A 54,101-nucleotide genomic window follows, 5' to 3' on the forward strand; every position below is an offset into this window, starting at 1 on the left:
TCAGGTCGAATTGTCCGGCGATCGCCGTCGCCCAGTCGCCCTGGACAAGGGCCGCCCGCCCCTGCGCCGACCCGGCATTGCGGCGCGCGTAGCGCAACGCTTCGGCAGACCGGTCGACCCCCAGTCCCCGCGCCGAGGGCCAGTGGTCGAGCAGGGCGAGCAGCAGCGTGCCGGGCCCGGTACCGAGATCGAGGATCGATGCCGGCCCGGCCTCGCCGAAGTGCGCGATCGCCGCCTCGATCAGCGTCTCGCTGTCGGCACGCGGCACCAGCGCCCCCGGCCCTACCGCCAGATCGAGCGTCCAGAAGCCGCGCGAGCCGGTGATATAGGCAATCGGCTCATGCGCGGCGCGGCGTTCGACCAGCGCGGCGAAGCTCGGGGGCACGGGCCGGTCGAGGTCGAGCAGCAGGGCCGGTCGCTCGATTTTGAGCGCATGGGCCAGCAACAGTTCCGCATCGAGCCGGGGCGTGTCGGAGAAGGCGAAGCGGGCGGCCGCGTCCGCGAGGGCTTGGCGGGCGGTGATCATGCGAAGGTCAGACACTGCATCGCCTGTGGGCGCTGCATCGGGAGCGCCGCTCTCCGTCTACCGTTCGCCCTCAGCCTGTCGAAGCCTGTCCTGAGCGTAGTCGAAAGGGACCGCTCCTCTTCGGATCGGATCGCTCGTGGCACGAAGAAAGACGGTGCTTCGACAGGCTCGGCACGAACGGGGCTAGTGGGTTCCGCCGGCGAACCCACCCCGTCACGCCGCATCCAGGCTCGCCAGCCGCTCCGCCTCGTCTTCGGCGATCAGCGCACCGATCAGCTCGTCCATCTCGCCTTCGAGAATTTCCGGCAGGCGGTGGAGCGTCAGGTTGATGCGGTGATCCGTCACCCGCCCCTGCGGGAAGTTATAGGTGCGGATTCGCTCGGACCGGTCGCCCGATCCGACCATGGCGCGCCGGGTCCCCGACCGTTCGGCGGCCAGCCTCTCGCGCTCCGCCTCGTAGAGGCGGGTCCGCAGCACCTTGAGCGCCTTGGCCTTGTTCTTGTGCTGCGACTTCTCGTCCTGCTGGATCACGACCAGCCCGGTCGGCAGATGGGTGATGCGCACCGCGCTGTCCGTGGTGTTGACCGACTGGCCGCCCGGCCCCGACGAGCGATAGACGTCGATGCGCAGGTCCTTCGCCTCGTCGATCTGGACGTCGACCTCCTCCGCCTCGGGCAGCACCGCGACGGTGGCGGCGGAGGTGTGGATGCGCCCGCCGCTCTCGGTCACCGGCACACGCTGGACGCGGTGGACGCCGCTCTCGAACTTCAGCTTGGCGAACACGCCCTGCCCCGTGACGCTGGCGACGACCTCCTTGAATCCGCCCGCGTCGGAGCTGCTGGCGGAGATCATCTCGACCCGCCAGCCCTGCCGCTCGGCATAGCGCTGGTACATGCGGAACAGGTCGCCCGCGAACAGCGCCGCCTCGTCGCCGCCGGTGCCGGCGCGGATCTCCAGCATCGCCGCGCGCGCATCGGCCGCATCGCGCGGCAGCAGCGCCAGCGCCAACCTGTGGTTGGCCGCCTCGAGCGCCCGCGCATTGTCGTGCAGCTCCTCCGCCGCCATGGCGCGCAGCTCGTCATCGGCATCCTCGGCCATATAGGCCAGGCTCTCCGCCTCCTGCCGCAACCGCCGCACCTCGCCCGCCGCCTGCGCGACCGGCTCCAGCTCGGCATATTCCTTCGACACCTGTACGAAGCGGTCGCCCGGCAGGTCGCCGGTCGCCATCATCGCCTGCAACTCGTCGCGCCGCGCCTCGATCTGCGCGATCCGGTCAGGGGAGATGGTGGTCATGCCCGTCCCACCCCGTCATTCCCGCGCAGGCGGGAATCCAGACGCGCAGACGGCGCGGCACCTGCGAGACGACAGCGGCTATGGATCCCCGCCTGCGCGGGGATGACGATAAAGGTCAACGGAGCGCCTCCGCCGCTTGCGCCATAGGCACCTGCCGCTGCGCGCCATCCGCCAGCGTCTTGACCTGCACCACGCCCGCAGCCAGCTCGTCATCGCCGAGGATAAGCGCGTGGCGCGCACCCAGCGCATCCGCCCTGGCCAGCCGCCGCTTCATATTGCCCTTGAAGGCCATATCGATGGCGAGGCCCGCGCGGCGCAGTTCCGCGAGCAGCCCGGTCGCCCGCGCCTCGGCCGCAGCACCCATCGGCACGATCACCGCATCGACCCCGGCCGCCGCCGGCTCCGCGACCAGCATCGCCAGCCGCTCCACCCCCGCGGCCCAGCCCACGCCCGGCGTCGGCGGGCCGCCCAGGCTCTCGATCAGCCCGTCATAGCGCCCGCCGGCCAGCACGGTGCCCTGCGCGCCCAGCCGGTCGGTCACGAACTCGAACGCGGTGTGGCGATAATAGTCGAGCCCGCGCACCAGCCGCGGATTGCGGGTCCAGCGCACACCCGCCGCGTCGAGCCCGCCGGTGACCGCCTCGAAGAACGCCCGCGCTTCGTCGGTCAGGAAGGCGTCGATGTCAGGCGCGGCATCGGCGATCGGCCGGTCGCGCGGATCCTTCGAATCGAGGATCCGCATCGGGTTCTTCTCGAGCCGGACGAGGCTGTCCTCCGACAGCGCATCGCGATGCGTCTCGAAATGCGCGACGAGGGCGGCGCGCCACACGTCGCGCGTCTCGGCATCGCCCAGCGTGTTGAGCTGAAGCGTCACGCCCTTGATCCCCAGCTCGGCGATCAGCTGGTCGGCCATCACCAGCAGCTCGACATCTGCCGCCGGCTCCGCCGCGCCGAGGATCTCCGCATCGATCTGGTGGAACTGGCGATACCGCCCCTTTTGCGGCCGTTCGTAGCGGAACACCGGCCCGCTCGTCGCGAGCTTGAGCGGCGCAAATTGCTGCCACCCCTCGGTCAGATAGGCGCGCGCGATGCCGGCGGTGAATTCCGGCCGCAGCGTCAGCGAATCGCCGCCGCGATCGGGGAAGGTGTACATTTCCTTCGACACCACGTCGGTCGTCTCGCCGATCGAGCGGGCAAACACCTCGGTCGCCTCGAACATCGGGATGTCGACCCGCTGGAAGCAATAGAGCGCGCGCACGCGCTCGAAGGTCGACAGGACCTGCGCGTGGCGGCGCTGGTCCTCGCCGAAAATGTCCTGGGTGCCGCGGACGCGGTGCGGGGTCTGGATACGGGCCATAGGAGCGCGGTCATCTAGTAGACCGCGCGTCCGCGCGCTAGCGTTCCGCGCATGACGGATTTTCGCCGCACCCTCGGCACGCGCGTCGCGCCGCCGCGCTTCCTCCTGTTCCTTGCGGTCCTGGCGGCAGGGCTCGGCTGGGCGGTGCCGGCGCTCGGCCGCGATCGCGGCATCATGGCCGCGTTCGACGTCGCCGCGCTCGTCTTTCTCGCCGCCGTCGCCCCGCTCGTCGCGGCGAAGCCGGAGCGGATGCGCCACACGGCGCGTCAGAACGATGCGAACCGCGCCGTTCTGCTGGCCTTTTCGGGCGTGACGCTGCTCGTCATCCTCGCCGCCGTCGCGGGCGAGCTCGGCGGCCGCGGCAACCATGCCGCCACCGCGCTGGCGGTCGCGACGCTGGTCCTCGCCTGGCTCTTCTCCAACACCGTCTACGCACTCCATTACGCGCATCTCTTCTACATGCCGGGCATGGGCGGCGATGCCGCGGGGCTCGACTTTCCGGACACGATAGAGCCGGACTATTGGGACTTCCTCTATTTCAGCCTGACGCTCGGCATGACCTTCCAGACCTCGGACGTGACGATCCGCTCGGGCCGGATGCGCCGCGTCGTCACCGGGCAATGCATGGCCGCCTTCGTCTTCAACCTCGGCGTGCTGGCGTTCAGCGTGAACATCCTCGGCAGCGGCGGGTGATCGGCCGGAGCCATGGCCGCGACCCGCGGATGGGACTGGACGACTGACCTGCTCCCCGGCACAACCCGCGCTTTCTTCTGCCTTTCTCAAGGACCGTGATGACCCTGAAGACCGTCGCCGTCTCGCTGCTCGCTCTCTCCGCCGCCATCGCCCAGGCGCAAGTTCCCGCCGGAAACTCCGCGCCGCGGCCCGTTCCCTTCGTCGACACCATCCCCGCGCCGCAGGATACGCCCTATCCGGGCACGATCACGCTGGACGTGGACGCGACCGACACCGATCGCGGCATCTTCCGGGTCAAGGAGACGATCCCCGTCGCACAGGCGGGGCATATGGCGCTGCTCTATCCCAAATGGCTCCCCGGCGCGCATAGCCCGCGCGGCGAGATCGAGAAGCTTGCCGGCCTCGTCATCCGCGCGAATGGCAGGATCGTCCCCTGGACCCGCGACCCGGTCGACGTCTTCGCCTTCCACATCGACGTGCCGCAGGGCACGCGCCAGCTCGACCTCGAATTCCAGTTCCTCTCGGCGACCAAGAGCGATCAGGGCCGCATCATGGTCACGCCGACGATGATCTCGCTCGAGCCCAACCTCGTCAGCCTCTATCCGGCGGGCTATTTCACTCGCCAGATCCCGATCCAGATGAACGTCAAATATCCGGCGGGCTGGACCGCGGCGGGCGCGTTGCCGGCGCGGGCCAATGGCTCCGCCTATGCCTATCAGAAGACCAATTACGAGATCCTGGTCGATTCGCCGATACTCGCGGGCAAGTACGGCAAGACCTGGGCGCTGTCGCCGCGGGTCGATCTCAACGTCTTCGCCGACGATCCCGCGGAGCTGACCGCCGCCACGACCGAGCAGATCGACGCCCATCGCCGTCTCGTCGACCAGGCCGTGAAGACCTTCGGAGCGCAGCATTACGACAAGTACGAGTTCCTGTTGTCGATCAGCGATCAGCTCGGCGGCATCGGGCTGGAGCATCATCGCAGCTCCGAGAACGGCGTGAACCCGGGCTATTTCAAGGATTGGGAGAACTCCGTCACCCGCCGCAACCTGCTGCCGCACGAATTCAGCCACAGCTGGGACGGCAAGTTCCGCCGCGGCGCCGATCTCTGGACGCCCGATTTCCGCACGCCGATGCGCAACTCGCTCCTCTGGGTCTATGAAGGCCAGACCCAGTTCTGGGGCTATGTCCTCCAGGCGCGTTCGGGCATCGTCTCCAAGCAGGACACGCTCGACGCTTATGCCGCGATCCTCGCCGTCTACGATACGGCGAGGGCGCGCCAGTGGCGCAATCTCGTCGACACCACCAACGATCCGATCATCTCCGCCCGCAAGCCCAAGGGCTGGACCAGCTGGCAGCGGTCGGAAGACTATTACAATGAAGGGCTGATGGTCTGGATGGAGGTGGACGCGATGCTCCGCCGCCAGTCGAACGGCGCCAGGTCGATCGACGACTTCGCCAGGGCCTTTTTCGGTATCCGCGACGGCGACTGGGGAGAGGTGACCTATACGTTCGACGACGTCGCCCGCACGCTGAACGCGATCCAGCCCTATGACTGGTCGGGCTTCCTCCAGCGCCGCCTGACCGAGACGGGCCAGCCCGCGCCGACGCAGGGCTTCGCGATGAACGGCTACAAGCTCGTCTACACCGCCGAGCCGACCGGCTATTTCACCAAGCTCGAAAAGCCGCGCGGCACCGATCTCAGCTACTCGGCCGGCCTCGTCGCCGACAAGGATGGCGTCGTCACCGCGGTCATCTGGGACTCGCCCGCCTTCAAGGCCGGTATCGACGTGGGCACCACTATCGTCGGCGTGAACGGAGAGGCCTTCTCCGGCGATCGGCTCAAGGCGGCGGTCGCCGGGGCGAAAGGCACGAAGGAGCCGATCCGGCTTCTGGTCCGAAATGAGGCGCGTCTGCGTGACCTTGCCATCGACTATCACGACGGCCCCCGCTATCCGCGCCTCGAGAAGGTGGGAACGGGCGAAGGCGGCCTAGACCGGCTGCTCGCACCGCGCTGACACATTCCAAAAGGGGTATCCTTCATGCGTATCGATCTGATCCCGGTGGGCAAGAGCCCGCCCGACGACCTCAACGTCATCATCGAGGTGCCGACCGGCGGCGAGCCGGTGAAGTACGAATTCGACAAGGCGTCGGGCGCGCTGTTCGTCGACCGCATCCTCCACACGCCGATGCGCTACCCGGCCAATTACGGCTTCGTGCCGCACACCCTCTCGCCCGATGGCGACCCGCTCGATGCGTTGGTCATCGCGCGCTCGCCCTTCGTCCCCGGCTGCGTGGTCCGCGCCCGCCCCATCGCGGTGCTCAACCTCGAGGACGAGGCCGGCGGCGACGAGAAGCTGGTCTGCGTCCCCGTCGATCAGGTCTTCCCCTATTACTCGAACGTCGGCGGCCGCGACGACGTGCCGGAGATCGTCTTCCAGCAGATCGAGCACTTCTTCACCCACTATAAGGACCTCGAGAAGAAGAAGTGGGTGCGCGTCGGCACCTGGGGCGATGCCAGCGAGGCACGCCGGATCACGCTCGAGGCGATCGATCGCTACACCGACGCCAAGGCCAAGGGCGAAGAGCCCCACGACCACGACGTTCCGGGCCGCGAGGGCTGATTTGATTTCTTCCGTTCGTGCTGAGCCTGTCGGAACGCTGCTCTTCTTATCGCCAGGCGCGCGGGGAGAAGAATAGAGCTTCGACAAGCTCAGCACGAACGGTGGGGTAGCGCAGGCGCAATCCACTCCCGTTCGTGCTGAGCTTGTCGAAGCACTGCCTTTCCTGCCGCCAAGCGTCCAACCCAAGACACTACGGCAGCGCCTCCGCCGGCTTTTCGCCGCCGCCTACCGTCCCGCCAGCCGCGTCAGCGCGGCGCCATCGACCCGCTGCACCGTCCACTCCTCCATCCCCACCGCGCCCATCGCGCGATAGAAGGCGATGGCGTCGGCGTTCCAGTCCAGCACCGACCATTCGAAGCGCGCACAGCCCCGGTCCACCGCGATCCCGGCGAGATGGCGGAGCAGCGCCGTCCCCACCCCCGCCCCGCGCGCGGCCGGGGTGACGTACAGGTCTTCCAGATAGAGGCCCCGCCGGCCGGTCCAGGTCGAGAAATTGTGGAAGAAGAGCGCGAACCCCGCCACCTCTCCGTCCCGCTCGGCGATCAGCGCCTCGGCGGCGGGCGGCGTGGCGAACAGGGCATCGGCCAGCATCGCCTCGGTCGCCGTCACCGCGTCCGGCTCGCGCTCGAACGCGGCTAGTTCGCGGACCAGCGACAGGATCACCGGCACGTCGGCGGGCCCGGCGGAGCGGATAGGGATCATGCGGCAGCCTCCAGCGCGCCTCGGTCGAGCGGCCGTCGCCGCGCGGTGTACAGACAGGCCGCGACGATGACCGCGGCGCCGGCCAGCGTCCATGCCGACAGCGGCTCGCCGAACACGAACCAGCCGAGCACAGCGGCATGGACGAAGGACGTATATTCGCTCGTCGCCAGAAAGCCCGTGTCGGCATGGGCATAGGCCCAGCCGAGCAGCCAGAGCGAGGCGGTCGCCAGCAGCGCCGCCATGACCAGCCGCGGCCACTGTGCCGCCTCGGGTACGGTGGCGAGCCACGGTGCCGCGAGCGCGAGCACCGCTACCACCACGGCCGACTGGAAGAAGGCGATCTCGCCCGGCCCCGCCGCCTGCGCCTGCACCCGCGCGATCACGAGATTGCCGGCATAGAGGAAGGCGGAGGCGAGGATCGCCGCGGACCCGGCCATCGCCTCGGCGGCCATGGCGACCCGCGCGTTGCCCACTACCACCACCAGCACGCCCGCAAAGGCCGCGACCGAGGCCAGCACCGTCCGCTGCCCCACCCGCTCGCCCAGCGTCGCCGCCGCCAGCAGCAGCGCCAGGATCGGCGCGACATAGGTCAGGCTGATCGCCTGCGCCATCGGCACCCGCGCCAGCCCCCAGAAGAACAGCGTCGCCATCGCCGCCGTCACCACGCCGCGCAGCAGGTGCAGCCGCAACGCCCGCGCGCCCGGCCGCCGGCCGCCGCTCACCTTCCAAGTTACCGCGCCGAACAGCGTCGCCACCCCCGTTCGCCACAGAAGCGCGTTGTAGACGCCGATCGACAGCACCAGCGCCTTCATGAAGGCGTCCATAATCGAAAACAGCCCGATCCCCGCCACCGCCACGGCAAAGGCAAGCGCGGGCGAGACGGCGCGGACGCTCAACGGATCAGGCGAACGTCGATGCCGAGATCGATCTTCGCCCATTGCGTATCGGCCGTCAGCACTGGCAGCTTATGCCGACGACCCAGCGCCAGACAGGCACGGTCACCCAGCGACAGTCCATGGCTGCGCGTCGCAGGCCGCAGTTCGGCGGCCAGCCGCGCATCGGCACGGTCATGGACGACATGCTCGACCGGCAGATCCTTCAGAACCTGCGTGATGTCCTCAGGGTCCAATCCGCGATCGATCAACCTTGTCAGCACTTCCGCCAGATTGACGCTGGACAGCAGGAAGGGGCCGGGCTCATGCGCCAGTACCTCCTGCCCCGGTTCGCCCAGCAGATAGGCCAGCAATACCGAGGCGTCGATGATTGCCTTCACTCGCCCCAATCCTGCCGCCGCTCGCGCAGGAATTGGGTAACGCTATAGTCCTTCAGGCCCTCGCGCAGCCGCGCCAGCGCCGCTGCGGGATCGTTCCGCTTCAGGGTGAGCCGATCGGCTTCAAGCTCAAACGTGACCGAATCGCCGTCGGCGATTCCCAGTTCCCGCCGCAGATCCGCAGGGATCACGACCTTGCCGCCAGAGATTACCTTCGCTTGATAGGTCATGACGCCCTCATCAGGACCTATGACTTAGCACAGGTCTTACTCCGCCGCCAGTACCCGCGCCTCCGCCGCCGCCTCGATCTCGGCGGCCTTGGCTTCGACCAGCCGGACGATATGGTCGATCATCCCCTCGTCCTGCACATGATGGTCGGTCACGCCCGACAGATAGACCATGTGCCGGCCGTTGCCGCCGCCGGTGATGCCGATATCCGTCTCGCGCGCCTCGCCCGGGCCGTTCACCACGCAGCCGAGGACCGACAGAGACATGGGTGTGCGGATATGCTGGAGCCGCTCTTCCAGCGCCGAGACGGTGCGGATGACGTCGAAGCCCTGCCGCGCGCAGCTGGGGCACGACACCACCCGGACGCCGCGATTGCGGATGCCGAGCGCCTTCAGGATCTCGAAGCCGACGCGTACCTCTTCCTCCGGCTCGGCCGAGAGCGAGACGCGGATCGTGTCGCCGATCCCGAACCAGAGCAGCGATCCGATCCCGATCGCGCTCTTCACCGTGCCGCCGACGAAGCCGCCCGCCTCGGTGATACCCAGATGAAGCGGGCAGTCGACCTGCTCCGCCAGCTGCTGGTACGCCGCCACCGCCAGGAAAAGGTCGGACGCCTTCACCGCCACCTTATACTCGTGGAAGTCGTGATCCTGGAGCAGCTTGATATGGTCGAGCGCGCTTTCGACCAGCGCATCGGGGCACGGCTCGCCATATTTCTCGAGCAGGTGCTTCTCCAGCGATCCGCCGTTCACGCCGATCCGGATCGCGCAGCCATTGGCCTTGGCGGCGCGCACCACCTCCGCCACCCGCTCGGACGAGCCGATATTGCCCGGGTTGATGCGCAGGCATGCCGCCCCCGCATCCGCCGCCTCCAGCGCGCGCTTGTAGTGGAAGTGGATGTCGGCGACGATCGGAATCCGACTCGCGCGCACGATCTGGCCCAGCGCCGCGGTGCTTTCCACATCGGGGCAGGAGACGCGGATGATATCCGCGCCCGCATCCTCGCAGCGGCGGATCTGGTCGATCGTCGCCACGGGATCGCTGGTCGGCGTATTGGTCATCGTCTGCACGGTGACGGGCGCATCGCCGCCGACGGGGACATTGCCCACCATGATCTGGCGGCACGGACGGCGCGCGATATCGCGCCACGGACGGATCGACATGGCGTCCATATACGCCCGTGCGGTGACAACCGGAAGACCATGGCGCAGCCTGCTCCATTTGGGTAGGAGCCCTGCCCGATCATCGACTTACCGGACGTCGCCATGCCCGAACGCCAGAGTGGAACCCGCTGGACGCTGATGCTGCACGGCGGCTCGGGACGGATCACGTGCGAGACGCTGTCGGCAGAGGCGGATGCCGGCGCCCGTGCCGCCCTGTCCCGCGCCCTCGACGCCGGCGCGGCGATCCTGTCCGCCGGCGGCGCCGCGGTCGACGCCGTGGAGGCGGCGGTCCAGGTGCTGGAGGACGACCCGCACTTCAACGCAGGCCGCGGCGCGGCGCTCGCCCATGACGGGCGGATCGAACTCGATGCCGCGATCATGGACGGCGCCGGCCGCAAGGCCGGTGCGGTTGCGGGCGTCACCCGCACCCGCAGCCCCGTCGCCCTCGCCCGCGCGGTGATGGAACGCAGCCCGCATGTCATGATGGCGGGCGCGGGTGCGGACGGCTTCGCCGCGGCGCAGGGCCTGGAACAGGTCGATCCCGCCTGGTTCGAGATCCCGGAACGCCGCGCGCAGCTCGAGGCGATGCTCGCCGACGGTGGCGACGCCTTCGACGTCGACATGAAATACGGCACGGTCGGCGCGGTCGCACGCGATATTTCCGGGCACCTTGCCGCCGCCACCTCGACGGGCGGGGTCACCGGCAAGCGCTGGGGCCGGATCGGCGATTCGCCGCTGATTGGCGCGGGCACCTGGGCCGACGACCGCGGCTGCGCGGTGTCCTGCACCGGCTCGGGCGAGTTCTTCGTCCGCGCCGCCGCCGGCCATGCGATCGACGCCCGCATCCGCCATCTGGGCGAGGACGCCGCCACCGCGACCGACGCCGTGCTGGCGGAGATCCGCGCGTTGGGCGGCACCGGCGGGATCATCGTGGTCGCGGCCGATGGCGGATCGACATGGCGCTTTGCCACCCCCGGCATGTTCCGGGCCTGTACGGATGACTCGGGCGCGCGCCGGGTCGCGATCTATGGAGACGAGGCATGACCTGGCTGACGCGCATTGCCGCGCTGCTCGCGCTGACACTGGCAACCGGTCCCGCCGGCGCTTTCTGGGAATATGGCCACGAGACGGTCGCCTCAATCGCCTGGGCCAATGTGAAGCCCGCCACCCGCACCGCGGTCCGCCGCATCCTCGCCCGGCAGGCGGCGCTCGACACCCCCACCTGCCCCGCCCGCACGATCGAGGAGGCCAGCGTCTGGCCCGACTGCGTCAAGCCGCTCAAGGACGCCGCGGGCAAGAGCCGCTTCGGCTATGCCTATAGCTGGCACTACCAGAACGTCAGCATCTGCGAGCCGTTCGATCTTCAGCCCGCCTGCAAGGACGGGGACTGCGTATCGGTCCAGATCGATCGCCAGCGCCGCATTCTCGCCGATCGCGGTGCGACGCCGAAGGACCGGGCGATGGCGCTCGCCTTCCTCGTCCATTTCGTCGGTGACCTGCACCAGCCGCTCCATGCCGGCGACAAAGGCGATCGCGGCGGCAACGACGCCAAGGCGGACTACGGCATCTACGCGCCCGACCGGCTCAACCTCCATTCGGTCTGGGACGGCCTGCTCGCCGAACGCGCCATCTCCGCGCCGCCGCCGCTGGTGAAGCGCTATCCGGTCGCCACCCGCCGGCGGCTGGAAGCCGGCAGCGTGACCGACTGGAGCCGGGAGAGCTGGCAGGCCGCGCACACCGCCTATGCGGTCGCGATGCATGGCGAACCCTGCCAGCCGACGCCCGCCCGCCTCCACCTGACCGACGCGGACGTGCAGCAGCTCCAGCCGCTCATGCGCGACGAGGTGGTCAAGGGCGGCCTCCGCCTCGCCCGCCTGCTCGATGCGGCACTGGCGCGCGGCTGATCGCTCCCCTTATTGTCACCCCGGCGAAGGCCGGGGCCCAGTTGGGGGACTGGTGTGATGCGTGCCGCGCCCCGTTACTACGACCTTCCCAACTGGGCCCCGGCCTTCGCCGGGGTGACCAAGAGGGCTTTTCGCAACTCTACTGGCACCAGCCCGCCTACCGCCCCCGGCTATTCTGCGCCGCGAACCCGATGAATCCTACCGCCAACACTGCGATCAGCGCGAAGCGCAACCAGACGGGGTGCATATGCAACTGCCCCAGCCCGACGACGATCGCCGCAAACGCCCCCGTCGCCAGCCATCCCTGCCAGCGTACCGGCGTATAGCCCCAGCCGAACCGCTTGGGCGCGAACCACGCTTCCTCGTCCCCGGTCATTCGCCATCCTCTTTCGCCGGCCGCCCGCGCTTCACCGCGGGCGGCGCATCCAGCTTCACCCCGCGCCGCGCCAGCGCCTCGCGCAATAGGCACTCGACCTGCGCATTGACGCTGCGCAGGTCACCCGCCGCAGATCGCTCGATCGCCGCATGAAGTGCGGGGTCGAGGCGCAGCGGAAAGGCCTTGCGCGGCGGGTTCGCCATTACTGGTACAGCGAGCCTGTATTGACGACCGGCTGCGTGTCGCGTTCGCCGCACAGCACGACCATCAGGTTCGAGACCATCGCTGCGCGCCGCTCGTCGTCCAGCTCGACGACGTTCTTCGCCGAGAGCTGATCGAGCGCCATCTCGACCATGCCCACCGCACCCTCGACCAGCGTCTGGCGCGCCGCGACCACCGCCTGCGCCTGTTGCCGGCGCAGCATCGCGCCCGCGATCTCGGAGGCATAGGCAAGATGGGTGAAGCCGCATTCGTCCACCGTGATTCCCGCGACCGACAGCCGCGCGATCAGCTCGCCGCGCAGCTCCGCCCCCACCTGATCGTGGTTGCCGCGCAGCGTCACCTCCTGATGCTCGTAATCGTCATAGGGGTAGCGCGAACCGATCGTCCGCACCGCCGCCTCGACCTGCACGTTGACGAAGGCGCGATAGTCGTCGACGTCGAACAGCGCCTGCGCCGTGTCGGTCACGCGCCAGACCACCTGCGCCGCCATCTCGATCGGATTGCCGCGCAGGTCGTTGACCTTGATCCGCTCGGAGATGACATTGTTCGCCCGTACCGAGATGCGCCGCCGGATCAGCCAGGGCAGCACCCAGCGGAGGCCCGCATTGCGATCGGTCCCGCGATACGCCCCGAACAGCGTGATCGCCGCCGCCTGGTTGGGCTGGAGCATGTAGAAGCCGCCGGCGACGAACACCGTCCCCGCCGCCGCGACCAGCGGAACGACCGCGATGATCGGCGGCCAGTTGTCGCTGGCGAGCTGCACGATCGAAAACAGCGCGACCAGCACCAGCGCCGCCGCCAGTCCCAGCATCGCCAGCCCGCTCGCCGTCGCCGCCCGATATTCGCGCGACGCGGTCAGTACCGACTCGGTGGTCATCCCCTGTTCCTCCGTTAATGTGATATCACTTTAATATCACATCCGGGGAAAGCAAGGGTCCTGTCATCCACCCGTCGTCATCCCGGCGCAGGCCGGGATCTCCCCATCGTCGAGCGGGTTTCGCGCCTCACACAGATTCCAGCCTGCGCTGGGATGACGTACCGTTGAGTCGAAGCCCCCCCTCACCGCACCGGCGAGCCGATCGACCAGCGATGCCCGAACGGGTCGACCACCTGCCCGTAGCGGTCGCCCCAGAACTGCGCCGCCACCGGCATGGTCAGCACCGCCCCCGCCGCCACCGCGCGCGCCGCCCAGCGGTCGGCATCGTCGACCTGCAGGTGCAGCGTCACGCCCTCCGGCGGCGGCGCGGCGCGGCCGGTCCATTCGGGAAACTCGTCGGACAGCATCACCCATCCGCCGTTGATGCGCAGGCTCGCCTGCATCAGCCGCTCGCCATCCTCCGCGACATTGCGCTCCACCACCGCCGCGCCGAACGCCTTCTCGTAGAACGCCAGCGCCTCGCGCCCGCGCCGGTCACGGACTGTCAGAAACGGAGTCACCCCCGTGGTCGGCCGGTCAGCCATCGCCCTATCCTCTCCATCGTTGACGTGGATCAGGCTAAGCGCGACGTCCGCGCGGGCCAAGCGGGTTCCTTCGCGCGCCCGAACGGGTTAACGGGCCCGTCATGAATGGCGAGGACCAGCCGCCCCAGGGCCGTTTCGCAGGGAGCGAGCATCGCTTCCCGCTGCGCGTCTATTTCGAGGACACCGACCTGTCGGGTGTCGTCTACCACGCCAATTACCTGCGCTACATGGAGCGCGCCCGGTCGGACATGCTGCGCCTCGCCGGGATCGACCAGCGCGCCGTGCACGAGGATGGCGGCGGCGCCTATGCCATCGCCGATCTGTCGATCCGCTACCGCGCGCCCGCGCGGCTCGACGATGCGCTGCTCGTCGTCTCGCGGGTGATGACGGTGAAGGCCGCCAGCGTCGTCATTCATCAGACAGTCAGGCGCGGCGCGCTTGTGCTGACCGAGGCGCAGGTCACCGCCGCGCTGGTCGCCCCCGACGGCCGGCCGCGGCGGCAGCCGCGCGCCTGGACCGACATCTACTCTCAACTGCAATGGCAGGGAGCCGACGCATGAACCCCGTATTCAACCTGGAAGCGGCGACCCTGTCGCCGGTCGCGCTGTTCCTCCAGGCGGACTGGGTGGTGAAGCTGGTGATGGCGGGCCTGCTCCTGGCGAGCATCTGGACCTGGGCGATCATCCTCTCCTTCTCCGCCCGCATCCGCCGCACCCGGCGCGAGATGGCGCGGTTCGAGCGCGATTTCTGGAAGACCGACGATATCGAGGCTTTCCACCGCGCCCAGTCGGACAGCGACCTGCCCTCCGCCCAGGTGTTCAACGCAGGAGTCGAAGAGTGGCGCCGCTCCACCGCCGCCAACCAGATCGACCGCGAGGGCGTGCGCGAGCGGCTGGGCACCGCCATGGGCGTTGCCGTCGCGCTGGAGGTGGAGCAGCTGTCCGACCGGCTCAACATCCTCGCCACCGTCGGCTCGGTCGCGCCGTTCGTCGGGCTGTTCGGCACCGTATGGGGGATCATGCGCAGCTTCACCGGCATCGCCGCGGCGCAGAACTCCTCGCTCGCGGTCGTCGCGCCGGGCATTGCGGAGGCGTTGTTCGCCACCGCGATCGGGCTGTTCGCCGCCATCCCCGCGGTCATCGCCTATAACCGCTTCAGCCATGGCGTGAACAAGGTGGAGGCGGGACTGAACCGCTTCGCCGATGGTTTCCACACCACCCTGTCGCGCCAGCTGGACGGGGCGCGCTGATCCCATGGCGATGAACCTGCCCTCCGGCCGCCGCGGCCGGCGCGCGCCGATGGCGGAGATCAACGTCACGCCGCTCGTCGACGTGATGCTGGTGCTCCTCATCATCTTCATGGTCACCGCGCCGCTCCTGACGGCGGGCGTGCCGGTCAACCTGCCCGATGCGCGCGCCAAGGCGCTCGATCAGGATCACGAGCCGGTCCAGCTCTCGATCGACCGGCAGGGCCGCCTGTTTCTCGGCGAGGACGAGATCGCCGACGCCGCGCTGCCCGCCAAGCTGGAGGCGATCCGCGCGGAGACGGGCGATCAGGACCCGCGCCAGGTCTTCCTGCGCGCCGACCGTTCGCTCGACTATGGCCGGGTGATGCGGGTGATGGGCGAGCTGAACCGGGCCGGCCTCAACCGCGTGTCGCTCGTCACGGTGGAGGGCGACCGCTGATGCAGCGGGGCGAGAAGCTGGCGCTGGGGGTCGCGGTCGCGGGGCATGTCGTGCTCTTCGGCCTGCTCTCGGTCGGCTTCCTCGCCACGCCCAATCCGCTGAAGCTCGCGCCCCAGCCGATCCAGGTCTCGCTCGCCGACGATATCGCGATCGAGCAGACCTCGCCCAATCCGGCCGCCGAGGCCGCCCCCTCGGTCGCGCCCGAACAGGGTCCGCCCGAAGACGCCGCGTCGCCCGAACCGACCCCGGTCGAGGCGGAGCCGGAACCCGCACCCGAGCCGAAGCCCGCGCCTCCCGCACCGCCCCAGCCCGCGCCGCGCCCGCAAAAGCCGGCGCCCGCGTCCAGTCCGGTGCCGCAGCCCAGGCCCCTGCCCAAGCCGCAACCGCCCGCCGCCAAGCCGGCCCCGGCCAAGCCCGCGCCCGCCAAACCGGCCCCCGCGAAGCCCGCCGCCGCCGCGCCCGCCAAGCCCGCCCAGACCAGCCGCGGCACCGGCCGCGACGCACAGGCGACCGCGGCCCGCCCGCGCGGCTCGCGGCTCGGCGACGACTTCCTCAAAGGGCTGAGCGACCGGCAGACCCCCAGCCGCGCCGAAGCCGCGCCGGCCGCGAAGATGGGGGCGCAGGCCGCCGCCGATATCGGCTCGGCGATCCTGCGGCAGGTCCAGCCCTGCGCCAACCGGCAGGTCACGCCCGGCCCCGGCGCGGAGCGGATCCGCGTCGCGATCAACCTGCGCCTCAACCGCGACGGCAGCCTCGCATCCCGCCCGCGGGTGGTCGGCCATACCGGCGTCGACGACGAGAACCGGCGCTATGTCGACCGGGTCGACGACCTCGCCATCGCCACCTTCGTCGGCTGCTCGCCCCTGCGCGGGCTTCCCGACGAGCTTTACGACGTCCAGAACGGCTGGAGCAATTTCACGCTCCGGTACAAGCTGCCAGGATGAGGATGCCCATGTTCCGTATCTCCGCCGCCATCGCGCTGCTCCTCGCCACCACCGCTGCCGCGCAGCAGCCGGCGCCGCCAGTCCCCTCGGCGCCCGCCGGCGCACCGCAAGGCGCTCCCGCCACGGCAGGCGATCAGGGCGGCCTCGTCGTCGATGTCGAGGGCGGGATCAGCGCGCCCACTCCCATCGCCATCCCGGTCATGCCCGCCGCCGCCGTGGTCAACACGCCCGCCGGCTCCACCGACGCGCTCGGCCGCCAGCTGTCGGACATCATCGCCAACGACCTGAAGGGCTCAGGCCTCTTCACCCCCCTGCCCCCGTCCCAGCTGCGCGCCGTGGCGATGGCCGAGGTGCAGGCCCCCTCCTTCGACTATTGGCGCTCCACCTCGGCGCAGGCGCTGGTGCAGGGCTTCATCCGGGCCAATGGCGACGGCACGCTGACCGTCGGCTGCTACCTTTACGACGTCTCCTCGCAGCGCGAGCTCGCCAAGCAGGGCTTCGTCGTGTCACCGGCCGACTGGCGGCGGGCCGCGCACAAATGCGCCGACACCATCTATTCGCGCCTGACCGGCGAAGGCCCCTATTTCGACAGCCGCATCGTCTATGTGTCGGAGACCGGCCCGAAGACGAAGCGGATCAAGCGCCTCGCCATCATGGATCAGGACGGCGCCAATCACCGCTTCCTCACCAACGGCCAGTCGATCGTGCTGACGCCGCGCTTCGCGCCCAACCAGCAGTCGATCGTCTATATGAGCTACGAGAACGACCGGCCCTCCATCTACGTCTACGATCTCGGCTCGGGCCGCCCGCGCCGGGTGGTGCAGGGCGCCTCGCTCACCTTCGCGCCGCGCTTCTCGCCCGATGGCCGCTGGATCCTCTTCTCGATGGCGACCAGCGGCAATACCGATCTTTACCGCGTCTCCGCCTCGGGCGGCACGCCCCAGCGGCTGACGACCTCGCCCGGCATCGACACCGGCGGCAGCTATTCGCCCGACGGCAATCGGATCGTCTTCGAGAGCGACCGCTCGGGCGGGCAGCAGCTCTATGTGATGAACGCCGACGGATCGAACCAGCAGCGGATCAGCTTCGGCAGCGGCCGCTACGCCACCCCGGTCTGGAGCCCGCGCGGCGATTTGATCGCCTTCACGAAGCTGGCCGGCAATTTCCGCATCGGCATCATGTCCCCCTCGGGCGGTGGCGAGAAGCTCTTGACCAACGACTGGTCGGACGAGGGACCGAGCTGGTCGCCCAACGGCCGCGCCATCACCTTCTACCGCTCGGGCCGCGGCGCCGGCGGCACCGCGACCCTGTGGGTGGTCGATCTAACCGGCGTCAACGAGCGCCGCGTGCCCACGCCGCTCAGCGGTTCCGATCCCGCCTGGGGTCCGCTACGTCCCTGATTTGCTTGCCATCTTGAAACGGGAGAAACGACATGGCCAAGATCAAGACCACGCTGCTCATCGCCACCTGCGGCCTCGCCATCGCCGCCTGCGCCAAGAAGCGCCCAGAGACCCTGCCCCCCGCGCCGGTCGAGACCCCCGCCACCGAGGCGCCTCCTGCCACGACCGGCACCGGTACCGGCGACGTGAGCCCGGGCTCGGCCGCCGACTTCCAGCGCTCGGTGACGTCGAACACGATCAATTTCGGCCTCGATCAATATGACATCGACCCAGGCGCGCGCGCGATCCTCGACAGCCAGGCCGAATGGCTCGCCCGCTATCCCGATGTCCGCATCACCATCGAGGGCCATTGCGACGAGCGCGGCACCCGCGAATATAATCTCGGGCTGGGCGACCGCCGCGCCAATGCGGCGAAGAACTATCTCGCCGCCAAGGGTATTTCGCCCGCGCGTATGACCACGATCAGCTATGGCAGCGAGCGTCCGGTCGCCACCGGCTCCGACGAGGCCGCCTGGGCCCAGAACCGCCGCGCGGTGACGATCGTCCTCGGCTGATCGCCCTTCCTCCCCCCGCCAGGGGGAGGTGGCACGCGCCAGCGTGACGAGGGGGAGGACGGCGGCTCCCCGTCGAAAGGGAGCTGCCCTCGCCCCCCTCTCTCGAAACCAACACCCATTTCCGTTCGTGCTGAGCTTGTCGAAGCACTGCCCTTCTTGCCGCGAACGGCGCGGTGAAGAGGAAAGCAGCCCTTCGACAAGCTCAGGGCGAACGGACGAGGGAGTTTTCCGCAAACCCGAACTCGGCCCTCAAGGCTCGCCGGCTCCAGCCCGAATCGGCGCGGCAACCACCGGCACCCGCACCACGGGCCCCGCCACCGCCACAGCGGCGCCCGGAACCACCGCGGGCACCACAGGCCCGGCCGGCACGGCCGCCGCGATCATCGCACGGGCCTTGCGCGTCCGCCACGCCTCGCGCGCGACGCGATAGGACTCGAACTCCTCGAAAAAGGCGAGCATCGGGGCTTCCAGCCGCGGCAGCGCGGTCGCGGCGAAGGCGGGGAACGCCGCTTCCGTTAGCCCGTTCGCCTCGCGCAGCACCGCCAGCGCCGCCCCGCAGAACCGCGCCTGTACCGGCGGCAGCGCCCAGTAATTGTAGAGCTTGGTCATGGCATCGTCGTGCCGCGCCTGCCACGCGCTGCCGTAGCGCGCCTTGTACCGCTCGCCCATCGCGCGCGCCGTGGTCGCCAGCATCGCCTTGTCCGTGGTCAGCAGCATGTTGTAGCCGGTGACCATCTCGGTCGCCTCCGCGCCGCGACAGCTCAGCGCGGCCACGTTGAGCGCGACCCGTACGTGCCACGTCGTCTCTTCCGGCGACAGGTTGCGATTGGGGGTCACGAACCCCGTCGCATCGCGGGGCGGCGGCACGAAGCCGGCGGAGGCGCCCGTCGGCATCACCGGCTCGACATCCTCGACCACCGCCGCGACGAACCCGGCCGGCGCAGCCTCCGCCGGCACGACGGCCGTGTCCTGCGCCGCCACGGCACCGGGAGCCAGACCCAAGGTCGCGGCAAGGGCCGCGCGCACGAAACCGTACCCCATGTTCAACCCCCTGATGTTGGATGTGTTTTCACGGCGTTCCTTTTCCGGCCTGGTCCCTCAACCGCGACTTACCGAGTCTCGTTCATGCAGCGTTCACCAAAGAAGATACGCTCGCACCGCGTTCGTCAAGCGATGAACTGGGGTTCGGGTGCGGCAAGTTGCTGTCCCGGCGCGGCGCGGTTCAGCCCTGCGAAAGGCGCGAGATATAGCCCGTCACCCCGGCCAAGGCCGGGGTCCAGTTGGGACGCGGCAGTAAGCTATTGCGAAGCTTCACCCAACTCGACCCCGGCTTCCACCGGGGTGGACAATTGGTCTTGACCGGTCATTCTCTCACAGAGTTTTGACCCGCGCAGGGTGAATGCCGAGACCGCACCATCGGCCGCGCGCGCCCAGCGACGCCACGCGACCAGCGCCGCCTCACCCCCGCCGGCGATCCAGCGCCGCCGCCGCCTCTTCCATAAACTCTGCGATGATCGCCGCCACCGGCTCCTCGCGCGTCACCATGCCGACCGACTGGCCCGCCATCACCGAGCCATGTTCGATATCGCCGTCGATCACCGCGCGGCGCAGCGCGCCCGCCCAATAATGTTCGATCTGGAGCTGCGCCTCGGCCATCGCCACCGCACCCTCGTCGAGCGACTGCGCCACCTCGCGCTGCTTGGCGGTGAACAGCTCCTGCCCGGCATTCTTCAGCGCGCGCACCGGGATCACCGGCAGGCGCGGATCGATCTGCACGCTCGCCACCGCATCGCGCGCCGAGGCGCGGATGAACGCCTTCTTGAAATTGGCGTGCGCGATCGACTCGGTCGCGCAGACGAAGCGGGTGCCCAGCTGCACCCCGGCCGCGCCCATATCCAGATAGCCGGCGATCGCCTCGCCCCGACCGATCCCGCCGGCGACGAAGACGGGCACCTGATCGGCGAGCTCGGGCAACATCTCCTGCGCCAGCACGCTGGTCGAGACGGGGCCGATATGCCCGCCCGCCTCCATCCCCTCGATCACCAGCGCGTCGACGCCCGAGCGGACCAGCTTCTTCGCCAGCGCCAGCGTCGGCGCGAAGCAGATCAGCTTTGCACCCGCCGCCTTGATCGCCTCCAGCGATCCCTTGGGCGGCAGGCCGCCGGCCAGCACGACATGCCCCACGCCATGCCGGGCGCACACGTCGATCAGCGCCATGAGATCGGGGTGCATGGTGATCAGGTTCACGCCGAACGGCCTGTCGGTCAGCGCCTTGGTCGCCGCGATCTCGCGGTCGAGCAGCTCGACCGTCATCGCCCCGCAGGCGATCACCCCGAAACCGCCGGCATTGGAGATCGCCGCAACCAGGTTGCGCTCGCTCACCCACGACATGGCGCCGCCCAGGATCGCGACCTCGCTCCCCAGAAACGCCGCGCCCCGTTCCATCCGGCGCGCCAGACGCTCCTTCCCGGTCGAGGACGAGACAGGCGCGGCGGCGGAGAGGGTATCGGTCATGCCGCGGCCTAGCGCGGGCAAGCCGCCGGGGGCAAGGGGCACCCCGCCCCCCGGCCCTCAGGCCGCCTCGACCTCGGCATCCAGCCCATAGGCGGTGTGCAGCACCCGCACCGCCAGCTCGGTATAATCCTCCTCGATCAGCACGCTGACCTTGATCTCGGAGGTGGTGATCGCCTGGATGTTGATCCCGCGCTCGCCCAGCGTGGTAAACATGGTCGAGGCGACGCCGGCATGGCTGCGCATCCCCACGCCGACGACGCTGATCTTCGCCACCCGCGTATCGTGCACCAGCTTGTCATAGCCGATCGTCGCCTTGGCCTGGCCCAGCACGTCGAGGCTGCGCGCAAGGTCGGCGGAGGGGACGGTGAAGGTCACGTCGGTCGATCCGGTCGAATGCGCGATGTTCTGGACGATCATGTCTACGTTGATCCCCGCCTCCGCCAGCGGGCCGAACACCGAGGCGACCGCCCCGGGCTTGTCGGGCACCGCCGCCAGCGTGATCTTCGCCTCGTTCTTGTCATGCGCGATGCCGGTGATGAGCTGGCGTTCCACGTCGGTAATCTCCTCTTCGCCCACGATCATCGTCCCGGGCAGCGTATCAGCCATCGGCGCGTCGTCGCCGGTGAAGGACGACAGCACCTGAACGCGGACATTCTCCTTCATCGCCAGACCCACCGATCGGGTCTGGAGCACCTTGGCGCCGACCGACGCCAGCTCCAGCATCTCCTCATAGGTGACGCGGGCGAGCTTGCGGGCGCGCGGCACGATGCGGGGATCGGTGGTGTAGACGCCGTCGACATCGGTGTAGATGTCGCACCGCTCCGCCTTCATCGCCGCCGCGACCGCGACCGCCGAGGTATCCGATCCGCCGCGCCCCAGCGTGGTGATCCGGTCACCCTCCGCCACACCCTGGAAGCCGGGGATCACCGCCACCTCGCCGCGTGCCAGGCTGGCGTCGAGCGCTTCGGTATCGATCGTCCCGATCCGCGCGCGGCTGAACGCGTCGGAGGTGTGGATCGGCAGCTGCCAGCCCAGCCACGACCGCGCCGGCACGCCGATCGCCTGCAGCGCGATGGCCAGCAACCCGCTCGTCACCTGCTCGCCCGAAGAGACGACCACGTCATATTCGCGCGGATCGTAGAGCGCCGAGGCTTCGCGGCAGAAGCCGACCAGCCGGTCGGTCTCGCCCGCCATGGCGGAGACGACGACCGCGACCTGGTTGCCCGCCTCGACCTCGCGTTTGACCCGCGCCGCCACGGTCCGAATGCGCTCGATCCCGGCCATCGAGGTGCCGCCGAACTTCATCACGATCCGTGCCATGGACGGGCTTCTTGCCTCCCTTGGGAAAAAGTGCCGGCCCTGATAGGTAGAGGCCATGGTGAGCGCAAGCAGCACGATCGTCGCCCGGGAAGCCGCGCATTTCGGCAGGATGGCCGCCGACTGGTGGGATCCGAAGGGATCGTCGGCGATGCTCCACCGGCTCAACCCGATCCGGCTCGGCTATCTGCGCCGCGCGGTCGATGCGCATTGGGGATCGGACCCGGCGGGCTTCGCGCCGCTCGCCGGCAAGCGGGCGCTCGATGTCGGCTGCGGTGCGGGGCTGCTCGCCGAACCGCTCGCGCGGCTGGGCGCCAGCGTCACCGGGATCGACGCTGCGCCGGAAAACATCGAGGTCGCCGCCGCTCACGCCGCCGGCGCGGGCCTGTCGATCGACTATCGCGCCGGCGGGATCGAGGCGGTGGCGGGCGAGACCTTCGATCTCGTCACCAGCCTCGAGGTGATCGAGCACGTCGCCGATCCCGCAGGCTTCGTCCGCGGCCTGGCGGGCGCGCTCGCGCCGGGCGGGCTGATGATCCTGTCCACCCCCAACCGCACCCCCCTCTCCCGCCTCGCGCTCATCACCCTGGCGGAAGGCACGGGCGCGATCCCGAAGGGCACGCACGACTGGGAACGCTTCCTGACGCCGGAGGAGCTGACCGTGCTGGTGGACAGCGCCGGACTGTCGGTGCGCGACGTCACCGGCCTCACCTTCTCGCCCGCGAGCGGCTTCACCCTCGGTGAGTCGACCGCGCTCGACTATCTGATGACGATCAGGCGGCCCTGATCCGCCCCCAGAGCCGCAGCCCGCCATAGATCACGAGCCCGACCGCATGCACCGCCAGCGTGAGCGCGGCGGTGAAGGCGACGAGGTCCGACAGCGCCTGTCCCTGCCCGATCAGCAGGATCGCGACATTGGCGAAGACCAGATCCTTGTTGGGGATCAGCGGCAATCGCGACACCAGCATCCGCGCCGCCGCCAGCATCAGCCAGGTGCCGATCGCCTGCCCCGGCATCTCGCAGATCCAGGCCAGCGTCAGGAACAGGCTGCTCGCCAGCAGCCGCGCCAGATGGACCCCGAACATCCAGAACAGCTCGCCGCGGCTCAGCGTGAACACCTTGCGGCGGAAGACGAAGAAGGGAAGCGACGTGGCGACCACGAAAGCGGCGGAGGCGAGCACGCCCTTCACCTGCGCGGGGGTCAGCAGCGGCAGCGCCGCGGGCAGGGCCAGGGCCAGCGCGCCCAGCGTGAAGATGTTGCCGGCCATGGCACTGGTGATGCCCACGTCCTTCACCGCGCCGAAGGGCGAGCGCACCTGGCGCGCCCGTGCCCGGGCCCAGGCATAGAACCAGGCATCGCCCGCATAGCCGAACAGCACGTCGTTCGCGATCCGCTTGCCCGTCAGCGCCGCCAGCCCGACCGGCGGCAGGTCCCAGAGCCGGCGGAAGATGATATAGTCGCCGACCTGCGGCGTCATGTAGAGCAGCGCGAAGAACAGGTAGAAGCCCGGGCTGGTCGGCACCGCCCGCGCAAAGCCCGCCAGCCCCGATCCGGCGAGATGGTGGATCAGCCCGCCGATCATCGCCAGCGTCAGCACCGCCCCCAGCACCGCCGGCCAGCGGCCGAGGCGGGTGTCGGAGGTCAGGCCGGCGGCGGTCGTCTCAGGCGTCGGCGTCGTCATTCCGCTCGGACCGGCGCTCCAGCGCGGTCTTGGTCATGGCGGTGAAGGGATCGGCCAGCGCCAGCCCCATGATGCCGAACAGCGCGCTCAGCAGGATCTGCGCGCCCAGCGTCAGCGCGGGCGGCAGGTCGACCGTCTTCTTGGCGACGATCGGCAGCAGGACATAGCCGTCGAAGGTCTGGACGACGACATAGGTGCCGATCGCCCACAGTCCGGTGCTGGATCCGGCCGAGAAGCCGACCGCGATCATCAGCGCGCCGGAAATGAAGGCGCCGATGTTCGGGATGAAGGCGAGAAGGCCGGTGAGGATGCCGAGGATCATCGCCATCGGCACGCCGCCCGCCATCAGCGCCAGCCAGGTCAGCACGCCCTCCGCCAGCATCCCCAGCAGCCGCCCGGCGAGCAGCCGCCGCAACGTCTGTCCCATCCGCGTCGTCACCAGCGCCGCCTCGTCGCGCACGTCGCTGGGTACGAACCACAGGAGCCCGCGCTGATAGGCGCCCGGATCGATCGCCAGGAACAGGCCCAGCACCAGGATCATGAACATGGTCGTCACCGCGCCCACCGCGGTCCCGACCCACGACGTGATCCGCCCGACCGAGCCCAGCGCCTGGCGCAGCAGCCCGCTGACGTCGGAAGCGCCGGGCATCAGCCCCTGATCGGTCAGCCAGCCGGTGAAGACCAGTGCCTGCCGCTCGACGGTCGAGCGCAGCTGCGTCACCTGTTCGCTGATCTGCACGCCGGTCAAATAGAAGGTGCCGAGCAGGAAGATGGTGGTCAGCAAAACCACGATCAGCAGCAGCCAGGCCCGCGACAGCGGCAGCACCCGGCGCAGCAGCCGCACGCCGCCGTCGAGCAGCGCGGCGAAGACGATCGCGGCGAAGATCAACAGGATCGGCTGGATCAGCAGCACCGCCAGCGCGATGCCCATCGCCATGCCCAGCCAGATCGCCGCGCGGCGCAGCTCGGCCCGGTCGGTACGGTCGCGGAACTCCAGCGGCGCCGCGCCTTCCACCCGCGGCCCGGCGTCGTTCAACGCTCGATCGCCGGATGGAGCGAGGTACCCGCGCGGCCCGACCGCAGCGAGCCCCACCAGGTCAGCGGATTGAGCGTCGCGTCGCCGTCGAGGCTGAAGGTCACGAACTCCGCCCGGCCGCCGATATTCTCGTACGGCACCGGCCCCCCCAGCCCCTGATCGGTCAGCGCATAGCGGCTGTCGGCCGACCGGTCGCGATTGTCGCCCATCAGGAAGACGCGGTTGGCGGGGATGGTGATCGGGCCGTAATTGTCGCCCGGGCTCCAGCCCAGCTCGATCGTCTCATAGGTGCGGCCGTTCGGCAGCGTCTCGGTGATCGTCGGCAGGCGGCAGACCTGCGCGCCGTTCGGCAGAGTCTGGCGCGCGCCCGGATAGTCGCTCGGCGAACAGGGGCTGTTGGTGTCGACCGGGATCAGCGTGTCGTGGATCGGCCCGCGCTTTACCGCGCGCCCGTTCAGGATCACGACGCCGTCGCGCACCTCCAGCCGGTCGCCCGGCAGGCCGATGACGCGCTTGATATAATCGGTGCGGGTGCCCGGCGGGGTGACGATCACCACGTCGCCGCGCGTCGGCAGCGAGCCGAGCAGCCGGCCGCGCCATTCGGGCAGCGCCACGCTCCAGCTGTCGACCGGCTGGCGGAGCACGAGGCTGCGCACGATCGCCACCGGGTTGGGAATGGTCGGTGAGACGAAGGACCAGCCATAGGCGAATTTCGACACGACCAGCCGGTCGCCGACCTGCAGCCCCGGCAGCATCGATTCCGACGGGATGTAGAAGGGCTTGGCGATGAAGCTGTGGAAGCCGAGCACGATCAGGATCAGCCAGAAGATCCCCTTAACCTCCGCCCACCAGTCGGTGCCGGCGCGGGTCCTCCGCTCGGCCGGCGCGGCGGCCGGCGTCTCGGGCGCGGGGTCGGTCGCGACGGTGGGAGGGGCCTCGTTGCCGTTCAACGTCGCTTCCTTCATCGATTATCGTCCGGGATCGCCTCGATCACCACGAAAGCCTGCGCCCAGGGGTGATCGTCGGTCATGGTCAGGTGTACGCGCCCCGCCATGCCATGCGGGATCAACGCGTCAAGCCTTGCCTTGGCCCCACCGGTCAGCGCCAGCGTCGGCGCGCCCGAGGGCGCGTTGACCACGCCGATGTCGCGCATGAACACGCCCTGCTTGAAACCGGTGCCCACCGCCTTGGAAAACGCCTCCTTGGCGGCGAAGCGTTTGGCCAGCGTCGCGGCATAGGTGAAGGGCCGGCGTCTGGCCTTGGCCAGCTCGACCGCGGTGAACACCCGATCCTCGAACCGCGCGCCAAACCGGTCGAGCGACGCCTGGATCCGCTCGATCGAGCACAGGTCGGAGCCGAGGCCGATGATCACAGCGTAGCTCCTCCCCGGCACGGGGAGGGGGACCGCCGCGCGACAGCGCGGTGGTGGAGAGGGGTCTCCATCCGCGTTGCGCCTGTGGCAATCCCCCTCCACCAGCTTCGCTGGTCCCCCTTCCCGCGAGCGGGGAGGATCTTCGGGCCCTCACCCACGCGCCGCATCCATTTCCGCGCGCATCCGCCGCACCGCCTCGCCCAGCCCGACGAACATCGCCTCGCCGATCAGGAAGTGACCGATGTTCAGCTCGCGCACCTGCGGGATCGCCGCGATCGGCCCGACATTGTCGAAGGTCAGGCCATGCCCCGCATGGACCTCGATCCCGTTCTTCGCCGCCAGCGCCGCGGCATCGGCGATCCGGCGCAGCTCTCCGGCGCGCGCCTCTTCGTCCAGCTCGCAATAACGGCCGGTGTGCAGCTCCACCACCGGCGCACACAGCCGCACCGCCGCCTCGATCTGGCGCGGGTCCGGCTCGACGAACAGCGACACGCGGATGTTCGCCGCGGACAGCGCGGCCACCATCGGCCCCAGATGATCATGCTGCCCCGCCGCGTCGAGCCCGCCCTCGGTCGTCCGCTCCTCGCGCCGTTCCGGCACGATGCAGGCCGCGTGCGGGCGGTGGCGCAGCGCGATGCCGAGCATCTCCTCGGTCGCCGCCATTTCGAGGTTGAGCGGGATCGTCAGCGCCTCGGACAGATGCGCGATATCGGCATCGGTGATGTGGCGGCGATCCTCGCGCAGATGCGCGGTGATCCCGTCCGCCCCTGCCTCGGCTGCCACCAGGGCGGCGCGCACCGGATCGGGATAGCCGCTGCCGCGCGCGTTGCGCACCGTGGCGACATGGTCGATATTGACCCCGAGACGCAGATGATCGGTCATGAACAGGCTGCCGCGGACAGAAGGTCGTAGACGAAGCCCTTGCCCTCCCACACCTCGCCGAGCGCGAAGTCGTCGGAGGAGCGGTTGGTGAAGACGATCACGACCAGATCGTCGTCGGGCAGGATGAAGTTCCGCGCCTGGACGCCGTAGATCTCGCCGTCGCGCTGCACGATCCGCTTGGGCGTCGCGCAACCCTTCAGCTTGCCGGGAAAGACCCACTGGCCGAGCGCCTGATAGCTGCCGCCGCCTTCGGGCTGCCAGAGTGCGGCCAGGGAGTCCGGCGCCAGCAGACGGTTGGTCATCAAGGCGCGATCGAAGTTGAGCACGGCGCGCGCCGTTCCTGTCAGCCCGCCCGCCGCGCCCCAGCTCGCCAGCGCGAAGCGGGGTTCGGGCTTGCCGCCGATGAAGCCCGGAACGCCTTTCTCGTCGCCCCGCGCCATGGCCATACCCTTCGGCCAGGCGGGCGCGCCCGAGGGATAGAGCGCAGCGGCAGCAAGAAGATAGTCGCAATTGTTGTAGGAGAAGGGCGCACCTGCCTGTGGCGGTCGAGACCGGCAATAGGCCAGATCCGGCGTCGACGCCCGGTAGAAGGCCGGCACGCCGTCCTGCGCCGGCGTCGTGTCAGGATTGGCGAGGCCGCTATGATGGGTCAGCAACTGGCGCATCGTCACGGAGCCCGCCTGCGCGCCGCCGGTTCCGGGCAACGAGCGGTCGAGATCGCGGGCGTGATCGCGCACGATCAGGGCCGCGGTCACCTGCTTCGTGATCGAGGCCAGCCGCCAGCGTTCCCCGGCCTTGTGCATCGGGCCGCCGGCGGGATCGATCGTGCCGTAGCCGCGATCGAGCAGCACCCGATCGCCTTTCGCCACCAGTATTTCACCGGCCAGCCCGTAGCGCGCGGCGACCTGATCGACTGTCTCCGCCGCGGCCGGCATCGCGGCCAGCGCGATCGCGGCGGCCAGCAGGCGGATCATGCCGCCCGGCTCCCCGGCTTGATCGCCGGGATCGCCGCCAGTTCGGGGGGCAGCGCGTCGGGCTGGTAGCTCGGCACAGCGAGGCGGATCAGCGGAAAGAAGGGCACGCCGATATCGGCGGTGCCGTTCGACCGGTCGACCAGCGCCGCGCCCGCGACGACGCGCCCGCCCGCCGCTTCGATCGCCTTGATCGCCTCGCGCGAACTCAGCCCGGTGGTGACGACGTCTTCCATCATCAACACCTCCTGCCCCTCCCGAAGCCGGAAGCCACGGCGCAGCTCGAAGCTGCCGGTCGGCCGCTCGACGAACATCGCCTCGACGCCCAGCGCGCGCGCCATTTCGTGCCCCGCGATCACCCCGCCCATCGCCGGCGAGACCACGGCCGTGATCCGCGCCCGCAGGTCCGCCGGCAGACGCGCCGCCAGCGCTTCGGCCAGCCGCGCGCCGCGCGCCGGGTCCATCAGCACCCGTGCGCATTGCAGGTAGCGGGACGAGCGAAGACCCGACGACAGGATGAAATGCCCCTCCAGCAGCGCGTCCGCCGCGCGGAATTCGGCCAGCACCTCGTCTTCGGTCACCGCGGTCCCCCATCCTGTCATGAAGTCGGTGGCAGCGCCCATACGCCCGGCCGCGGCGCGCGGCAACGACGCGAAAAGGCCATTTTCGCCACAGCACCTTGAGAGACGGGGACCCCCGGCGTATAGCCCTGCCCAAACGGCCCCGGACAGCCTTGTCCGGCCATCCGCCGTCCGGTCGGCCCGACCGGGTCGCGGACCAACGATCAACGGGGTGCAGACGAGAGATGTCCATGAAGGGGTTGAAGCGAATCGCGATCGCGGCGGGGCTTGCGCTGGCAGGCCTGTCGACGGTTGCGGGCCATGCGGCGGCTCCGGCGGCCCCCGCCCCCGCCGCGGCGGTCAAGCCGCAGGCGGCGGCCGAGCCGGGCAACGTCTCCAACACCGCGCCGACCACCGCCGCGGCGCCCGCCACCGCCGCCCCCGCCAGCCCGCTGCTCGCGGTCGACGGCGCCCCGGGCGCCACCCCCACGCCGGGCATCGGCCAGCCGACCGACGGCGTCTTCGGGCTCCAGCCGCAGGTGACCCGCAACGGCGAGTTCGCGCACTGGATGCACAATGCGGTGCTGTTCCCGGTCATCACGATCATCTCGCTGTTCGTGCTGGCGCTGCTCGTCTGGGTCGTCGTCCGCTATCGCGCGGCCGCCAACCCGACGCCGTCCAAGACCAGCCACAACACCTTCATCGAGGTGATTTGGACGCTGCTGCCGGTCGTTATCCTGGTGCTGATCGCGGTGCCGTCGATCGGGCTGCTCCAGGCGCAGTTCAAGCCGGCGCCCGCCGGGGCCGTGACGCTGAAGGCGATCGGCAACCAATGGTACTGGACCTATCAGTATCCGGACCATGGCGGGTTCGAAGTCACCGCCAACATGCTGAAGGAAAAGGATCAGGTCGGCGCCGGCGAGCGTGCGCGCACCGATCGCGACGGGCCCCGGCTGCTCGCGACCGACAACCGCATCGTGCTGCCGGTCGGCGTGCCGATCCGCCTGATCACCACCGCCAACGACGTCATCCACAGCTGGGCGGTGCCCGCCTTCTGGATCAAGCTCGACGCGATCCCCGGCCGCCTGAACGAAACCAGCTTCACCATCGAGAAGCCGGGCCTCTATTTCGGCCAGTGCTCCGAGCTGTGCGGCGCCCGCCACGCCTTCATGCCGATCGCGGTCGAGGCCGTGCCGCCGGCGCAGTTCGCGGCCTGGGTCCGCGCCAAGGGCGGCACCATGCCCGCCGCCGGCCAGCCCTCGGGCGCGGCGATCCCGCAGCCGGGCGCGGAAGGCTCGACCGCCAAGAAGGACGAGGCGGAGACCACCGCCAATCTCACCGGCCCGGTCGAGAACGCCACGACCGCCGCCACCGTCTCGCCGCAGGGCGCGACCAACAACCCCGCCACCGGCAACGCTGGACAGTAAGATGACCGATACCGCGCTCACTCCATCGGCGTTCGTGGCCCATGAGGACCATCACCACGATTCGCATGCCGATCACGTCCCGGGCTTCTTTGCCCGCTGGTTCATGTCGACGAACCACAAGGACATCGGCACCATGTACCTGATCTTCGCGATCATCGCGGGGATCATCGGCGGCTCCATCTCCGGCCTGATGCGGGCCGAGCTGATGCAGCCGGGCATCCAGTATCTGGGCAGCTGGGCCAGCCTGCTCCATGGCGGGCCGCAGAGCCTCGACCAGTCGCTTCACCTGTGGAACGTGCTGATCACCGCGCACGGCCTCATCATGGTCTTCTTCATGGTGATGCCGGCGATGATCGGCGGCTTCGGCAACTGGTTCGTGCCGATCATGATCGGCGCGCCGGACATGGCCTTCCCGCGGATGAACAATATCAGCTTCTGGCTGCTCATCCCGTCCTTCACGCTGCTCCTCGCCTCGCCCTTCTTCGGCGGCGCGGGCAATGGCTGGACGCTCTACGCGCCGCTCTCCACCTATGGCGAGCCGGGGCCGTCGACCGACATGGCGATCCTGTCGCTCCACCTCGCCGGCGCCTCGTCGATCCTCGGCGCGATCAACTTCATCACCACCATCTTCAACATGCGCGCGCCGGGCATGACCCTGCACAAGATGCCACTGTTCGTCTGGTCGGTGCTGGTCACCGCCTTCCTGCTGCTGCTCGCGCTGCCGGTGCTCGCCGCGGCGATCACCATGCTGCTGACCGACCGCAACTTCGGCACCACCTTCTTCGATCCGGCCGGCGGCGGCGATCCGGTGCTCTACCAGCACCTGTTCTGGTTCTTCGGCCACCCCGAAGTGTACATCATGATCCTGCCGGGCTTCGGCATCGTCAGCCAGATCATCGCCACCTTCAGCCGCAAGCCCGTCTTCGGCTATCTCGGCATGGCCTACGCCATGGTCGCGATCGGCGTGGTCGGCTTCGTCGTCTGGGCGCACCACATGTTCACCACCGGCCTGTCGGTGAACACCAAGATGTACTTCACCGCCGCCACCATGGTCATCGCGGTGCCGACCGGCATCAAGATCTTCTCGTGGATCGCGACGATGTGGGGCGGCTCGATGCGCTTCCCGACCCCGATGGTCTGGGCGATCGGCTTCATCTTCATGTTCACCGTCGGCGGCGTGACCGGCGTGGTGCTCGCCAATGGCGGCATCGACGACTACATGCAGGACACTTATTACGTCGTCGCCCACTTCCACTATGTGCTGTCGCTCGGCGCGGTGTTCTCGCTGTTCGCCGGCTTCTACTACTGGTTCCCGAAGATGTCGGGGAAGATGTACAACGAATTCCTCGGCCAGCTGCACTTCTGGGTGTTCTTCGCCGGCGTGAACGTGATGTTCTTCCCGATGCACTTCCTCGGCCTGCAGGGCATGCCGCGCCGCTACCCCGACTATCCGGATGCCTTCGCGCACTGGAACCATGTCGCGACGGTCGGCTACATGATCATGGCCGCGGGCATGGCGATCTTCTTCGTCAACCTGATCTGGTCGCTGATCGCGGGCAAGAAGGCGGAGGCGAATCCCTGGGGCGCCGGCGCGACCACGCTCGAGTGGACGCTCTCCTCGCCGCCGCCGTACCACCAGTTCGAGACCCTGCCGAAGATCGACTGACGCCGGGTGAGCGCATCCGCGCTCACCCGGTCCTGCCGACCTCGCACAGCGAGGATCGACGACACGGGATCAACTCCCGTGTCGGGCCAGCAACAGAAGCGCCCCGGCTTCACCGCCGGGGCGTTTTTCTTTTCCCCGCAAGTGATTGCGCACATATCCCGCCCCGGGCGTTACCCCCGGGCCATGCACCACACCCCTCCCCTCCGCTTCCTCATCGCCGAAAGCGAAACCGCCGACGAACGCGCCGCGCGCCGCGACAGCGTCGGCCGCAGCGCCGGCGAAAGCTACGCCGCGACGCTGGAGGAGCTCGCCCCCGGCTGCACCACCACGCGCATCCGGCCCGCCGACGCGGACGGCGACCGCCTGACCGTAGACGCCATCGCCGTGTACGACGCGGTATTCCTCACCGGCTCCCCGCTCCACGTCTATTCCGACACGCCCGAAGTGCGGCGCGAGCTGGCCTTCATGCGCGCGGTCTTCGCCAGCGGCACCCCCGCCTTCGGCTCCTGCGCCGGTCTCCAGATCGCGGTCGCCGCGGCCGGCGGCACCGTGCGCCGGATGCAGCCGCGGCAGGAGGCCGGCATTGCCCGCCGCCTCTATGCGACGGAGGCCGGCCGCACCCACCCCCTGCTCGCCGACCGCCCCGCCGTGTGGGATGCGCCGGCCATTCACGGCGACGAGGTGGAGACGCTGCCGGCGGGCGCGACCCTGCTCGCCACCAGCGCCGCGGTGCGCGTGCAGGCGGTCGAGATCCGCCAGGGCCAAGGCATCTTCTGGGGCGTCCAATATCATCCCGAGCTCGCCCCGGGCGAGATCGCCGCCGCGCTCCGCCGCCAGGCCGACTCCTTGATCGAGGACGGCCTCGCCCGCGACCACGAGGATGTCGAGGCGCAGGCCGCGCTGCTCGATGCGCTTCACGATGCGCCGGACGATCACGCCGTCCGCTGGCGCCTCGGCATCGACGCCGCCTTCGCCGACCAGCCCCGCCGCCGCAGCGAGCTCATCGCCTTTATCGAGCGACTGGTGATCCCCACCCGCGACGGCCGCGCGCAAGTGCTTCGCGCAACATCGGTTGTCGCCGGGGCCTCGCCCGGACTATAGGCTGCGCGCAAGCACCATGACCACCGCCGCCCCCCTCCTGCCACCCGCCGACTGGCGCGACTTTCTGGCGCTGACCAAGCCGCGGGTGATGACGCTGGTGGTCTTTACCGGCCTGTGCGGGATGCTGGCGGCGCCGGCGTCGATCCACCCGGTGATCGGCTTCACCGCCATCCTGTGTATCGCGCTCGGCGCTGGTGCCGCGGGTGCGCTCAACCAGTGGTACGAGGCCGATCTCGACGCCGCGATGCGCCGCACCCAGAAGCGGCCCCTGCCCGACGGGCGGATGGACCGGCAGTCGGCGCTCCATTTCGGCGTCGGCCTCGCCGCCTTCTCGGTCATCCTGATGGGGCTGGCGGTCAATCTCGTCGCGGCCGCGATCCTGACCGTCTCGATCCTCTTCTACGTCCTCGTCTACACCGTCTGGCTGAAGCGGCGCACCCCGCAGAACATCGTGATCGGCGGCGCCGCCGGCGCGTTCCCGCCGATGATCGGCTGGGCCGCGGCGACCGGCGACATGGCGGTGCTGCCGGTCCTGATGTTCCTCCTCGTCTTCCTGTGGACGCCGCCGCATTTCTGGGCGCTCGCGCTGTTCGTGAAGACCGACTACGCCAATGCCGGGGTACCGATGCTGCCGGTCGTCGCAGGCGAGCGCGTCACCCGTCACCAGATCGGCCTCTACACCATCCCCATGGCGATCGCCGCGGTCGCCCCCTGGCCGCTGGGGCTGACCGGGCCGGTCTATGGCGGGGTGTCTGTCGCCACGACCGCGATCTTCGCACTGCTCGCGCTGCGCGTCGCCACCCGCCGGCAGGGCGAGGGCGATGCGATGAAGCCGGAGAAGCGGCTGTTCCGCTATTCGATCCTCTATCTCTTCGTCATCTTCGGCGCGCTCGTCGCCGATCGCTGGATATTCGCATGACCCCGGACGACCAGGACCTGATCCGCCGCCGCCAGGCGTCGCGCGCGCGCGTGATGGCGCTGCTGCTCGGCGCGCTGGTGCTGCTGATCTTTGCCATTTCGATCGCCAAGATCCAGCTGGGGATGCACGGATGAGCGGCGCCGCGGGCGATCGCCGGCTGCGCACCGCGCTGCTCGCGGTGGTCGGCATCTGCTTCATGACCGGCCTCGCCTGGGCCAGCGTGCCGCTCTACCGGCTCTTCTGCCAGGTCACCGGGCTGAACGGGACGACCCAGCGCGGGCTCCAGGCGCCCGGCGCCACCGACCGCACGGTGCGCGTCGATTTCGACGCCAATGTCAGCCCGAAGCTGCCCTGGCGCTTCCGCCCCGAAAACCCGTCGGACACGGTGGCGGTCGGCGCGCGCGACATGGCCTTCTTCACCGCCACCAACCGCTCCGACAAGCCGATCACCGGCACCGCGACGTTCAACGTCACTCCGGCCCAGGCGGGCAAGTACTTCACCAAGATCCAGTGCTTCTGCTTCACCCAGCAGACGCTCCAGCCGGGCGAGACGGCACGGATGCCGGTGATCTTCTACGTCGATCCGAAGATGCTCGCAGACCCCGATGCGGCGGATGTCGAGACGATCACCCTCTCCTATACGTTTTACCCGGTGGATTCCGGGAAGAGCGCGGGCTAGAACCCGTCGGAAAAGCAAACAGGGATGCAATGATGGCCGGCGCCAAGAACCACGATTACCATATCCTGCCCCCCAGCCCCTGGCCGCTGGTGGGCTCGATGACCGCGCTGGTGATGGCGGTCGGCGGCATCATGTACATGCACGAATATGCCGGCGGCGGCTGGGTGTTCCTGATCGGCCTCGCCGGCGTGCTGTTCACCATGTACAGCTGGTGGGCGGACGTGATCCGCGAGGCGCATCACGGCGACCATACGCCGGTCGTCCAGCTCCATTTCCGCTACGGCATGATCCTGTTCATCGCCTCCGAGGTGATGTTCTTCGTCGGCTGGTTCTGGGCGTTCTTCGACTTCTCGCTCTTTCCCACCGCGATGCAGTTCGTCGACGGACAGGTCGAGCGCGCGGCCGAGGGTGCGGCGGCGATCGCCGCCACCTGGCCGCCCAAGGGGCTGGAGGTCATCAACGCCTTCGAGCTGCCGCTGCTCAACACGCTCATCCTGCTGACCAGCGGCACCACCGTCACCTGGGCCCATCATGCGCTGATCCACAATCAGCGGGGCGGCGAGAAGACGGGCCTGTGGGGCCTGCTCGGCGTCGGCAACCGCGACAGCGTGCTCAAGGGCCTGTGGCTGACCGTCGCGCTCGGCCTGCTGTTCAGCGGCATCCAGGCCTATGAGTACATGCACGCGCCCTTCCCCTTCAAGGGGATCAACTATGGCGCGGCCTTCTTCATGGCGACCGGCTTCCACGGCTTCCACGTTCTGATCGGCACCATCTTCCTGATCGTCTGCCTGATCCGCGCCTATCGGGGCGACTTCACGCCGAAGCAGCATTTCGGTTTCGAGGCAGCGGCCTGGTACTGGCACTTCGTCGACGTGGTGTGGCTGTTCCTCTTCGTCACCATCTATGTCTGGGGTGGCTGGGGCGCACCGGTCCACGGCGGCTGATCGCGACGGGCCGGCGGCCGCCCGCTGCCGGCCCGGAGCTGGATGACGTCACCTTCGCCCGTTCGTGCTGAGCGAAGTCACAGCACAGGTGAGTCTCGGCCCTTCGACTGCGCTCAGGGCGAACGGTGGGAGGTGAGTTAGCCTCGTGTCATCCCTGCTCCAAGGTGATCGGGTGTTTCACGGAATGTTTCACGGCGAAGGGGCGCCCGCGGCCGGACGGCTCGCCGGCGCCCTTTTCCGTTGGCGGAGGACGATTGCGGCATGAAGCGGCTGCCCCTGATCCCGACCATCGTAGTGGCGCTGGCGGTCGCGGCGATGATCGCGCTGGGCCTGTGGCAGTTGCTCGACCGCCTGCCGCAGAAGGAGGCGTTCCTTGCGCAGCTCGCGCGGAACCCGAACCTGCCGGCGGTTCCCTTTCCGCGAGCCCCCGACGAGAGTCTGCTCTTCCGCCGCAGCAGCGTGACTTGCGCCCCGCCCGTCACCGTTCGCCTTGCCGGCGCAGGCGCGGCCGGCTTTCGCGCCATTGCGCAATGTGGCGGCGGCACGCCCGTGCTGATCCAGCTCGGCACCACCCGCGATCCGATGGCCAAACCCGTCTGGAGCGGCGGCCCGGCGACCGGCTATATCGGGCACGCGCCGGACAGCCGCTCGCTGATTGCGACGCTGACGGACCATCGCCCGCCTGCACCCATGCTGGTCGCGATGCCGCCGCTCGCCGGCCTGTCGCCCAACGCTCCGCCCGACCTCGACTCGGTGCCGAACAACCATCTCGCCTATGCCGGCCAGTGGTTCTTCTTCGCGCTGGTCGCCGCCACCGTGTACCTGCTGGCCGCGCGGCGTAGGGGTTAACCCCGCCCGATCCCGACCCGAACGTCGTCCCAGCGAAGGCTGGGATCTCCCCGCGAAGGGCGCGCGGCAGGAGCCGCGACAGGCCCCACCCTTCGCTGGGGCGACGACGGAGGTTGGGCAAGTCGCACTTGCCCAGCCGCAACTGGACCCAAGCCCCGCCACGCCCACCCCAAGTTTCCCCCCGCTTGTCATCCCCAGCCGCCACGGCTAGCGTCGCCGGTCATGCGCTATCTCAGCACCCGCGGGGCGGCTCCCGTTCTCGATTTCCGCGGCGCGACGCTCGCCGGTCTCGCGAGCGACGGCGGCCTCTATATTCCCGAGGCATGGCCGACCCTCGGCGCCGAGGCGATCGCGGATCTGGCGGGCCTGTCCTATGCCGAGACCGCGACCCGGGTGATGCTGCCCTTCATCGGCGATGCCTTGAGCGAAGACGAGCTGCGCGCCCTGTGCGAACAGGCCTATGGCCGGTTCAGCCATGCCGCGGTCACCCCGCTCGTCCAGCTCGACCATGACCAGTGGCTGCTCGAGCTGTTCCACGGCCCCACCCTCGCCTTCAAGGACGTCGCGCTCCAGCTGCTCGGCCTGCTCTTCGAGCGGTTCCTGACCGGCACGGACAAGCGGCTGACCATCGTCGGCGCGACCAGCGGCGACACCGGCTCGGCCGCCATCGACGCCGTGGCGGGCCGCGAAGGCATCGACATCTTCATGCTCCACCCTGCCGGCCGCGTCTCCGACGTGCAGCGGCGGCAGATGACGACGGTCCTGTCCCCCAACGTCCACAATATTGCGATCGACGGCGATTTCGATCAGGCGCAGGCGCTGGTGAAGACGATGTTCGCCACCCCCGCGCTCGCCGATCGCTTCGCGCTGTCGGCGGTCAATTCGATCAACTGGGCGCGGCTGATGGCGCAGGTGGTCTATTATTTCTACGCCGCCGTTCGCCTCGGGGCGCCCGGACGGGCCGTCGCCTTCTCGGTGCCGACGGGCAATTTCGGCGACGTCTTCGCCGGTTACGTCGCCAGCCGGATGGGCCTTCCGGTCGCGCAGCTGGTCGTCGCCACCAACGTCAACGACATCCTCCACCGCGCGCTGTCGGCCGGCGACTATAGCAAGGGCGTGGTGGCGCAGACCGCCACCCCTTCGATGGACATCCAGGTCTCCTCCAATTTCGAGCGACTGCTGTTCGACCTCGGCGGCCGCGACGGCAGCGCACTTGCCGCGCAGATGGCCGGGTTCGAGGCATCGGGCGCGATGCGCCTCACCAATGCACAGCGAGAGGGCGCCGCGCCGCTCTTCGCCAGCGCACGGGTCGATGCGGACGATATGGCGCTGGCGATGCGCTGGGCCTGCGAACATGCCGGACAGGTGATCGACCCGCACACCGCCATCGCCCTTTCCGCCGCCCGCGCGCTCGATCTGGCCGCGGACGTGCCGGTCGTGACGCTCGCCACCGCCCACCCCGCCAAGTTCCGCGACGCCGTGGAGCGTGCGACCGGAATGCGCCCGCCGCTGCCGGCCCGGATCGGCGACCTGTTCGAGCGCGAGGAGCGCTACGTCACCCTGCCCGCCACCCTCGCCGCGGTCGGCGACTATGTCGCGCAGCACGCGCACCCCTCGGCGTGACGCTGGAGACGCTGATCGGCGAGCCCTGGGCGGATTACGGGCTGGTCGATTCGGGGAATGGCCGCAAGCTGGAGCGCTATGGCCGCTTCCGCTTCATCCGCCCGGAACCGCAGGCCATGTGGGCGCCCGCAAGCGAGGATTGGCGCGCGCAGGCCGAATTCGTCCCCGGCTCCGACGAGGATGGTGGCGGCCAGTGGCGCTTCGCCGATCCGGTCCCGCGCGACGGCTGGCCGCTCCGCTGGGAAGAGGTGCGCTTCACCGCGCAATGCACCCCCTTCCGCCATCTCGGCTTCTTCCCCGACATGGCGCCCGTGTGGCGCTGGATGCGGGCGCAGGTCGCCGACAAGTCCGAACCCGAATGCATGAACCTGTTCGGCTATACCGGCGTCGGCACGCTGGCGATGGCGAGCATCGGCGCGCGCATGGTCCATGTCGATGCCTCGAAAAAATCGGTCGAGGCGGCGCGCGGCAACGCCGCCCTGTCCGGGCTGGGCGACGCGCCGGTCCGCTGGATCATCGACGACGCCGCCAAGTTCGTCGCGCGGGAGGTGCGCCGCGGCCGCCGCTATGACGGCATCCTGCTCGATCCGCCCAAATACGGCCGCGGGCCGGAGGGCGAGGTGTGGCGGCTCGAAGAGGATCTGCCCCGGCTGATCGCCGACTGCCGCAAGCTGCTCGACGCCGACTCGCGCTTCCTGTTCCTCACCGTCTACGCCGTGCGCATGTCGGCTCTCGCGATCGGCGAACTGCTGCGCCAGGCCTTTGCCGACCTGCCCGGCACCGTCGAGGCCGGCGAACTCGGCGTCCGCGAGGAAGCCCGCGGGCTGGTCCTGCCCACCGCCATCTGGGCGCGCTGGAGCCGGTAACTTCTTGCGACTCGTCGCCCCAGCGAAGGCTGGGGCCTCCCGCGGCTTTTGCCCCGACACCTGCCGGAGATCCCAGCCTTCGCTGGGATGACGATTATAGCGTCCTACTCCATCCCCGCCCGCATCGCCGCGCCCGCCACGAACGGCGCGCCCGCCACCAGCAACAGGCTGACCGCCGCCAGCAGCTTGAGCGCCCCGCCCGCGGCATCCCCGGTCGCCCCTGCGCCGAAGATCAGCAACGGGATGGCGAGCGGCAGCATCACCAGCCCGGCCACCGCGCCCGCACCGCGCAGGCCCGCGGTCAGCGCCGCGGTCGCCACCGCCAGCGCGGCGAGGCCGGGCGTCCCGATCGCCAGCCCCAGCTCCACCGTCACCACCGTCGCTCCCGGCAAACCCAGCAGCCCAGCGGCCACCAGCGTCGCCGCCATCAGCGGCGGTGCGAAGGCCAGCCAGTGCGCGATCATCTTCGCTGCCGCGACCAGAGCCGGCGACAGCCCGCGCACCGCCAGCTGATCGACCACCCCCGCCTCCAGATCGGGCGCGATCAGCCGCTCGACCGGCAGCAGCGCGGCGAGCAGCGCCGCTGCCCAGATCACCCCGCCCCCGACCCGCGCCAGCAGTGCCGCATCGGGCCCGACCGCGAAGGGGAACAGCGTGGCGACGAGCAGGAAGAAGATCACCACCAGCGTCGCCCCGCCGCCCGCATAGAAGCGGCGCACGTCGCGCAGGATCAGCGCGGTCACGCCGCCGCCTCCAACGCCAGCGCCTCCGCGCCGGGAATGGCGAGCGGCAGATGCGTCGCCACCAGCACCGCCCCGCCCGCCGCCCGATGCGCCGCCACCAGCGCCTCCAGCCGCGCCACTGCCGCCGCGTCGAGCCCGTTGGCCGGCTCGTCGAGCAGCCACAGTCGCGCCGGCGACACCGCCACCCGCGCCAGCGCCGCGCGCCGCCGCTGCCCGGTGGAGAGAAGGCGGACCGGCACCCGCGCGAGCGGGGTGAGATCGAGCGCCGCCAATCCACGCTCCACTATCCGGCCCGGCGCGAGCGCGACCTCTCCCTTTCTCTTCGTCGCCCCGGCGAAGGCCGGGATCAATGCCTCCGCACGAGAAGAGGCGTCGGCCCCTGCGGCCCGGTGGATCCCGGCCTGCGCCGGGATGACGGGTGGGTGGGACTCCAAGCCCATACCGCCGCTCCCCATCTGGACCCCGGCCTCCGCCGGGATGGAGCCATCCACCTCCACCCAGAAGCGCAGCGCCCGGTCCAGCGGCAGTTCGGCATCCAGCGCCGCACGCTCATCGAGCAGCGCCGCCGGCGCCGCCGCCACGCTACCCGCCGCCGGCCGCAACAGCCCCGCCGCCATGCGGATCAGGCTCGACTTGCCGACCCCGTTCGGCCCCGTCACCACCACCGCGTCGCCCGGCGCCAGCGTCAGGTCCAGCCCCGTGAACAACATGCGCCCGCCGCGCCGGCAGGCGACGTCGCGCATCGCCAGCAGCGTCAACCCGCCGCCTCTTCCAGCGCGTGCATATCGTCGTCGGACAGACCGAAATGATGGCCGATCTCGTGGATCGTCACATGCGCGACCAGATCGTCCAGCCGCACCCCCGTCTCCACCCATTCGTCGAGTATCGCACGGCGATAGAGGTGGATACGGTCGGGCAGCGCGCCCGAATCCATGCTGCTCTTCTCGCCGACGGGGCGGCCGTGATAGATGCCGGTCAGGTCGAGCGGATGCTCGATCCCCAGCGCCGCCAGCGTCGCGTCGTCGGCATAGTCCTCGACGATCAGCACCACGTCGCCCAGATGCGCGCGAAACGCATCGGGCAGGCGCGCGATGGTGGCGCGGGCCAGCGCCTCGATCAGGTCCGCGTCGGGCGCCGCGCCGGTGAAGCCTTGCCGATCCATGGGTCTCGCCATAGGCGTTGGCGGACCGACGCGGCAAGCGGTGCCGGGCGGCGACGGAGGGGCGAATGATCGAGGCGCTGAGCGAGGCAGAGCGGGCGGACGCGCTCGACGGCCTGCCCGAATGGGATCATGACGAGGCGCGCGACGCGATCACCCGCACGATCGTCTTCGCCGATTTTATCGAGGCGTTCGGCTTCATGACCCAGGTGGCGCTGATCGCCGAGCGGATGAACCATCATCCGGAATGGGCGAACGTCTACAACCGGGTGGACATATTGCTCACCACCCACGACGCGGGCGGCCTGTCGCCGCGCGATATCGAGATGGCGCAGGCGATCGACGCGATCGTCGAGGAATAGGGCACCCGCTCCGCCCGCCCCCTTCCGTTCGCCCTGAGCGCAGTCGAAGGGCTGTTCTTCTTCCCGCCGCGGTGAAACGAGGAGTACGCTTCGACAGGCTCAGCACGAACGGCTGGAGAGAATCACCGCCGTCGCGCATCCTCCGCGCGATAGCCCTGATATTCCCCGCAATCGTCGGGATCCTTGCGGCAGCGCTTTTCCCACTCGCGGCGTTCCTTGCCTTCGCGCGCCTCGGCCTTGCGCATCTTGCGGCCGTAATTGCGGTCCGCCTCCTCCTGGCTGGTCGTGGTCCAGTCGACCGCCTTGCCGGCCACCTGGAAGGGCGCCTTCACGACCGAGGCAGCGGTGCTGATGCAGCCGCCCGCGACCAATGGCAGGGCGAGGACGAGGGGGCGAAGGCTACGCATGACTACTCCTGGGCGACCACGGAATCGCGGGTCTCGACGCCGATTATCGGATAGTCGGTGAAGAATCCGTCGATGCCAAGCCGCAGCCCCGCCGCGATCTCGCCGGCGATGTCGCCATGGGCCGCCGGGTCGGTGCCGCGGCGATAGGGCGCGGCGAGGAAGGCGTTTTCCGCGCGATAGGTCCAGGGATGGACGCGCAGGCCCGCCGCATGCGCGTCGGCCACCAGCCCGGCGCTCAGCATCGCCTTGGACGGGCCGATCCCCCAGGCATAGGTCGCGACCGTCTTCAGCCCCGTCGCGCTCGTCATCGCCGCATAGCTCGGCGCAGCCCCGTCCGCCGGCGCACCTTCCGCATCGACCAGCTGGATCAGCCGCAGCTTCGTCATGCCGTGCAATCGCTTGAGGTTCTCCACCTCGAACGACTGGATGAACACCGGGGCGTCCGCGGTCTTCCAGCCGGCGGCATGCAGCTGGCGCACCAGCGGCGCGTCGGTCGGCAGGCCGATCTTCGCGAAATAGGTCGGGTGCTTGGTTTCGGGATAGATGCCGACATGGCGGCGCTTGGCCAGTGCGATCACCTCCGCCAGGGTCGGGATTTCGTACCGGCCGTCGAACGCGGCGCTTTGCGGCCGCAACTCGGGCAGGCGCTCGCGCGCGCGCAGCGTCTTCAGCTCGGCCAGCGTGAAATCCTCGGTGAACCAGCCGGTCACGCTCTGCCCGTCGATCGTCTTCGTGGTGCGCCGCCCGGCGAATTCGGGATGGCGCGCGACGTCGGTCGTCCCCCCGATCTCGTTCTCGTGCCGGGCGACGAGCACCCCGTCCCTGGTCGGCACCAGATCGGGCTCGATCACGTCGGCGCCCTGATCGATCGCGCGTTCGTACCCCGCCAGCGTATGTTCGGGCCGCTCGCCGCTGTCGCCGCGATGGGCGATGACGATCGGGCGGGAGAGCGGCTTCGACATCGGCCTATCCTGCCCATGACCGGCCGAGGATGCCAGCAGGGCGAGCGTGATAACCGCTCGCAACGGGAGCCGGGGCAGCGACATGGCGTTCTCCATCCAGGAATATTGCCGCCTGCCTGCGCGCCGGTCATGACGTGCGCGTGACGCCGGCCTGCCCGACCCGAGGACCGATGCCGATATGAGCGAGAATGACAGCGTACTGGCCGCCGCCCGGTCGTGGCGCGGCGCCCCGATGGCGCTGGCGACGGTCGTCTCCACCTGGGGGTCGGCGCCCCGGCCCCGGGGCAGCCATATGCTCGTCCACGAAGACGGCCGATTCGAAGGATCGGTGTCGGGCGGCTGCGTCGAGAGCGACATCCTCCAGACCGCGGCGGAGGTGATCGCGGGCGCGCCCTTCCAGGTCAAACGCTACGGCGTCGCCGACCAGTCGGCCTGGGAGGTGGGCCTTCCCTGCGGCGGCGAGATCGCGGTGATGGTCCAGCCCGTCTCCGCCGAAGCGTTCGATCCCGAGCTGTTCGACCGCATCGCCGAGGCGCGCGAGCGCGGCGAGGCGCTGTCCGTGACCACCGATCTGGCGACCGGCCATTCGGATCTGCGCCCGGTCGAGACCGGCGAGGTCTTCGTCAACCGCTACGACCCGCCACGGCGGCTGCTGATCGTCGGCGCGGTCCAGATCGCACAGGCGCTCGCCGGGCTGGCGCGCGAGCTGGGGATCGAGACGGTGGTGATCGACCCGCGCGGTCGCTTCCTGACGGAGGAGCGCTTTCCCGGCGTGACCCTCGACGACCGCTGGCCCGACGAGGCGGTGGCGGCGTGGCGCCCGGGTCCGGCCACCGCTGTGGTGACGCTCAGCCACGACATCAAGATCGACGATCCGGCGCTGGTCGCGGCGCTCGCCAGCGAGGCCGCCTATGTCGGTGCGCTCGGCAGCCGCCGCAGCCATGCCGCGCGCCGGGAGCGGCTTGCCGCGGCGGGCGTCGCACCGGCGCAGATCGACCGGATCGACGGTCCGGTCGGGATCGACATCGGCGCGATCGGCCCGTCCGAGATCGCCCTGTCGATCGCCGCGGCGATGGTGGGGGCCTTTCATGGCAAGCGTTGAAGATTGCGTCCTGGTCCTGCTCGCGGCGGGCCGATCCTCGCGGTTCGGCGACGGGAACAAGCTGGAGGCGGAGTTCCTCGGCCGGCCGGTCGGCTTCCATGTCGTCAGGGCGCTCGAAGATATTCCCTTTCGCTCGCGGCTGGTGGTGCGCGACGGCTGCAGTCTCGATTTCGCCAGCTGCGGCTATACCGAGATCCATAACGAGCGGCAGGATCTCGGCATGTCCGAATCGGTCAAGCTGGGCGTCGCGCACGCACGGGAGATGGGCGCTCAGTCGGTGCTGATCGCGCTCGCCGACATGCCGCGCGTCACCGCAGCGCACATCTTCCGCCTGTTCGACGCCGCCGATTCGGCCGATGCGGTGGTGGCGTCCAGCGACGGCCACGAACCCAGGCCGCCGGTACTGTTCGGCCGCGCGCGGTTCGACCAGCTCCTGTCGCTTACCGGCGACCAGGGTGCCCGCGCCCTGATCGCAGCCGGCCGCCATGTCGTGACCAGCCCCGCCGAGCTGATCGACATCGACACGCCTGAGGATCTGGAACGCATTCGCCAGCTCGTCCACGCGCCGGAACGGCTGGTGCCGTAGGGGACGGACCCACCGTCGTCACCCCCACCTCCGTTCACCCGGAGCTACTCGAAAAGAACGGTGCTTCGACGCGCTCAGCGCGAAGGGATAAGGTACCTATCTACTCGTGCCGCAGCGCATCGATCGGGTTGAGCGCCGCCGCCCGCCGTGCGGGGAAATAGCCGAACACCACCCCGATCACCGCCGATATGGCGAAGGCGATCAGGTTGATCTGCGGATCGAAGGTCCAGGGCACCTGCATCAGCGGCACCAGCGCCAGGATCACCAGCTGCGCCAGCACCAGTCCGATCAGCCCGCCCAGGCACGACAGCGCCACCGCCTCCACCAGGAACTGCATCAGCACCTCGTTGGCGACCGCGCCGATGGCGAGGCGGATACCGATCTCGCGGGTCCGCTCGGTGACCGACACCAGCATGATGTTCATGATGCCGATGCCGCCGACGACCAAGCTGATCGCCGCCACCGCCGCGACGATCCGGGTCAGCATCGTCGTCGTGCTGGTCAGCGTATCGCTGATCTGCTTGGTGTCGAAGATGTTGAAATTGTCGTCGCGCCCCGCCTGGATCCGGCGACGCTCGCGCAACAGGTCGGTGATCGCCGCCTGCACCACCTGCGTCGAATAGGCCTGGTCGACCCCGACCAGCATCAGGCGGATGTCCTGGCTGCCGGTGAAGCGGCGCTGCACCGCCTTGATCGGCATCACCACCACATCGTCCTGGTCGCCGAAGCCGCCCTGCCCGCGCGTGGTCAGCGTGCCGATCACGTCGCAGCTGATATTGCCGAGCCGCATCCGGCTGCCCACCGCATCGCCGCCGCGGAACAGGTTCTGGCGCACGGTATTGCCGATCAGGCACACCGCCTTGCCCGCCGCCTCCTCCGCCGGCGTCCAGTACCGGCCAGAGGCGAGCGGCCAGGGCTGCACGGTCAGGAAGGCGCTGGTGGTGCCGTTGATCGTCGTCGACCAGTTCGCGCCCTCGTAGATGGCGGTCGCGCTGGAGCTGGCCTGCGGCGCCACCGCGGTGACGCCGGCGATCTGGTTGGCGATCGCATCGACATCCGCCTGATCGAAATCGGGCGGCCGCGGCCCGCCGCCGCCGCGGCCGAAGCCCTGGCCGGGGCGGATCTGCAGGACGTTGGTCCCGAGCGCCGAGATCGACGCCTGCACCGCGCTCGTCGTGGCCTTGCCCAGCGTCACCATCGTCACCACCGCGCCGACGCCGATGACGATGCCGAGGATGGTCAGGAACGACCGCAGCAGATGCCGCCGGATCGACCGGATCGCGAGAATCAGGGTGGTGCCGAACATCAGGCGCGCTCCAACCGTCCGTCATCCCCGCACAGGCCGGGACGTGAGGCAGGAGGCAACGTCGAAAGGACACCCTCCCCACTATCCGCCACCCCGGCGAAGGCCGGGGCCCAGTTGGGGGACGGCGGCAAGTCGGCGGAACGCTTCACCCAGCTGGACCCCGGCCTCCGACGGGGTGGCGGCAAGACTTTCGTGCTGGTCGCGACATGCCCCGGCGTCCACCGCGCCGCAGGAACCAGCGGCCGACACACCTGCGGAACGGTGGATGCCGGAACACGTCCGGCAGGACGCACACAGCGCGTATGCGACGGAAAGTCGGTCACGCCACCGCCTCCCCCTGCCGGTGCTGCGTCTCAATCCGCTCGACCAGCCCGTCCTTGAAGTGGACGACCGTCCGCGCGAACGCCGCCATGTCGGGCTCGTGCGTCACCATCAGCACGGTGATGTTGCTGTCGCGATTGAGCCCGGTCAGCAGCTCCATGATCTCGATCGAACGCTCCGAATCGAGGTTGCCGGTCGGCTCGTCGGCGAGCAGCACGTCGGGCTGGGTCACGATCGCGCGGGCGATCGCGACGCGCTGCTGCTGCCCGCCCGACAGCTCCGCGGGCGTATGGTCCCACCAGCGGTCGAGCCCCACCTTCTCCAGCGCCGCCATGCCCAGCTCGCGCCGCATCTTGCGGTCCTCGCCGCGATAGAGGAGCGGCAGCTCGACATTCTCCAGCGCGGTCGTGCGGCTGAGCAGGTTGAACCCCTGGAACACGAAGCCGAGATAGCGCCGCCGCAGCAGCGCCCGCTCGTCGCGCCCCAGCCGCTCGACATGATGGCCGCGGAACAGGAATTCGCCCCCGCTCGGCACGTCGAGACAGCCCAGGATATTCATCGTCGTCGACTTGCCCGAACCCGACGGGCCCATCACCGCGACGAAATCGCCCGCCGCGATGTCGAGGTCGACGCCCTTCAGCGCCTGGAACTGCGTCGCACCGGTGCCATAGACCTTCGTGACGCCGCGCAGCCGGATCAGGGGGGCGGGGTTACTGGCCACCCGCCCCGCCCTGCTGGCGCCGCCGGCCCCCGCCGCCGCCAGCCCCGCCACCGGCTCCACGCCCGCCCGACGTCGCGTCGCCGGTAGCGAGTTGTCCGGTAATGACCTCCATCCCCGGCTTCAGCCCGCCGCCCAGCACCTCGGTCATGCTGCCATTGGTGTCGCCGGTGGTGATCTGCACCGCCTGCGGCTTGCCGTCCGCGCCCTTGACATAGACGGTCTGGGTCGCGCCGCGGCCCAGGGTCGCGGTGCGCTCCGGCCGGTCGCGGCGCGGGCGGAAGGTCAGCGAGCCGGCGATGCCGCCGCCGCCCTGCCCCTGGCCCTGCCCGGCGCCGGACGATGGGCGGAAGCGGAGGGCCGCATTGGGCACCAGCAGCACGTTCTTCTTGTCGGACGTGACGATGTCGGCGGTCGCGGTCATGCCGGGACGCAGCTCACCATTGGCGTTGGCGACGGTCAGGTCAGCGGCGTAGCTCACCACTTGACCCGTCGTGGAGCCGGTGCTGGCGGTCGAGCTCGACGAGGCGGTCGCCGCGCTCACCGTCAGGTTCGATCCCAGGTCGACGCGGGTGATCGTCGCGGGGAAGGTACGCCCGGGAAAGGCGTCGACGGTGAAGCTCGCCTGCTGGCCCAGCTTCACCTCGCCGACATCCGCCTCGTCGATCGCGACCTCCAGCTTCATCTTGGTCAGGTCCTCGGCGATGACGAACAGCGTCGGGGTGTTGAACGAGGCCGCGACCGTCTGGCCCGGATCGACCTGCCGCGCCAGCACCACGCCCGACACGGGGCTGCGGATGATCGCGCGCTGCCGCTGCGTCTGCGACTGGGCGAGCTGGGCGCGGCTCGCCTCCACATTCGCCTCTGCGGTGCGCAGCGCCGCCACCGCGCGCTGCGCATTGGCGCGCCCGGTCTGGAGTTCGGTCGCCGAGGGGACGCGGCCGTTCGATAGCTTGTACACCTCTTCCAGCCGGGCGAGCTGCGCGTTCGATTCCGCCACGGTCGCCTGCGCCTGCGCCACCTGTGCGCGATTGGCGGCGAGCTGGGCCTGGCCGGCGCGGATCTGGTCGTCGATCTGCTCGGGGTCGATCAGCGCCAGCGCCTGTCCGGCGGTGACGCGGTCGTTGACGTCGACCACCACGCGGGTGACGAGGCCCGACAGCTGCGAGCCGACCGTCACCTGGTTGGTCGGCGCGAGCTTGCCCGTCGCGGAGACGCTGACCGTCAGGTCGCCCTGCCGCACCGGCGCGGTCGCATATTGCGCCTCCTCGCCGCCCCGGACGCAGCGCGCGACGAGGAGCGCCAGCAGCACGAGGATCGCGGCCAGCACGCCCCATTTCACCCAGCGGCGCCAGGCGGGTACGGGCTTCACACCCAGGAATTCGTCGGTGGTCTGGTCGGCCATCAGCGCGCCTCTGTCTGGGTGGGTACGGGCACGGGAGCGGCGGTGCTGCCGGCCGGCGCGTCGCGCGGCGGGGCGACGGGAACGCGCGTCGCGTCCCAGCCGCCGCCGAGCGCGACATAGAGCGCGATCAGCGCGGTCGCCGCGTCCGACCGCGCCTGGGTCAGGCCGTTGCGCGCGGAGAGCAGCGCCGCTTCCTGCTGGGTCAGGGTGGTGAAGTCGGTCAGCCCCGACCGATACTGGCTGCGGCTGAGGATCGCCGAGTTGTTCGCCGCGTCATAGGCGATCGCGAACTCCCGTTCGCGCGCCCGGGCGGAGGCGAGCGCGACGATCGCATTCTCCACATCCTCCAGCGCCAGCAGCACCGTGCCCTTGTACGCGGCCAGTGCGATGTCGGTCGCCGCCTCCGCGCTGCGGACCTGGCTGCGCAGCCGGCCGCCGTTGAAGATCGCCTGGGTCAGTCCGGCGAACAGCCCGCCGGTGATCGCGTCGCCGAGATTGCCGATCGAGGTCGCGTTGGTGTTGATATTGCCGGTGATCGACAGCGCCGGGTAGAGCCGCGCCTTGGCCACCCCGATCTGGGCCGTCGCGGCGGCGAGGTTGCGCTCGGCCGCGCGTACGTCGGGCCGCTGGCGCAGCGTGTCCGCCGGGATGCCGGCCGCGACCGTATCGGGCCCCTTGGGGATGGGCCGCGGCGCTTCCAGCTGCGCCTTGAACGCGCCAGGCGCCTGCGCCGTCAGCACGCCGATCCGCGCGACCGCGGCGTTGTATTGCTGCTCGAGCTGCGGGATCGTCGCGGCGGTCTGCGCGCGCTGGCTGCGCGCCTGCTCCGCATCGAGCGAGGAGACGAGGCCGGCCTGCACGCGAAACCCGGCGATCTCCAGATTGTCGTCCTGCAACGCTAGGCTGGACCGTGCATTGGCGAGCTGCGCCTGCAGCGCGCGGGCGAGAACGTAGTTGCGCGCCACCTCGCTCTCGACCGAGAGCAGGACCGACGCATAGTCGTAGCCGGACGCCTCGTACTGCGCGCGGCTCGCCTCCACCGTCCGGCGGATCTCGCCGAAGATGCCGACCTGATAGCTGGCCGACAGGCCCAGCGTATAGCTGTTCGATCCGCCGCCGCCGGTATCGACCACCGTCCCGTCGGGCAGGGTGAAGGAGCGCCCGCCGCCACGCAGATTCTCGTTGCGCTGATAGCCGGTGGAGCCGGACAGGGTCGGGAACAGGCTCGACCGGCTCTGCACCAGACCCTCGCGCGCCTGGCGCAGCCGCCCGACCGCCTGCGCGATGTCGGTATTGGCAGTGGCGGCCTGCTGCACCAGCTGGCCCAGCACCGGATCGTCGAACCGGTCCCACCACCGCGTCAGGTCCTCGCGCGTGGTCGCGGTCGGGACGGACCATTGATCGGGCACGCCCAGCTCGGCCGGCGCCGCCGGACGGTAGTTCGGCCCGACCGAACAGGCCGCGAGCGGCAGCGTGGCGAGGGGAAGAAGAACGCGAAGGCGCGGCATGACTGTAGTGGATGGACAACACGCCCGCCACTGTCCAGCGCGTTTATGTCGCAGATTGTCGCAGTACGACCGGTCCTTACCAGTGCATCTCGGTGCGACAGTCGGCACAGCGCACGGCGCCCTCGGGCACCGGGCTGTCACAGATGTCGCACCGTCCGCGGGTCCGTTGCCGCGTGACCGAAAAGAGCCTTTCGGCCACGCGGCGCGGAACATGGATGATGCGACCGAGGATCGTGGACGATCTGGTCATGGCTTCCTGTAATGCGGCCGGGTGAAATGGCATCGTCCGTTTGCACTAGAACGGATGCGATTCCAGTCCTTCATCACGGGTTCACGGCCGGACCGGCAGGGCGAACCTTCCCGGAGCGCGCCGGCGTTGATCCCGCCGGCCATTTAGCGGATAGCAGCCCTATGAAGCGTTTCGTCGCCCGCCTGGCCAGCGCGCTGGCCGCTTCGATGCTCGTGCTGGTCCAGCCGGCGCTGGCGCAGTCGGTGCTGCGCGATGCGGAGACCGAATCGCTCCTGAACGACATGTCCGCGCCGCTGGTGAAGGCGGCGGGGCTCAACCCGCGCGACGTCCACATCGTTCTGGTCAACGACGATTCGGTCAACGCCTTCGTGGCGGGCGGGCAGACCGTCTATGTCCATTCGGGCACCATCTCCGCCGCCGATACCGCCAACGAGGTGCAGGGCGTCATCGCGCACGAGATCGGCCATATCGTCGGCGGCCATGTCGCGCTCGCCGATCGCGCCGCGCGCGGGCCGATGGGGATCAGCCTCCTCTCGCTCCTCGCCGGGGTCGCGGCGATTGCGGCGGGCGGCAGCGAGGCGGGGCTGGGCGTGATCGCCGCGGGACAGCAGGCGGCGCAGGGCAGCTACCTCGCCTTCTCCCGCACGCAGGAAAGCTCCGCGGACGCAGCGGGCGCCCGCTTCCTCAACGATTCCGGCATCACCGGGCGCGGCTATCTGTCCTTCTTCAAGAAGATGCAGCAGCTCGAATATCGCTACGGCATCACCCGCAAGGTCGGCTTCCTGCTCGACCACCCCGTCTCCAGCGAACGCATCGCCAATCTCAGCGAAACGCTGGAGGAAGCGCCGTCGTGGAAGACACCATCCGATCCGGCCCTGGAGGAGCGGTTCCGCCGCGTGAAGGCGAAGCTGCGCGGCTATGTCGACCCGCCCGAGAAGACGCTCCAGACCTATCCGCAGACCGACCAGTCGATCTACGCCCATTACGCCCGCGCCTATGCCTTCCATAAGGCCGGCTATCCCGACAAGGCCGCGGCGGAGACGGGCGCCCTGGTCGCCGCCGCGCCGCGCGACCCCTATTTCCTCGAGATGCAGGGGCAGATCCTGCTCGAATCAGGCCAGCCGCGCGCGGCGCTGGATCCGCTCCGCGCCGCGACCGACCTGTCGCGCTCCAACCCGCTGATCGCCACCACGCTCGGCCATGCGCTGATCGCGACCGAGGACAAGGCGAACCTGCCCGAGGCGATTCGCGTGCTGCGCGTCGCCACCCAGCGCGACGACGACAATCCCTGGGCGTGGATGCAGCTCGGCACCGCCTATGAACAGACCGGCGACACCGCCCGTGCCGCGCTCGCCACCGCCGAGCGGGCGCAGATGACCGGCGATCCGAGAACCGCCGTCGTGTCCGCGCGTTACGCGATGGCCAACATCCCGGCGAACACCGCCGACTGGATCCGGGCGCAGGATATCGCGATGACCGCCGGCGATGCCGCCGCGGCCGACAAGAAGAAGAGGCGCCGTTGACGAACTGGAAGATCCCCGCCCTGGCGGCGCTCGCGGGCGGGCTGATCGGCAGCGGCGGGACCGTGGCGTGGCAGCAGGCGCATGGCGACGCCTTCGCGGTCGCGCATGTCGTTGCCCATCCCGATCTCCTGTCCCAGGCGATCGACCGCTATCAGCAGGGGGAGGCGAAGGGGACCGTCGCCGCCAACCGGGCCGCGATCCTCACCCCCTTTGCCGGCGCGGTGGCCGGCAATCCCCAGGGCGACGTCACGCTGGTCGAATATTACGACTATAATTGCGGCTATTGCCGCGCCAGCCTGCCGATGATCCGCCAGCTGATCGCCGCCGATCCCAGGCTGAAGGTGGTCTTCCGCGAGCTGCCGATCCTCGCCGAGTCGAGCCGCGCCGCGGCCCGCATGAGCCTGCTCGCCGCGACGCAGGGCAAGTTCAACGCGTTCCACGACACGCTCTATGCCGGTGGCCGCGTGACCGACGAGACCATCGCGGCCGCCGCCCGCAGCGCCGGCGTCGACACGAGCAAGCTCGCCGCCGCGACCCCGCGCATCGATGCGGAAATTCGCAGCAACCTCGAGACCGCCGCCAAGCTGGGGGTGAACGGCACGCCCAGCTGGGTCGTCGGCGACCGGATGCTCGCCGGCGCGCTCCCGATCGAGGAGTTGCAGCGCGCGATCGCCGAGGCGCGCCCGTCATGACCGGGGCGGTGCTGACGCTGGCAGGCGTCGCCAAGACCTATGCCCCGCGCGGCAGCCAGCCCGGCACGACCGCGCTCCAGCCGGTCGACCTGTCGATCCGCCGCGGCGAGATCTTCGCGCTGCTGGGGCCCAATGGCGCGGGCAAGACCACGCTCATCTCGATCATCTGCGGCATCGTCACGCCCTCGGCGGGCACGATCACCGTCGACGGTCATGACGCACAGGCGGACTACAAGGCCGCGCGCCGCGCGATCGGTCTCGTCCCGCAGGAACTCTCGACCGACGCGTTCGAGAGCGTGCTGGCGACCGTCAGCTTCTCGCGCCGCCTGTTCGGCCGCGCCGCCGACCCCGCCTATATCGAACAGCTGCTCCGCGACCTCGCGCTCTGGGAGAAGCGCAACGCGCGGATCATGGAGCTGTCGGGCGGGATGAAGCGCCGCGTGCTGATCGCCAAGGCGCTGGCGCACGAGCCCGAGATCCTGTTCCTCGACGAGCCGTCCGCGGGCGTCGACGTGGCGCTGCGGCGCGACATGTGGACGATGGTCCGCTCGCTCCGCGACCGCGGCGTCACCATCATCCTGACGACCCATTATATCGAGGAGGCCGAGGAGATGGCCGACCGGGTCGGCGTGATCGCCAAGGGCCGGCTGCTTCTCGTCGACGAGAAGGCGGCACTGATGAGCCGGCTCGGCAAGCGCACGCTCGACCTGACGCTGACCGAGCCAATGGCGGCGATCCCGGACGCGCTGGCCGACTGGCACCCGACCCTCGAACAGGACGGCCATGTCCTGCGCTACGTCTTCAACGCCACCGACGAGCGTACCGGCATCCCCTCCTTCCTGCGCCGCGTGCAGGAGCTCGGCATCGGCTTCAAGGACCTGGAGACGGCCAAGTCGAGCCTCGAGGACATCTTCGTCGATCTGGTGGGGGAACGGGCGTGAGCATGACCAAGATCCTCCCCATTCATGGGGAGGGGGACCATGCGCAGCATGGTGGAGGGGGATCGCCGCAAGCGGGCCGCCCGTGGTCGTCCCCCTCCACCACCAGCCTGCGGCTGGCGGTCCCCCTCCCCGTACCGGGGAGGATCTGATGAACCTCCACGGCATCTGGGCGATCTACCGCTTCGAAATGGCGCGGTTCGGGCGGACGGTGTGGACCAGCCTGCTGGTCCCGGTCATCACCACCTCGCTCTACTTCATCGTCTTCGGCTCGGCGATCGGCAGCCGCATGAGCGAGGTGTCGGGCGTGCCCTATGGCGCGTTCATCGTGCCCGGGCTGATGCTGCTCGCGATCTTCTCGGAATCGATCCTCAACGCCTCGCTCGGCATCTACATGCCGAAGTTCACCGGCACCATCTACGAGATCCTGTCGGCACCGCTCTCGCCGCTGGAAACGGTGCTGGGCTATGTCGGCGCGGCGACGACCAAGTCGGTGATCATCGGTCTCGTCATCTTCGCCACCGCGCACCTCTTCGTCGACCTGCCGGTCCTCCACCCCTTGGCCGCGGCGGGGTTCCTGATCCTGGTGGCGGCGACCTTCTGCCTGTTCGGCTTCGCGATCGGGATCTGGGCCAAGGGATTCGAGCAGCTCCAGGTCATCCCGCTGCTGGTCGTCACCCCGATGACCTTCCTCGGCGGCGCCTTCTATTCGGTACAGATCTTGCCCGAGCCGTGGCGGACCGTGACGCTGTTCAATCCGGTCGTCTATCTGATCAACGGCTTCCGCTGGACCTTCTTCGGCACCAGCGACGTGGCGCTGGGGATCAGCCTGGCGGTGACGGGCGGCTTCCTGCTCGCCTGCCTCGCGTGGATCAGCTGGATCTTCCGGACGGGCTGGCGGCTGAAGAGCTGAGCCGCGCCCCCCTCCCCCGTTCGTGCTGAGCTTGTCGAAGCCTGTCCTGAGCGCCTGCCTTTGCAGGCAGTCGAAGGGCACTGTTCTTCCTCGTGCCCCGAACGAGAGGAGAAGAAGAAAAAAAGCCCCCTTCGACAAGCTCAAGGCGAACGCATTGGATCATGATCCCCTTGGCCAAACCCGTCGCCCCAGCGCAGGCTGGGGCCTTTTGCGGCTTCCGCCTCGCCCTCTGACGGGAAGATCCCAGCCTTCGCTGGGATGACGCCCGGTCCAGCTTGGATGGATCACGGCTAAGGCGTTGCGCGCTTCTTCCGCGCCAACCACGGCCACAGCACCAGCCCGTTCACATCGATCAGCGCGTGGATCACCACCACCAGCCACAGCGCACCGCTCATC

General features: G+C 69.6%; 61 protein-coding genes (2 of these 61 only partly in view). 29 read left to right on the forward strand and 32 right to left on the reverse strand.

What is annotated here, in order from left to right; translation table 11 throughout:
- From prmC to hisS, 3 genes are all read right to left on the reverse strand, one after another.
- On the reverse strand, nt 1-526 hold the 5' portion of the coding sequence (prmC, locus tag IEX18_RS03320) for a peptide chain release factor N(5)-glutamine methyltransferase (RefSeq protein ID WP_188657824.1). 296 nt of this gene lie to the left of the window's left edge; only the first 526 of its 822 coding nucleotides appear in the window; its start codon is at nt 524-526; the stop codon falls past the left edge of the window.
- Nucleotides 527-739: 213 nt separating this feature from the next.
- Nucleotides 740-1,819: a peptide chain release factor 1 gene (gene prfA, locus IEX18_RS03325; RefSeq protein ID WP_188657205.1), complete on the reverse strand. Its 1,080-nt coding sequence runs from the start codon at nt 1,817-1,819 to the stop codon at nt 740-742.
- 115 nt (nt 1,820-1,934) lie between these two features.
- A complete protein-coding gene (hisS, locus tag IEX18_RS03330) occupies nt 1,935-3,176 on the reverse strand; it encodes a histidine--tRNA ligase (protein ID WP_188657206.1) in 1,242 nt (413 codons plus the stop codon).
- A 51-nt stretch (nt 3,177-3,227) separates the two neighbouring features.
- Here hisS and IEX18_RS03335 point away from each other — a divergent pair, with 51 nt between their 5' ends.
- The 3 genes from IEX18_RS03335 to ppa all read left to right on the forward strand — a co-directional run bounded on the left by IEX18_RS03335 (nt 3,228) and on the right by ppa (nt 6,493).
- The gene (locus IEX18_RS03335; RefSeq protein WP_188657207.1) at nt 3,228-3,869 is read left to right on the forward strand and encodes a DUF1345 domain-containing protein; all 642 of its coding nucleotides are present in this window, start codon (nt 3,228-3,230) and stop codon (nt 3,867-3,869) included.
- A gap of 98 nt (nt 3,870-3,967) precedes the next feature.
- Complete coding sequence (locus IEX18_RS03340) at nt 3,968-5,887, forward strand: M61 family metallopeptidase (RefSeq protein WP_188657208.1); 1,920 nt, start codon at nt 3,968-3,970, stop codon at nt 5,885-5,887.
- A gap of 24 nt (nt 5,888-5,911) precedes the next feature.
- A complete protein-coding gene (gene ppa, locus IEX18_RS03345) occupies nt 5,912-6,493 on the forward strand; it encodes an inorganic diphosphatase (protein WP_188657209.1) in 582 nt (193 codons plus the stop codon).
- Between the two features lie 225 nt (nt 6,494-6,718).
- Here ppa and IEX18_RS03350 read toward each other — a convergent pair whose 3' ends face one another.
- The 5 genes from IEX18_RS03350 to ispG are packed head-to-tail and all read right to left on the reverse strand — an operon-like array spanning nt 6,719 to nt 9,856.
- Entirely contained in the window at nt 6,719-7,195 is a 477-nt protein-coding gene (locus IEX18_RS03350; protein ID WP_188657210.1) for a GNAT family N-acetyltransferase, read from the reverse strand.
- Nucleotides 7,192-8,091 carry a DMT family transporter gene (locus IEX18_RS18795; protein WP_308419318.1) on the reverse strand — a complete coding sequence of 300 codons (900 nt, stop codon included), beginning with the start codon at nt 8,089-8,091 and terminating at the stop codon, nt 7,192-7,194. Before IEX18_RS18795 ends, IEX18_RS03350 begins: the two co-directional genes overlap by 4 nt.
- Entirely contained in the window at nt 8,088-8,468 is a 381-nt protein-coding gene (locus IEX18_RS03360) for a type II toxin-antitoxin system VapC family toxin (RefSeq protein WP_188657212.1), read from the reverse strand. The genes IEX18_RS18795 and IEX18_RS03360 overlap by 4 nt, the downstream gene beginning before the upstream one ends.
- Complete coding sequence (locus IEX18_RS03365) at nt 8,465-8,695, reverse strand: AbrB/MazE/SpoVT family DNA-binding domain-containing protein (RefSeq protein ID WP_188657213.1); 231 nt, start codon at nt 8,693-8,695, stop codon at nt 8,465-8,467. The genes IEX18_RS03360 and IEX18_RS03365 overlap by 4 nt, the downstream gene beginning before the upstream one ends.
- Before the next feature lie 36 nt (nt 8,696-8,731).
- Nucleotides 8,732-9,856, reverse strand: coding sequence for a flavodoxin-dependent (E)-4-hydroxy-3-methylbut-2-enyl-diphosphate synthase (ispG, locus tag IEX18_RS03370; RefSeq protein WP_188657214.1), 1,125 nt, complete (start codon nt 9,854-9,856; stop codon nt 8,732-8,734).
- A 102-nt stretch (nt 9,857-9,958) separates the two neighbouring features.
- On the opposite strand from ispG, the gene IEX18_RS03375 reads away from it, so the two are divergent.
- Both IEX18_RS03375 and IEX18_RS03380 read left to right on the forward strand, forming a co-directional pair.
- Nucleotides 9,959-10,900: an isoaspartyl peptidase/L-asparaginase family protein gene (locus IEX18_RS03375; protein ID WP_188657215.1), complete on the forward strand. Its 942-nt coding sequence runs from the start codon at nt 9,959-9,961 to the stop codon at nt 10,898-10,900.
- A complete protein-coding gene (locus tag IEX18_RS03380; protein ID WP_188657216.1) occupies nt 10,897-11,760 on the forward strand; it encodes a S1/P1 nuclease in 864 nt (287 codons plus the stop codon). Before IEX18_RS03375 ends, IEX18_RS03380 begins: the two co-directional genes overlap by 4 nt.
- A gap of 157 nt (nt 11,761-11,917) precedes the next feature.
- Here the strand turns inward: IEX18_RS03380 and IEX18_RS03385 are convergent, their stop codons facing one another.
- The 4 genes from IEX18_RS03385 to IEX18_RS03400 form a co-directional block, all read right to left on the reverse strand.
- Nucleotides 11,918-12,136: a hypothetical protein gene (locus tag IEX18_RS03385; RefSeq protein WP_188657217.1), complete on the reverse strand. Its 219-nt coding sequence runs from the start codon at nt 12,134-12,136 to the stop codon at nt 11,918-11,920.
- Nucleotides 12,133-12,339 (reverse strand): type II toxin-antitoxin system antitoxin, encoded by a 207-nt coding sequence (locus tag IEX18_RS03390; RefSeq protein ID WP_188657218.1) that lies wholly within the window; start codon nt 12,337-12,339, stop codon nt 12,133-12,135. Before IEX18_RS03390 ends, IEX18_RS03385 begins: the two co-directional genes overlap by 4 nt.
- The gene (locus IEX18_RS03395; protein WP_188657219.1) at nt 12,339-13,235 is read right to left on the reverse strand and encodes an SPFH domain-containing protein; all 897 of its coding nucleotides are present in this window, start codon (nt 13,233-13,235) and stop codon (nt 12,339-12,341) included. Before IEX18_RS03395 ends, IEX18_RS03390 begins: the two co-directional genes overlap by 1 nt.
- 182 nt (nt 13,236-13,417) lie before the next feature.
- Nucleotides 13,418-13,819 carry a VOC family protein gene (locus IEX18_RS03400; RefSeq protein WP_188657220.1) on the reverse strand — a complete coding sequence of 134 codons (402 nt, stop codon included), beginning with the start codon at nt 13,817-13,819 and terminating at the stop codon, nt 13,418-13,420.
- 101 nt (nt 13,820-13,920) lie between these two features.
- On the opposite strand from IEX18_RS03400, the gene ybgC reads away from it, so the two are divergent.
- From ybgC to pal, 6 genes are read left to right on the forward strand one after another with little or no spacing between them, the layout of a single operon-like run.
- On the forward strand, nt 13,921-14,379 hold the full coding sequence (gene ybgC / locus IEX18_RS03405) for a tol-pal system-associated acyl-CoA thioesterase (protein WP_188657221.1): 459 nt from the start codon (nt 13,921-13,923) through the stop codon (nt 14,377-14,379).
- Nucleotides 14,376-15,068 carry a protein TolQ gene (gene tolQ, locus IEX18_RS03410; RefSeq protein ID WP_188657222.1) on the forward strand — a complete coding sequence of 231 codons (693 nt, stop codon included), beginning with the start codon at nt 14,376-14,378 and terminating at the stop codon, nt 15,066-15,068. The genes ybgC and tolQ overlap by 4 nt, the downstream gene beginning before the upstream one ends.
- A 4-nt stretch (nt 15,069-15,072) precedes the next feature.
- Nucleotides 15,073-15,504 carry a protein TolR gene (tolR, locus tag IEX18_RS03415; RefSeq protein WP_188657223.1) on the forward strand — a complete coding sequence of 144 codons (432 nt, stop codon included), beginning with the start codon at nt 15,073-15,075 and terminating at the stop codon, nt 15,502-15,504.
- Nucleotides 15,504-16,448, forward strand: a complete 945-nt coding sequence (gene tolA, locus IEX18_RS03420; protein ID WP_188657224.1) for a cell envelope integrity protein TolA — start codon at nt 15,504-15,506, stop codon at nt 16,446-16,448. The genes tolR and tolA overlap by 1 nt, the downstream gene beginning before the upstream one ends.
- A gap of 2 nt (nt 16,449-16,450) precedes the next feature.
- Nucleotides 16,451-17,848, forward strand: coding sequence for a Tol-Pal system beta propeller repeat protein TolB (gene tolB, locus IEX18_RS03425; protein WP_188657225.1), 1,398 nt, complete (start codon nt 16,451-16,453; stop codon nt 17,846-17,848).
- A 32-nt stretch (nt 17,849-17,880) separates the two neighbouring features.
- On the forward strand, nt 17,881-18,402 hold the full coding sequence (gene pal, locus IEX18_RS03430; protein ID WP_188657226.1) for a peptidoglycan-associated lipoprotein Pal: 522 nt from the start codon (nt 17,881-17,883) through the stop codon (nt 18,400-18,402).
- Between the two features lie 249 nt (nt 18,403-18,651).
- On the opposite strand, the gene IEX18_RS03435 is transcribed toward pal, so the two are convergent.
- From IEX18_RS03435 to IEX18_RS03445, 3 genes are all read right to left on the reverse strand, one after another.
- On the reverse strand, nt 18,652-19,443 hold the full coding sequence (locus IEX18_RS03435; protein WP_188657227.1) for a hypothetical protein: 792 nt from the start codon (nt 19,441-19,443) through the stop codon (nt 18,652-18,654).
- Between the two features lie 417 nt (nt 19,444-19,860).
- Nucleotides 19,861-20,847 (reverse strand): NAD(P)H-dependent flavin oxidoreductase, encoded by a 987-nt coding sequence (locus IEX18_RS03440; RefSeq protein ID WP_188657825.1) that lies wholly within the window; start codon nt 20,845-20,847, stop codon nt 19,861-19,863.
- A 126-nt stretch (nt 20,848-20,973) separates the two neighbouring features.
- Nucleotides 20,974-22,236: an aspartate kinase gene (locus tag IEX18_RS03445; RefSeq protein ID WP_188657228.1), complete on the reverse strand. Its 1,263-nt coding sequence runs from the start codon at nt 22,234-22,236 to the stop codon at nt 20,974-20,976.
- A 55-nt stretch (nt 22,237-22,291) separates the two neighbouring features.
- Here IEX18_RS03445 and ubiG point away from each other — a divergent pair, with 55 nt between their 5' ends.
- On the forward strand, nt 22,292-23,020 hold the full coding sequence (ubiG, locus tag IEX18_RS03450; protein ID WP_188657229.1) for a bifunctional 2-polyprenyl-6-hydroxyphenol methylase/3-demethylubiquinol 3-O-methyltransferase UbiG: 729 nt from the start codon (nt 22,292-22,294) through the stop codon (nt 23,018-23,020).
- Here the strand turns inward: ubiG and IEX18_RS03455 are convergent.
- The 7 genes from IEX18_RS03455 to pyrE all read right to left on the reverse strand — a co-directional run bounded on the left by IEX18_RS03455 (nt 23,007) and on the right by pyrE (nt 28,757).
- Nucleotides 23,007-23,915 carry a hypothetical protein gene (locus tag IEX18_RS03455; protein ID WP_188657230.1) on the reverse strand — a complete coding sequence of 303 codons (909 nt, stop codon included), beginning with the start codon at nt 23,913-23,915 and terminating at the stop codon, nt 23,007-23,009. The two genes, ubiG and IEX18_RS03455, sit on opposite strands and share 14 nt — an antisense overlap.
- On the reverse strand, nt 23,896-24,951 hold the full coding sequence (locus IEX18_RS03460) for an AI-2E family transporter (RefSeq protein ID WP_229664340.1): 1,056 nt from the start codon (nt 24,949-24,951) through the stop codon (nt 23,896-23,898). Before IEX18_RS03460 ends, IEX18_RS03455 begins: the two co-directional genes overlap by 20 nt.
- The gene (gene lepB, locus IEX18_RS03465) at nt 24,948-25,916 is read right to left on the reverse strand and encodes a signal peptidase I (RefSeq protein ID WP_188657231.1); all 969 of its coding nucleotides are present in this window, start codon (nt 25,914-25,916) and stop codon (nt 24,948-24,950) included. The genes IEX18_RS03460 and lepB overlap by 4 nt, the downstream gene beginning before the upstream one ends.
- Nucleotides 25,913-26,323 (reverse strand): holo-ACP synthase, encoded by a 411-nt coding sequence (gene acpS / locus IEX18_RS03470; protein WP_188657232.1) that lies wholly within the window; start codon nt 26,321-26,323, stop codon nt 25,913-25,915. Before acpS ends, lepB begins: the two co-directional genes overlap by 4 nt.
- A gap of 150 nt (nt 26,324-26,473) precedes the next feature.
- Nucleotides 26,474-27,205 carry a pyridoxine 5'-phosphate synthase gene (locus IEX18_RS03475; RefSeq protein WP_188657233.1) on the reverse strand — a complete coding sequence of 244 codons (732 nt, stop codon included), beginning with the start codon at nt 27,203-27,205 and terminating at the stop codon, nt 26,474-26,476.
- Nucleotides 27,202-28,179, reverse strand: a complete 978-nt coding sequence (locus IEX18_RS03480) for a serine hydrolase domain-containing protein (RefSeq protein ID WP_188657234.1) — start codon at nt 28,177-28,179, stop codon at nt 27,202-27,204. The genes IEX18_RS03475 and IEX18_RS03480 overlap by 4 nt, the downstream gene beginning before the upstream one ends.
- Nucleotides 28,176-28,757, reverse strand: coding sequence for an orotate phosphoribosyltransferase (gene pyrE / locus IEX18_RS03485; protein WP_188657827.1), 582 nt, complete (start codon nt 28,755-28,757; stop codon nt 28,176-28,178). The genes IEX18_RS03480 and pyrE overlap by 4 nt, the downstream gene beginning before the upstream one ends.
- A 230-nt stretch (nt 28,758-28,987) precedes the next feature.
- On the opposite strand from pyrE, the gene coxB reads away from it, so the two are divergent.
- From coxB to IEX18_RS03535, 10 genes are all read left to right on the forward strand, one after another.
- A complete protein-coding gene (gene coxB, locus IEX18_RS03490) occupies nt 28,988-30,163 on the forward strand; it encodes a cytochrome c oxidase subunit II (protein WP_188657235.1) in 1,176 nt (391 codons plus the stop codon).
- Between the two features lies 1 nt (nt 30,164).
- On the forward strand, nt 30,165-31,829 hold the full coding sequence (gene ctaD, locus IEX18_RS03495; RefSeq protein ID WP_188657236.1) for a cytochrome c oxidase subunit I: 1,665 nt from the start codon (nt 30,165-30,167) through the stop codon (nt 31,827-31,829).
- A 183-nt stretch (nt 31,830-32,012) separates the two neighbouring features.
- On the forward strand, nt 32,013-32,930 hold the full coding sequence (locus IEX18_RS03500) for a type 1 glutamine amidotransferase (protein WP_188657237.1): 918 nt from the start codon (nt 32,013-32,015) through the stop codon (nt 32,928-32,930).
- A 16-nt stretch (nt 32,931-32,946) separates the two neighbouring features.
- The gene (locus tag IEX18_RS03505; protein WP_188657238.1) at nt 32,947-33,849 is read left to right on the forward strand and encodes a heme o synthase; all 903 of its coding nucleotides are present in this window, start codon (nt 32,947-32,949) and stop codon (nt 33,847-33,849) included.
- Nucleotides 33,846-33,983 (forward strand): cytochrome c oxidase system small membrane protein, encoded by a 138-nt coding sequence (locus IEX18_RS03510; RefSeq protein ID WP_188657239.1) that lies wholly within the window; start codon nt 33,846-33,848, stop codon nt 33,981-33,983. The genes IEX18_RS03505 and IEX18_RS03510 overlap by 4 nt, the downstream gene beginning before the upstream one ends.
- The gene (locus IEX18_RS03515; protein ID WP_188657240.1) at nt 33,980-34,528 is read left to right on the forward strand and encodes a cytochrome c oxidase assembly protein; all 549 of its coding nucleotides are present in this window, start codon (nt 33,980-33,982) and stop codon (nt 34,526-34,528) included. The genes IEX18_RS03510 and IEX18_RS03515 overlap by 4 nt, the downstream gene beginning before the upstream one ends.
- 32 nt (nt 34,529-34,560) lie before the next feature.
- Nucleotides 34,561-35,472: a cytochrome c oxidase subunit 3 gene (locus IEX18_RS03520; protein WP_188657241.1), complete on the forward strand. Its 912-nt coding sequence runs from the start codon at nt 34,561-34,563 to the stop codon at nt 35,470-35,472.
- 261 nt (nt 35,473-35,733) lie between these two features.
- Nucleotides 35,734-36,321 carry an SURF1 family cytochrome oxidase biogenesis protein gene (locus IEX18_RS03525; RefSeq protein ID WP_188657242.1) on the forward strand — a complete coding sequence of 196 codons (588 nt, stop codon included), beginning with the start codon at nt 35,734-35,736 and terminating at the stop codon, nt 36,319-36,321.
- Between the two features lie 222 nt (nt 36,322-36,543).
- On the forward strand, nt 36,544-37,944 hold the full coding sequence (thrC, locus tag IEX18_RS03530) for a threonine synthase (protein WP_188657243.1): 1,401 nt from the start codon (nt 36,544-36,546) through the stop codon (nt 37,942-37,944).
- Complete coding sequence (locus IEX18_RS03535) at nt 37,941-38,810, forward strand: class I SAM-dependent methyltransferase (RefSeq protein ID WP_188657244.1); 870 nt, start codon at nt 37,941-37,943, stop codon at nt 38,808-38,810. The genes thrC and IEX18_RS03535 overlap by 4 nt, the downstream gene beginning before the upstream one ends.
- A 104-nt stretch (nt 38,811-38,914) precedes the next feature.
- Here the strand turns inward: IEX18_RS03535 and IEX18_RS03540 are convergent, their stop codons facing one another.
- The 3 genes from IEX18_RS03540 to IEX18_RS03550 are packed head-to-tail and all read right to left on the reverse strand — an operon-like array spanning nt 38,915 to nt 40,715.
- On the reverse strand, nt 38,915-39,553 hold the full coding sequence (locus IEX18_RS03540) for a heme exporter protein CcmB (protein WP_188657245.1): 639 nt from the start codon (nt 39,551-39,553) through the stop codon (nt 38,915-38,917).
- Nucleotides 39,550-40,311: an ABC transporter ATP-binding protein gene (locus IEX18_RS03545; RefSeq protein ID WP_188657246.1), complete on the reverse strand. Its 762-nt coding sequence runs from the start codon at nt 40,309-40,311 to the stop codon at nt 39,550-39,552. The genes IEX18_RS03540 and IEX18_RS03545 overlap by 4 nt, the downstream gene beginning before the upstream one ends.
- The gene (locus IEX18_RS03550; protein WP_229664341.1) at nt 40,308-40,715 is read right to left on the reverse strand and encodes a metallopeptidase family protein; all 408 of its coding nucleotides are present in this window, start codon (nt 40,713-40,715) and stop codon (nt 40,308-40,310) included. The genes IEX18_RS03545 and IEX18_RS03550 overlap by 4 nt, the downstream gene beginning before the upstream one ends.
- 17 nt (nt 40,716-40,732) lie before the next feature.
- Here IEX18_RS03550 and IEX18_RS03555 point away from each other — a divergent pair, with 17 nt between their 5' ends.
- Complete coding sequence (locus IEX18_RS03555) at nt 40,733-41,074, forward strand: 4a-hydroxytetrahydrobiopterin dehydratase (protein ID WP_268234935.1); 342 nt, start codon at nt 40,733-40,735, stop codon at nt 41,072-41,074.
- A 122-nt stretch (nt 41,075-41,196) separates the two neighbouring features.
- On the opposite strand, the gene IEX18_RS03560 is transcribed toward IEX18_RS03555, so the two are convergent.
- Both IEX18_RS03560 and IEX18_RS03565 read right to left on the reverse strand, forming a co-directional pair.
- Nucleotides 41,197-41,481 (reverse strand): hypothetical protein, encoded by a 285-nt coding sequence (locus IEX18_RS03560; protein ID WP_188657249.1) that lies wholly within the window; start codon nt 41,479-41,481, stop codon nt 41,197-41,199.
- Nucleotides 41,482-41,483: 2 nt separating this feature from the next.
- A complete protein-coding gene (locus IEX18_RS03565) occupies nt 41,484-42,443 on the reverse strand; it encodes a glycerophosphodiester phosphodiesterase (RefSeq protein WP_229664342.1) in 960 nt (319 codons plus the stop codon).
- A gap of 178 nt (nt 42,444-42,621) precedes the next feature.
- On the opposite strand from IEX18_RS03565, the gene IEX18_RS03570 reads away from it, so the two are divergent.
- Both IEX18_RS03570 and IEX18_RS03575 read left to right on the forward strand, forming a co-directional pair.
- Nucleotides 42,622-43,545, forward strand: coding sequence for an XdhC family protein (locus IEX18_RS03570; RefSeq protein WP_188657251.1), 924 nt, complete (start codon nt 42,622-42,624; stop codon nt 43,543-43,545).
- A complete protein-coding gene (locus IEX18_RS03575) occupies nt 43,532-44,131 on the forward strand; it encodes a nucleotidyltransferase family protein (protein ID WP_188657252.1) in 600 nt (199 codons plus the stop codon). Before IEX18_RS03570 ends, IEX18_RS03575 begins: the two co-directional genes overlap by 14 nt.
- A gap of 100 nt (nt 44,132-44,231) precedes the next feature.
- Here the strand turns inward: IEX18_RS03575 and IEX18_RS03580 are convergent, their stop codons facing one another.
- The 4 genes from IEX18_RS03580 to IEX18_RS03595 all read right to left on the reverse strand — a co-directional run bounded on the left by IEX18_RS03580 (nt 44,232) and on the right by IEX18_RS03595 (nt 49,389).
- Nucleotides 44,232-45,437, reverse strand: a complete 1,206-nt coding sequence (locus IEX18_RS03580; protein ID WP_188657253.1) for an ABC transporter permease — start codon at nt 45,435-45,437, stop codon at nt 44,232-44,234.
- Between the two features lie 319 nt (nt 45,438-45,756).
- On the reverse strand, nt 45,757-46,479 hold the full coding sequence (locus IEX18_RS03585; RefSeq protein WP_188657254.1) for an ABC transporter ATP-binding protein: 723 nt from the start codon (nt 46,477-46,479) through the stop codon (nt 45,757-45,759).
- On the reverse strand, nt 46,469-47,881 hold the full coding sequence (locus IEX18_RS03590; RefSeq protein ID WP_188657255.1) for an efflux RND transporter periplasmic adaptor subunit: 1,413 nt from the start codon (nt 47,879-47,881) through the stop codon (nt 46,469-46,471). The genes IEX18_RS03585 and IEX18_RS03590 overlap by 11 nt, the downstream gene beginning before the upstream one ends.
- The gene (locus IEX18_RS03595) at nt 47,881-49,389 is read right to left on the reverse strand and encodes an efflux transporter outer membrane subunit (RefSeq protein ID WP_188657256.1); all 1,509 of its coding nucleotides are present in this window, start codon (nt 49,387-49,389) and stop codon (nt 47,881-47,883) included. Before IEX18_RS03595 ends, IEX18_RS03590 begins: the two co-directional genes overlap by 1 nt.
- Nucleotides 49,390-49,800: 411 nt before the next feature.
- Here IEX18_RS03595 and IEX18_RS03600 point away from each other — a divergent pair, with 411 nt between their 5' ends.
- From IEX18_RS03600 to IEX18_RS03615, 4 genes are all read left to right on the forward strand, one after another.
- On the forward strand, nt 49,801-51,162 hold the full coding sequence (locus IEX18_RS03600; RefSeq protein ID WP_188657257.1) for a M48 family metalloprotease: 1,362 nt from the start codon (nt 49,801-49,803) through the stop codon (nt 51,160-51,162).
- On the forward strand, nt 51,159-51,854 hold the full coding sequence (locus IEX18_RS03605; RefSeq protein WP_188657258.1) for a DsbA family protein: 696 nt from the start codon (nt 51,159-51,161) through the stop codon (nt 51,852-51,854). The genes IEX18_RS03600 and IEX18_RS03605 overlap by 4 nt, the downstream gene beginning before the upstream one ends.
- Nucleotides 51,851-52,795 (forward strand): ABC transporter ATP-binding protein, encoded by a 945-nt coding sequence (locus tag IEX18_RS03610; protein ID WP_188657259.1) that lies wholly within the window; start codon nt 51,851-51,853, stop codon nt 52,793-52,795. Before IEX18_RS03605 ends, IEX18_RS03610 begins: the two co-directional genes overlap by 4 nt.
- A 148-nt stretch (nt 52,796-52,943) precedes the next feature.
- The gene (locus IEX18_RS03615; RefSeq protein WP_188657260.1) at nt 52,944-53,705 is read left to right on the forward strand and encodes an ABC transporter permease; all 762 of its coding nucleotides are present in this window, start codon (nt 52,944-52,946) and stop codon (nt 53,703-53,705) included.
- Nucleotides 53,706-53,995: 290 nt separating this feature from the next.
- Here the strand turns inward: IEX18_RS03615 and IEX18_RS03620 are convergent, their stop codons facing one another.
- Nucleotides 53,996-54,101, reverse strand: partial view of a CPBP family intramembrane glutamic endopeptidase gene (locus tag IEX18_RS03620; protein WP_188657261.1) — the 3' portion only. The gene runs 581 nt beyond the window's last position; the window shows 106 of its 687 coding nt (coding positions 582-687); its start codon lies off the right edge, out of view; the stop codon is at nt 53,996-53,998.

It is taken from the genome of Sphingomonas metalli (assembly GCF_014641735.1).
GTDB lineage: Bacteria > Pseudomonadota > Alphaproteobacteria > Sphingomonadales > Sphingomonadaceae > Sphingomonas > Sphingomonas metalli.

Bases quoted from the DNA above. Each gene is read 5' to 3' on its own strand.
- IEX18_RS03595 (WP_188657256.1), bottom strand. From the start codon at position 49,389: ATGCCGCGCCTTCGCGTTCTTCTTCCCCTCGCCACGCTGCCGCTCGCG.
- tolB (WP_188657225.1), top strand. From the start codon at position 16,451: ATGCCCATGTTCCGTATCTCCGCCGCCATCGCGCTGCTCCTCGCCACC.
- IEX18_RS03600 (WP_188657257.1), top strand. From the start codon at position 49,801: ATGAAGCGTTTCGTCGCCCGCCTGGCCAGCGCGCTGGCCGCTTCGATG.
- IEX18_RS03455 (WP_188657230.1), bottom strand. From the start codon at position 23,915: ATGACGACGCCGACGCCTGAGACGACCGCCGCCGGCCTGACCTCCGAC.
- IEX18_RS03440 (WP_188657825.1), bottom strand. From the start codon at position 20,847: ATGGAACGGGGCGCGGCGTTTCTGGGGAGCGAGGTCGCGATCCTGGGC.
- IEX18_RS03435 (WP_188657227.1), bottom strand. From the start codon at position 19,443: ATGGGGTACGGTTTCGTGCGCGCGGCCCTTGCCGCGACCTTGGGTCTG.
- thrC (WP_188657243.1), top strand. From the start codon at position 36,544: ATGCGCTATCTCAGCACCCGCGGGGCGGCTCCCGTTCTCGATTTCCGC.
- IEX18_RS03335 (WP_188657207.1), top strand. From the start codon at position 3,228: ATGACGGATTTTCGCCGCACCCTCGGCACGCGCGTCGCGCCGCCGCGC.
- IEX18_RS03520 (WP_188657241.1), top strand. From the start codon at position 34,561: ATGGCCGGCGCCAAGAACCACGATTACCATATCCTGCCCCCCAGCCCC.
- IEX18_RS03590 (WP_188657255.1), bottom strand. From the start codon at position 47,881: ATGGCCGACCAGACCACCGACGAATTCCTGGGTGTGAAGCCCGTACCC.
- IEX18_RS03390 (WP_188657218.1), bottom strand. From the start codon at position 12,339: ATGGCGAACCCGCCGCGCAAGGCCTTTCCGCTGCGCCTCGACCCCGCA.
- IEX18_RS03400 (WP_188657220.1), bottom strand. From the start codon at position 13,819: ATGGCTGACCGGCCGACCACGGGGGTGACTCCGTTTCTGACAGTCCGT.
- ctaD (WP_188657236.1), top strand. From the start codon at position 30,165: ATGACCGATACCGCGCTCACTCCATCGGCGTTCGTGGCCCATGAGGAC.
- IEX18_RS03375 (WP_188657215.1), top strand. From the start codon at position 9,959: ATGCCCGAACGCCAGAGTGGAACCCGCTGGACGCTGATGCTGCACGGC.
- IEX18_RS03615 (WP_188657260.1), top strand. From the start codon at position 52,944: ATGAACCTCCACGGCATCTGGGCGATCTACCGCTTCGAAATGGCGCGG.
- IEX18_RS03610 (WP_188657259.1), top strand. From the start codon at position 51,851: ATGACCGGGGCGGTGCTGACGCTGGCAGGCGTCGCCAAGACCTATGCC.
- prfA (WP_188657205.1), bottom strand. From the start codon at position 1,819: ATGACCACCATCTCCCCTGACCGGATCGCGCAGATCGAGGCGCGGCGC.
- IEX18_RS03395 (WP_188657219.1), bottom strand. From the start codon at position 13,235: ATGACCACCGAGTCGGTACTGACCGCGTCGCGCGAATATCGGGCGGCG.
- IEX18_RS03515 (WP_188657240.1), top strand. From the start codon at position 33,980: ATGAGCGGCGCCGCGGGCGATCGCCGGCTGCGCACCGCGCTGCTCGCG.
- IEX18_RS03475 (WP_188657233.1), bottom strand. From the start codon at position 27,205: ATGACCGATCATCTGCGTCTCGGGGTCAATATCGACCATGTCGCCACG.
- ispG (WP_188657214.1), bottom strand. From the start codon at position 9,856: ATGTCGATCCGTCCGTGGCGCGATATCGCGCGCCGTCCGTGCCGCCAG.
- IEX18_RS03505 (WP_188657238.1), top strand. From the start codon at position 32,947: ATGACCACCGCCGCCCCCCTCCTGCCACCCGCCGACTGGCGCGACTTT.
- lepB (WP_188657231.1), bottom strand. From the start codon at position 25,916: ATGAAGGAAGCGACGTTGAACGGCAACGAGGCCCCTCCCACCGTCGCG.
- tolQ (WP_188657222.1), top strand. From the start codon at position 14,376: ATGAACCCCGTATTCAACCTGGAAGCGGCGACCCTGTCGCCGGTCGCG.
- IEX18_RS03570 (WP_188657251.1), top strand. From the start codon at position 42,622: ATGAGCGAGAATGACAGCGTACTGGCCGCCGCCCGGTCGTGGCGCGGC.
- IEX18_RS03500 (WP_188657237.1), top strand. From the start codon at position 32,013: ATGCACCACACCCCTCCCCTCCGCTTCCTCATCGCCGAAAGCGAAACC.
- IEX18_RS03565 (WP_229664342.1), bottom strand. From the start codon at position 42,443: ATGTCGAAGCCGCTCTCCCGCCCGATCGTCATCGCCCATCGCGGCGAC.
- ubiG (WP_188657229.1), top strand. From the start codon at position 22,292: ATGGTGAGCGCAAGCAGCACGATCGTCGCCCGGGAAGCCGCGCATTTC.
- tolR (WP_188657223.1), top strand. From the start codon at position 15,073: ATGGCGATGAACCTGCCCTCCGGCCGCCGCGGCCGGCGCGCGCCGATG.
- IEX18_RS03340 (WP_188657208.1), top strand. From the start codon at position 3,968: ATGACCCTGAAGACCGTCGCCGTCTCGCTGCTCGCTCTCTCCGCCGCC.
- IEX18_RS03350 (WP_188657210.1), bottom strand. From the start codon at position 7,195: ATGATCCCTATCCGCTCCGCCGGGCCCGCCGACGTGCCGGTGATCCTG.
- ybgC (WP_188657221.1), top strand. From the start codon at position 13,921: ATGAATGGCGAGGACCAGCCGCCCCAGGGCCGTTTCGCAGGGAGCGAG.
- IEX18_RS03365 (WP_188657213.1), bottom strand. From the start codon at position 8,695: ATGACCTATCAAGCGAAGGTAATCTCTGGCGGCAAGGTCGTGATCCCT.
- IEX18_RS03385 (WP_188657217.1), bottom strand. From the start codon at position 12,136: ATGACCGGGGACGAGGAAGCGTGGTTCGCGCCCAAGCGGTTCGGCTGG.
- IEX18_RS03580 (WP_188657253.1), bottom strand. From the start codon at position 45,437: ATGTTCGGCACCACCCTGATTCTCGCGATCCGGTCGATCCGGCGGCAT.
- IEX18_RS03550 (WP_229664341.1), bottom strand. From the start codon at position 40,715: ATGGATCGGCAAGGCTTCACCGGCGCGGCGCCCGACGCGGACCTGATC.
- IEX18_RS03560 (WP_188657249.1), bottom strand. From the start codon at position 41,481: ATGCGTAGCCTTCGCCCCCTCGTCCTCGCCCTGCCATTGGTCGCGGGC.
- IEX18_RS03380 (WP_188657216.1), top strand. From the start codon at position 10,897: ATGACCTGGCTGACGCGCATTGCCGCGCTGCTCGCGCTGACACTGGCA.
- IEX18_RS03525 (WP_188657242.1), top strand. From the start codon at position 35,734: ATGAAGCGGCTGCCCCTGATCCCGACCATCGTAGTGGCGCTGGCGGTC.
- IEX18_RS03510 (WP_188657239.1), top strand. From the start codon at position 33,846: ATGACCCCGGACGACCAGGACCTGATCCGCCGCCGCCAGGCGTCGCGC.
- IEX18_RS03445 (WP_188657228.1), bottom strand. From the start codon at position 22,236: ATGGCACGGATCGTGATGAAGTTCGGCGGCACCTCGATGGCCGGGATC.
- hisS (WP_188657206.1), bottom strand. From the start codon at position 3,176: ATGGCCCGTATCCAGACCCCGCACCGCGTCCGCGGCACCCAGGACATT.
- ppa (WP_188657209.1), top strand. From the start codon at position 5,912: ATGCGTATCGATCTGATCCCGGTGGGCAAGAGCCCGCCCGACGACCTC.
- IEX18_RS03575 (WP_188657252.1), top strand. From the start codon at position 43,532: ATGGCAAGCGTTGAAGATTGCGTCCTGGTCCTGCTCGCGGCGGGCCGA.
- IEX18_RS03480 (WP_188657234.1), bottom strand. From the start codon at position 28,179: ATGATCCGCCTGCTGGCCGCCGCGATCGCGCTGGCCGCGATGCCGGCC.
- tolA (WP_188657224.1), top strand. From the start codon at position 15,504: ATGCAGCGGGGCGAGAAGCTGGCGCTGGGGGTCGCGGTCGCGGGGCAT.
- pal (WP_188657226.1), top strand. From the start codon at position 17,881: ATGGCCAAGATCAAGACCACGCTGCTCATCGCCACCTGCGGCCTCGCC.
- coxB (WP_188657235.1), top strand. From the start codon at position 28,988: ATGAAGGGGTTGAAGCGAATCGCGATCGCGGCGGGGCTTGCGCTGGCA.